Below are 50372 nucleotides of genomic sequence, written 5' to 3' on the forward strand. Positions count from 1 at the left end.
ACCCCTAGTATCAGTTACCGGCTCAACAAGAGTAGGTCGTCATGCCGGTCAAAAGATTGCTGCGCGATTTGGTAAAAGCATTCTCGAGCTTGGTGGCAATAATGCCATGATCCTCACACCAGATGCGGATCTAAAGCTTGCCGTACCTGCCATTGTCTTTGGCGCTGTGGGTACCGCCGGACAACGCTGTACAACAACACGACGTGTGATTGTTCACGAGAGTATCTATGAGCAAGTTAAAACAATACTGGTTAACGCTTACAACGGCCTGCGCATCGGTAGCCCATTAGATGAAAATAATCATGTTGGCCCGCTGATAGATAAAGATTCTGTGCAAGCGTTTATGGCAGCTATCCAATCGGTTCAGCAAGAAGGTGGTCAATTATTATGTGGTGGTGAACCACTTGTTGGCGCAGGTTATGAATCGGGTTGTTATGTGCAACCTGCCATCGTTGAAGCTGAAAATCATTACCATACTGTACAACATGAAACCTTTGCCCCTATCCTTTATTTAATTAAATACAAAGGCGATGTAAACGATGCTATTGCACTTCAAAATGATGTCGTGCAAGGTCTTTCGTCAGCTATATTTTCGAATAACATGCGCGAATGTGAAACCTTCCTCTCTCATTGGGGCTCTGATTGCGGTATTGCCAACGTTAATATCGGTACATCAGGCGCTGAAATTGGTGGCGCTTTTGGTGGCGAAAAAGAAACGGGTGGTGGCAGAGAGTCTGGCTCTGACGCATGGAAAGCGTATATGCGCCGCCAAACCAACACCATTAACTACTCAACAGAACTTCCTCTTGCACAAGGCATAAAATTCGACATTTAATTGTCGACCTAATGCATTGCGGTTTGGCCTGGGGTTACCAGGCCTTTTTTATTACAAAACTAGCCTCGGAAGGTCAACACGCCCTTAGTCTTTTTAATTGCAAAATTAGCCTCGAGAGGTCAACACGCCCTTAGTCTTTTTTGTTGTTACATACGTTAACATCGCTGTTATTGCTAACAGATAAAAGCTTTGCTCTAATCGCTATCGAAAAATTCCAATAAACAAGGACATTTAATGAAAATCACCGGCACGTTCGAGGTAAAGCTTCAGCCAATAGAAAGCTATGCAACAGCTCAAGATGATATGAAACTTGCGCGTATGTCGATAGATAAAACGTTTTTCGGGGACTTACAAGCAACCAGCCAAGGTGAAATGTTAAGCGCCATGACCACAACGCAAGGCTCTGCAGGTTACGTAGCTATTGAACAAGTTAAGGGCATTCTTTCCGGAGCGAAAGGAAGCTTTATATTGCAACATTTTGGCATAATGGATAAAGGTCAAGACAGGTTAATATTAGAAGTGATCCCCGACTCAGGTACAGAGCAACTTAAAGGCCTTAGTGGCACGATGACAATTAATATTGTCGATGGAAAGCACTTTTATGAATTTGATTATCAATTAACCGCTTCGCCATAATGACGAAAGACAAATGTATTATTGAAAAATGAACTATTAACGTTAGCGATAGTCTAGTTAAGTAATATTAACAGCACACCAAACAAGGATGTTATGTTTACCACAGAAATCTTTATTACCTACACGCTTGCGTGCCTATTACTGGTTATCTCTCCTGGTCCCGATAATATCTTAGCGATTAGCCGCGGATTAACTCAGGGCAAATTAGCAGCAACTATTTCAGCAAGCGCTTCTGGTGCGGGGATATTATTCCATGTTTTAGCAGCAACATTAGGATTAACATTACTTATTCAAACATCTCCTATTGCTTTTTATTTAGTAAAGTTTGTTGGTGCCGCTTATCTATTGTGGCTTGGGATAAAAGTACTTCGATCGAAACAGCTTATTTCCGTAACACCTAGTGAGAAACTTCCATTGAAAAACATTTTTTTGACCGGCTTTCTCTCAGCTGCATTAAACCCCAAACCCGGTATTTTTGTATTGGCGTTTATCCCGCAATTTATTTCTCCAGAGGCAAATTCAGTGTCAGTTTCAATGCTATTGCTTGGTAGCTGGTTTGCTTTATTAACCACTTGCGGATTCGCGCTAATGGGTGTTTTTTCCGCAAAATTAAGTCATTGGTTAATTCATCAACCTAAGGTTGCACAACACCTAAACACTGGAGCAGGTTTAACGTTTATCAGTTCGGGCATTGCCATCGCACTGATAAAGCGAAAAGAGGTACCACTCCCCTAGAATGATTTACTTTAATTGCTTTTAGGTATTAGGCTATTTTTCAGTTCAATTAATCGTTTGACATGCTGCTGCGAAACTATCATGTTTTCAACGAGGGAAATCCAAGGTTCACTTTTTTCTATCAGGCGCAATTGAGCTTCATTTATCGTATAAAGGCCCTCAAGTCTAAGCGACTCACTATTATCTAAGGTAATCTCTAAAGACACTGACTCTAGTAAATCACATGCTAGAAGCTCAGCAACCAAGCTATCAACATCTTGATAACCGCAAGCAATATTATTGAGTTGGGCGATTGTATTCGTTAAATACGGCGATGCTTGCCCATGAGAAAACAATGGCTGTCCATGGTTAGCCTGTAGTCGTTCATCGCTCGTATTGACGACAATACTCACTTCATCGGGCTTTTCATTTAAATAGTGGTAAAAGAGTGGCTGGGTGGCCAATTTTAGTGGCAAATAACGTCCTTGCCAAACGCCATTCTCGACCATTAAATTCTCATCGAGACTCAGCCCCATCAAGGCAATTAAGTTAAATTGTCCGGTATGATTGTCTTTGATAAAAAATATCGGTAGCTCTTTAGCAACAGAGGTGACTTCGTTGGGAAAGACATCAACAAGATGCATATGCTCAATAGTAGCCGCTACCCGCGTGTTATCCACTTTAAGTGCTTGATGTTTTTCTCTATTTAAAGGTTCTAGTGAGATCATAAAAATTCCCTTATCTATATCGATGTTAAAGTGCCTGAAAGCTATGATGCTTCAAGGTATTCAATAACGCTCGGTGTTTAGACAATTTCAGCGGAAATTGACGTATTTGCTGCTGTGTTTGCTCAAGAAAACGCTGTGCCATCATCTTTTGTTTATCTGTATTCGCTGACGGCATACTGTGAGGCATGACCTTCATGCCATAAAGCACGTACTGATAGCTTGCCGCAGAAAAGACTTCGCGTTTGTGGCCAAAATCAAACTCAGATGGTGCCCGATATTGCCACATCGCCAGGAGTGCTCTCAGCGTATCCGGCACGGTGCTATCTAAACGGTTATCACTCCAAAATGACGTGTCGTTGCGCTGACTTGCCAAATAGTGCAATTTAAGAAAGTCGATAATACGCTGCCAGTTGTAATGAAACTTTTCATTAAACTGCTCAGCTAAAATGGTCAGCGACTGTTTATCCGCCGGCAGATATTCGCTGATCGCTGCGGCCGCAAGCTCAACCATGACTAAAGCCGAAGCTTCTAAAGGCTCAAGAAAACCGGCTGCCATGCCAACCGCTACGCAGTTGTTCACCCAAAATTTTTCGCGAATTCCAGGATTAATATCGATGGTTTTAAACGATAAATGGTCAACATCACTTATCCCTGTTGCCTTCAAGTATTGATGTAACTCAGCGAACGCCTGTGATTCATCACTGTGCTGACTAGAATAAACATGACCAACACCACGACGAGATTGTAAACCAATGTCCCAAATCCAACCTGCCGATTGTGCCGTCGAAACGGTATATGGCGGGATTTCAGTATCGGTCTCTTGATAAGGTACTTGCACGGCAATCGCTTTATCAATAAAAAGCACGTCTTTTTTGCTGGTCCAAGGCACTTGATAGTGTTTGCCAATCAACACCCCTTGCTTACCGCTGCAGTCGATAAATAAGTCACCGTGTAGCTCACAGCTCTTGCGGGTCGATAAGCTGATAATGTTACCTGTGTCTGCACAAGCATTCACTCCCGTGACATGATCGCGAACATATCGCACCCCCAATTTATTAATACAATGATGTTTGAGAAACTCACCAAACTTCCCTGCATCAAGGTGATAGGCGTAATTAGCAATGGCTGCAAATTGAGGTGTTGTTATTAATTTGGGCGCGATATTGGCTTCGCATAAATGCTCTTGTACACAAACGCTTGGCGAAAAGTTACCGTCACGTTGTTGTTGATACCACGCTTTTGCCATATCGCAATCAAAATACCCATTAGGTAGCTCTAAAGGATGATAATAAAAATCACCTTTTTGACCGTTGACCCAGCCAACAAATTTTGCCCCTTGTTTAAATGCAACATCACATTCACGAATAAACTGAGATTCATCGATGCCCATCACTTTAAGCGTGCCGCGCATCGTCGGCCAGGTGCCTTCACCGACACCTATGGTACTTACGTCTGGAGATTCAACCAGCACAATGTCATAGAGTGGTTTATCTGCACCAATGTTTTTGGCCGCTAAAGTACCCGCGGCTAACCACCCCGCACTTCCGCCACCGACAACAACAATTTTTTTAATCAGATTATCCATTATTCATTCCTTAATTTAAGTGCCGTGATACGATTAAGAAACATAAGCCTGTTGGACCCTTGTTTGTTTACTATCTGCCTTGATCAATCTTTTTATCTTGAAACCAACAAGCGCACTAACAATGCCAATCAACGGTGATAACCAGTTAAAAATACAAAAGACAAAATACTCAAGTGGATTGATCATTAAGACCGACTGCATGTAAGCACCACAGGTGTTCCAAGGAATTAACACCGAGGTAACGGTGCCGCCATCTTCAAGTGCGCGAGATAAATTTTGAGGAGCTAAGCCAAGTTGTTGATAGCGGCCCTTATACATTCTCCCCGGAATAACGATACCAATGTATTGATCAGCCGCGATACAATTGGTACCGAAAGCAGTCACAATAGTGGAAATAATTAAACTATTGGCACGTTGTGAAAATGCGAGTAATCGATCAACTAACAATGACAACAATCCTGCTTTCTCCATTACTGCACCAAAGGTCATCGCACTAATAATTAACCATATGGTATTGAGCATAGCCCCCATGCCACCGCCACTGAGTAGGTCATTAACACTGGTGTTATCAGTGGTAAGTTTAAGTCCAGCAAACATCACTTGCCAAACCACTTTAATATTGGCACTCAGCGGAGATAACTCTGGCTCGCTTAACGTTAAAATTAATGGCTGTTGAAAAATCACCGCACATAAGCCCCCAGTTAATGCGCCTATCGCCAGAGCAGGTAAAGCGGGAAACTTTGCCATTGCCAACATTAACGTAACCGCTAATGGCAATAATAAATACCAAGCGATAAAAAACTTATCACTTAGTGCCGCTTGCAGCGATGCAATTCGGGTCATATCTATCGAGTCATTGAGTGAATTGCCCAATAGATAAAAAACAATCAGACTGATTAAAAATGCGGGAATCGTGCTCCACAGCATATGCTTTATATGTGTGAAAAGGTCACTGCCAGCGACAGCTGCAGATAAATTTGTGGTATCAGATAATGGCGAAAGTTTGTCACCAAAGTAAGCCCCACTAATGATCGCGCCTGCAGTGATGGCAAGACTCGCCCCTAATCCGGTTGCGACGCCCATCAATGCAACACCGATGGTTGCCGCCACAGTCCAACTACTGCCGATACTAATGGCGACCAACGCACACAATATCGCGCAACTCACATAAAAAAGCGATGGTTCAACTAACGCTAAACCCAAATAAATCATTGTCGGTACCGTTCCCGAAAGTAACCAGGTACCAATCAATGAGCCGACTGCCAATAAAATTAAAATAGCCCCTAACGTTATGCTAATGCCTTGAGTGATGCCCTCTTCTATCGCTTTTGAGCTAATGCCATTTTTCAGGGCAACAAGCGTAGCAACACCAGCACTGAGCAATAAGGCGATTTGATTTGGTCCAGAAGATGAATCATCACCAAAAAAATAGACTGACAGCGATAGCAACATCAACATGAAAACAATAGGTAATAATGCATCTGTCAAGGTCGGGAGTTTGTTATTTTTCATTATATTTTCCTTCACACCTTTTAATGACAATAAGTAAAAAAAACGCTTACCTAGTAAAGCTAGGTAAGCGTTTGTTTATTTTCTCGTGTGTTTAATTTCAATACCGGTTTTAGCCAACTTATCTAACCATTGATTAACCAATGCCGGTTCACGTGGTGCTGGTGTGACCCCGCTTGGGACTGTCCCTTCAACCACCGCATCAATTGCCATCAAAACCGGCAGGGACACGAGCCTTGCCATCGCTTGTCCGTGCTCATTACCCACTTCATCAATAAAGTAACTTTGTTGCCATTTAACTGTTCCTTGTTGCTTGGCGGTAAGCTGTACAAAAAGTACGACGCGATCTGCTTCATTATTTTGGTAAGCGTACTTTTGCTCTAACTTTTCTGATATATCGCGTAGCTTTGACTCTTGAGTTACCGGGTCAATCGATTTCACTTGTTCAAATAATGACTGCCACGCTGAAGACCAACCACTTAAACGCAAAGTTCCACGGACAAACTCATCAATCGGCCAATCAGGATCAAATTGATAGTCATCAATGAAAGGTAGTGAATCACGATTAGGATATGCTTCAAATAATTCATTCGCAGGTTCGATAAATATTTCTCGCAATGACTCCCATGGCGCATTAGCACTACATGTTTGACCATTCTCTATCCATTTTGACGGGGACTTTAATGCCTTTAGAACCCCTAGCGGAGACCAGCTAAACTTATATTTAAAATCGTTCGCAATATTGGGAACCCCACCGCAGTATGAACGAAACGTTACCTGATGTGATGGATCATAATCATCACTATGACGATATTGATCAACCAACAAATGAGCAAATAGATGATCAATACCTGGATCCAAGCCAACTTCATTAACAAAACATAACCCTTTGGCTTTTGCTTGTTCATTAAGGTTGGCCATTTCCGGCGAAATATAACTACTAGAGACAAAATGTGCATCCCGTGTCAGACACAATCTTGCAACAGCAACATGCTCCGTTGCCGGTAGCATAGAGACAACGATATCTCCTGGGCCAATAGTTTGAGTAAAGTGTTGCCAGTCTAACTGGTGAATAGTTGTTTCTATGTCATATTCTGTTAGGTTTGCAGCGACTTTTTCTGGATCTCTTACCCAAACAATCAAACGATATTTGTCAGATTGCGCTAATGTTTTAAGTCCTGGCAAAGAGGATAAGCCGGCCCCTAACCAATGAATTGTCGTTTTATTCACGCGTTCACCTCTTGATGTGTTTTTGATGCGCTTGGCACATTTAACTGTGTTGAAGAATTCCTCTTCGCTGGCTCAATATCGCGACGCTTTTGCTCAAATAAATCCAGTGCTCGCTGCCAAACATGGTTGTCATCGGTTTTAATAGAGAGTAAATGCGGTAAAAGTTGTTGTTCATAATCTTCACTGCTTTCACGAGGCAACAAAGACGGCAAATGATCAATAGCAATAAGCGCTAACGGTTTAGGTTGCTCAATGAGATTGATGATAGGTTGAGAGAATGTCGTACACCGTTTGTATAAAGGTATCGGGTTGTAACTTCCGTATGGATCACAACTGACATCAGCAATCATCGATAACTGGCGCGTTGGAGAATCAATAGAGGCTTCTGTGACAAATGGTGGCAAAGCTTGATTAATCATGACGCAATTGATCAGAATATCAAACTGGTTAATTTCGCTAAACGGTCCACCGTTGCGTGTCTCTTCAATATCCCAACCGATAGTGTCTAACGTTAATAAATCCGCTAATGCTTTTGCACCTTTACCACTTCGCCCCTTTGCCCCTATGACCAAAAGCCTTGGTAACACTTTACATTGCGCCAATGCATTAGCGACTTGTTTTACTAATTCCTGTTGATTTTCAAACGCATTTAGTGGCGCTAATGGTAGCTTGGCACCTTGCTGATTAGCCCAGCCCCAAACCGCCAATGCGGCACCGGCAAAGCCAGCCCAATAACCAAAAGCGGCGACTCTGCGGTGATTGTTATCCACCAAGTACTCTAAGTCTAACAACGTACCACCACCGCGATTAAAGCGATCTAATAATTGCGCTGCACCTTGCTGGTTTTTGTAAGCGTGAGCAAAATAAATATGTTGATGAACTAAGGGTTCATTGGCTTCGGGCAACTCTTTAAGCCCAATAATGTAGGCGGATTGAGGAGCGTTTATCCAGCTGCCTTTAGGCGCGATAATGCAACCTGCTTGTTCATAAGCTTCGATTGGAAAAATTCTTTGCTCGCAGTATTCTATCGTTACCATATAACCAAGATCGCGCATCTGTTTTGCGCCATAAGGTGTTAGTGCTGCCCTTTGTTCGTTGGGCTTAGTTTCGGCTCTTAGCCAAAAATGAGGATGGGACATAATGTTCTTTCTAATGTGTTAATGTGAAATAAAAGTCCGTTAAGCGATATTCCTTATGCACTGAGAACGGGACTTGGCGAGAAAAGGCAATTCCTTTGCCTTAAAATACACAACTTATCGATTAAAAATTTGCTCGTACCCCAATTGAGTAACGAGGGCCTGTTTCGATAATGGCTAAGACATGGTTTTTATAGAGTCCACGTTTATACATGATTTCATTGGTAACATTGATACCTTCAATAAAAACACTGAAGTTTTCATTGATGTCATAGCTACCACTAATATCAACTTGCGCATAATCTTCTACGTAAATAGGCGCACCACCTGCCCAGTTGCTGGTAGATTGCATGAACTCATTACGGTTGTTATAGGCAACCCTAAACTGCAAGGCATCTTTCTCATAAAATAAAATTAAGTTTTGAGAATCTCCAAGCCCAGGAAGTGGTAATGGGTTTTCAACCGTATCGGCACTTGACTCACTATCAACAAAAGTCATATTGGCCATAAACCCTAGTCCATCAAAAGGCGCTGGCAGGTAGGTTAAACTGTGCTGAACAGCTAACTCATAGCCATCAATAGTGGCACTGTTTAAGTTCATTGGACGAGAGACAGTGTATTCGTATGAACCACTGGCAAGATCTACGGTTTCTTTTGATATACCACTGTCAATAAAGTTATCAATGTCTTTACTGAAATAAGCTACTGCTGCGTAACTATTTTCATCAAAGTACCACTCTAAACTCAAATCAACATTGGTTGATTCATAAGGGTCTAATTTTGGATTACCGCCACCTGCTTGTAAGGCATCCAATTTACCGCCACCGTAGTATACCGTTGGTGACATTTCACTTAATGTTGCTCTGGTGATACTTTTTGAATAAGCAAAACGCGCGATTAAATCTTCACGAATTTCAAGGTTGGCATTAATACTCGGTAACCAATTATCATACGTGTAGCTTTCTGAGACAGGAACCCAGTCATCACTTTCTACCGGCTGATAATCACCAGTATTGGTTGGATCAACTAAATCTAACAAAGCTATCGTCGAACCAGAAGACGTTGTGGTTGTTTCGACATAACGTAAACCAACAACTGCACTCCAAAGCATATCACTGACACTGCCAGACATATGGAAATCAGTATATAAAGCGCTCACTTCTTCATTTACGTCATAAGCGGTAGAATCAGGATGAACATCAAAGCCGTTATATTCTGCAATGACATCTCGTGTCCATTGAGGATCGCTTGAGGCATTAATGGCATCGTCAGTTAACAGAAAATCCATAAACTCGTACGAGTCGAACATTAACCATTGGTTAGCAGTATCGGCTCCAGCGCCAGATAAGAATCCATCAGAGTCAAAAATCGTAAACATCCCTTCTGGAAACACCATTCCCTCTGGGTATCCACCATGGGCAACACTGACACGCCAATTGGTCTCATAGTATGTGGTTGCTAACGTACGATCTGAATGCATACCGCCAAACGAAATTTTAGATAGCACACCATTATCAACAATATATTCACCATCAAGTTTTATTTCGGTGATTTCATCGCTAATGTCGCTACCAAATTTACTTGCCCAGTTAGAACTAACCCGGTTTGGATCTAAATCTTCAGTAAAGCTTAATTGAGGTACTGAAGAACCTGTGCTGTTATCAAATGAATAAGCGTTAATAAAACCAGCTACGGTATCAGTGGTTCTGCCACCATTTAATGATTCAGCTTCGGAATGAGAAATATCAGCAACAAACGATAAACGGTCGTTGACTGTCCATTCAGTATTAAAACCAAAGGCTTTGGTCGTTGTTGGTCTTGATGATAGACGATTCAGATAGTCAGTTGCACTGGTGCGCGCCGAATCAAGTTTCACCACGGTGCGATTTTCATCTAGCGTGGCATCGACAATATTCGCCCCATCAAACCAATGTGCGAGGATATCTTGACGATAACTGACATCGTATTCTGAATGGAGCATATCAGCTGTCATCAACAAATCTTCATTAGGTTGATACTGTAAGATTAAGTTAGCTGTTGTTCGCTCACGACGCTCGGTTTGCACGATTTGATCGTAGTTTCTAGGTAAAAAAATATTGTCATGAAAAGTACCATCATCGAGATTCAAGGTGTGATGGGTGATATAACCTGCGGTTTGTCCATAGTCAAAACGGCTGTCTCGATCACTTACCGCGATGGAGCCAAGCACACCTACGGTATTATCTAAAAAGGTGTTACTGATAAACCCCGAGTAAGTTGGGTTTGTTTCCCCTGACATTTCGTCATAAGTGCCTTTAACACTGCCAGCAACTTTAAAATCTTTTAACGATAATGGACGATGTGTCGTAACATTAATGGTGGCACCAATACTACCCTCTTGTAGTTTACCGGTTTGGGTTTTATGTACTTCTGCACCATTAATTAACTCAGACGCCAGCGTATCGAAACTAAACGCACGACCACCACTGATCGTTGCCATAGTTCTGCCATTGACGAGTACCGAGTTAAATTCTGGGCCAAGACCACGAACACTAACCAACTGTCCTTCACCGCCTTCTCGATCAATTGCAACACCAGAGATCCGTTGCAATGATTCGGCAACATTTTGATCTGGAAACTTACCGATATCTTCAGCTGCTATCGCATCAACGACACCATCAGACGAGCGTTTGATATCCATCGACTTAATTAAACTTGCTTGGATGCCAGTGACGGTTATTTTTTCAATATCATTTTCTGTTTCTTGCTTAACTTCCTCAGCTTGAACATTTGTAGCCACACCAAGGTTAAACATTACCAACATGGATAGGTAATTGAGTTTTAGTTGTTTTTTGGGCATTGAATCTCTCCAGTGTCATGTCGAATGAACACACAACTTAACTGTTCATTTGTTTATATTTTTAATTTTTCGCTGTCGAACTTTTCACCGTTCCATTTCATACTATGATCCAAAAAACAATATTGCAATATTTATCATACAAATAATATTATTGTGTAATATACCATATATATTATATGATTGATTTATCGTGGTTAATGTTAAGCTCTAGGGTCTGTTTATCTTTGTTTAAAATTTATGCTGAGTGATAAAATGACGTTAATCAAGGCAAAAACTTAGAAGTTTAGTGAGCTAAATAATAGGTTTTTAACGAAGAGTAACGCCATTTTGGCCTCAGCCCTTCGGGCAATGGCTATTGCAGAAAAAACAAACGAAGGTCAACAGACCCTAGGGCTAGTGGTTAAGAAGATAGAGGTAAAAAATTGTTAAAGAATATAACGAAGCTATCAATTTTTATGATTTGCATGATGTTATCCCTACCCAATGCTTGGTGTGATGAGCAGGTAAGTTACACGGGGACCAGTGCTAAAGAAGCAAAAAATCAAGGTGCACAGCATCAGGTGCAGCTTTTTGCCAATACTCTCGAAAGAACTGGCACACCGCTACAATTTAAAATGTATGACAGTTACAAAAACCAACAATTTAATCCATTGTTTGATTTAGGCGCTTGGCATGGATTTCTATTACCAGAACAAAACCATGATCACATGGCTTTTTCAGGCCCAATGATTATCGCTCAAGAGTACGGTATTTATCTCGCGAAACAACTTGAAGCACTGACCATCACTAATTTGGCCACTGGCGAAAATTATCCAATTACCCGTGCTAAACGCGATCACTATTCATTACCTGGGCAGTTACGTTTAAACTATCAATTTAGCAACTTAGACGTTTCAATATCATTAAATTTTGTCTCTCATCGAACCGCTTTGGTTACCACGACGTTAACCAATACCGATAGCCGTCCACTTGACTTATCTTTACAATGGCGCGGCGAGTTACTAAAAAAATGGAGTAATACCGAACTTGTTACGGATAAAATCCCGCAATGGGCACCAGCATTTAGTAAGGTACCACAGGGACTAAAACTGAATTTTACTCCAGTGAATTTGAAATGGGATATGATGCTCAGTGATGGGGCCCAGTACCAGATAACTCGCTCAATCGACTCATCAACATCCTTTGATCAGAAAAATACCCGTTATGAAAGCAATACTTCATTAACGTTAGCACCGAAGCAGACAAGACAAATATACACTAGCCACAGTTACTTTCATGATCAAAAAGAAGCAACTCGCTATCAGGAAGAAATCGTGTCTTTATTAAGCGCTCCTGTGCAGGCAATAAATACCTCACGCCAGCGCTGGCAAGCGTACTTAACTCCAATTACATCAAAAAATAAACCCATGACTGAACAACGACTAGCGGTTAAAGCGCTAGAAACACTCATTGGTAATTGGCGAAGCCCTGCCGGCAGTATTCAACACAGTGGTATCACTCCATCAGTAACTGCTAGATGGTTTAATGGATTGTGGGCGTGGGATAGCTGGAAACACATTGTTGCTATCGCCCGACATTCGCCTTCTTTAGCAAAAGAAAATCTAAATACCATGTTTAGTTATCAAATAAAGAGTGATGATGACATTAGGCCTCAAGACAGCGGTATGATCATCGATGCGATATTTTTTAACCAAGATCGACAACGCGGTGGTGTTGGCGGCAACTGGAATGAGCGGAATACGAAGCCGCCTCTGGCTAGTTGGGCAGCGTGGCAAATTTATCAACAGACCAAAGATATGACTTTTATCGAGGCTATTTTTCCTAAATTACTTAGTTATCATCAGTGGTGGTATCGCAATCGTGATCATGATCAAAATGGCTTAGTTGAATATGGGGCAACCCTTCATCCACTCCATAATAATCAACAGGGAGCGCTTTCCTTTACGGTAAAGGGGACTTCAAAAGAACGACTAAAAGCTTGTCAATTGCAACAGGATTCTTGGTATCGTTGTCATGGTAATGCGCTTTATCAGGAGATTATTGAATCACACGATTACCAAGCGATAGATATTGGCGCACAACATGGTGCTGCTTGGGAATCAGGAATGGATAATGCGGCGCGATTTGGCTTTATTAATGATGAACAATTACAAGCATACGCCGCAAAAAATTACCAAGGTGATGTAAAAAAAGCACAACGTGATTGGCAAGTGATGTTTTTAGAAAACAAAGATGACACAGGTCAGGTTATTGGATTTTCACTCAATCAAGAATCGGTAGAGTTAAACAGTTATTTAGCGTTGGAAAAGCAACAACTCGCACAAATGGCTCAAGTGTTAGGAAAGGTTAGCTTAGCACAAGCACTAAAACAACAAGCTGCCGATTTAACCAAACGCATTAATCAATGCTTTTATGATAACGATTCTGGTTTTTATTATGATCGTCAATTACCACATCCTTCGGCTCGACATCAACCTAGAAACGGGGCTCCTCAGTCTTGCCAAGGCACACTGCTAATCAAGCGCGGCAAAGGCCCTGAAGGTTGGGCACCGCTGTGGGCAAAAATAGCACCAAAAGCCTATGCGAATGCCGTCGTCACCACTATGCTATCAAGTGACGAGTTTAATAGCTTGGTGCCCTTTCCAACCGCAGCAATATCTAACCCTGCCTATCATCCGGATATCTACTGGCGAGGCAGAGTCTGGTTAGATCAATTTTATTTTGCCATTGTCGCTTTGCGTAACTATGGTTTTAATAACCACGCTGATAACGCCCTTAAAAAACTTTATACAAACGCTCACGGACTAAGAGAAAATCAGTCTATTCGAGAAAATTATCATCCAGAAACTGGAGCTGTACAAGGTGCAACAAACTTTAGTTGGAGTGCCGCTCATTTGCTGATGCTTTATTATCTAGATAGCATTGATAAGTAACTGCTTCTATACGCCTTTCCTTTCTTTTCCTATTAAAAGGTTGATTTGACAATGCGTCTCATCAACCTTTGATCGTGAATTATCTTTTTTAATCGATTTTCTTGAGCAATTTCTACTTTCGACCATACTAATGCTTATGAAATATTTTTTGACTACATTTATCACTAAGGTAACTAAAACATTTAATTAACTTAAACAAAGTAATAAGCAAAATAACTAATGAACTAAAATCTCGACAATTGTCCATAGACGCACTACTGCCTTTTGTTACGTTATGTTGAGTGACAAAAGACGACATACTAACAGGATGTTATACCTCAATGACTTTCTCCCCTACTTTGAAGAAATGGCTAAACAGTATACCGTTTAAGGTGAGTGTATTATTTGGCGTAGCACTGCTCCTATTAACAACAATTATCAGCTATTACCAAGTCAATCAAGAACGCGAACACTTCATTGATAAAGTGATGTCTAGTGAAATCTATCACTTAGACAAAAAACGTGAATTTTTTCTCAATGACATCAATTTGTTGAAGAACGACGTTTTAACCCTTAAGAATACTCCTCCGATTCAAGGGATCATTGCAACAAGTTCAGAAAACACAACACAACACCAAGATCGCTTTTCTACTTTGGAAGACTGGAAAAACCGTTTAAGTGTTATATTTTCAGCATTTCTTGCAACACATCATCAATATACGCAAATACGCTTTATCGGGGTTGCCGAGCAAGGAAGGGAGATTGTTCGTGTCGAGCGACAAAATAACAAGCCAGTGATTATCAGTGGGCAAAATCTGCAGCAAAAAGGATTTCGAGACTACTTTCAAAAAGCCATAACGCTTGGCAATAATGAATTCTATTTATCACCAATTAATTTAAATCGAGAATTTGGCACTATTGAACGGCCTTTTAAACCCACTCTTAGAGGTGCCACCCCAGTATTTGATAATGACGGTCAAATTTTTGGGATCATTATTATCAACATAGACCTGAGCTTAACGATAAATTCGCTCGTTGAAAATGCTTCACCAAACACGAACATCTATCTTTTGAATAGTGAAGGTTATTATCTTATTCATCCTGAACCAGAAAAAACATTTGGTTTTGAGTTCAACCAAGAAATTACTTGGCAAAGAGATTTCCCTCAACATCTGTTATCCCCGATATCTGTTGAATCGCCTAGTAAAAATAGCGACTTATTTAGCTACAGCGATGCAAGTAAAAACCTCTACCTAATCAAAAGGGACTTTCGCTTTCAAAACAATACTACTAGTAGAACCTTCTCATTGGTAACCGAGATACCAATGAGGAAATTATTAGATGACGCAAAACAGCGTTATCAGCATATGATTATTATCATCATATTATCTGCATTAGTTATTGGAGTGTTGGTAATGTTCTTTATATACAGAACACTCTTGCCAATAAGAGATGTCACCAATGCCATCAATTCATTAACGAATGAAGAAAAGCTACATCTAATTCCACCACAACGCCATAACGAACTAAGTATACTTGCTGAGTCGTTTAATCGCATGGCGATTCAAATCAATGCTCGTAATAACGCGCCAATCATGATGCATAGCTTCGACCAAAACGGAAACATTATTTACGTTAATGAATTTTGGTTAAAAACTTTAGGTTACAATCGAGAGCAGGTCATAGGCAGCACTTGGTCAGACTTTCTATCTGATGGGTTAAACGAGCAATGGACTAATACCAACAAAGAAATTTGTTCTAACCTACCATTAAAGGTAACCACACGAGATGGCAAGACACTGGATGTCCTTTTCTCCAGCCGGCTTGAAAGTACCAGTAAAACAAAAAACAAACGTTACTTAGCCGTCATGATTGATATCAGTCACGAGCTTGAAATCGAGCAAGCATTGCGAAAAAGCGAAACGTTATTTAGAAATGTTTTTGAAAATGCAAGGTTTGGTTTAGCTATTATTGATACTAATGGCGAATGGATTGATGCCAATACTCAGCTATTAGAACTGTTAAACATTAATCGAGCTGCGCTATTTTCACGCTTATTTAAATCTATTTTTAAAGCAATATGTTGGCAAGAATTCGAACCTCATATCAAACAGTTATTAGCTGGCACCTCAAAAAATTTTATTGAAGAAGTACAGCTGGTAAAAATAAATGGTGAGAGTGTTGATGTCTTAGCTAGCGTAGCTTTAGTCTTTGATCGCAATAATCAGCCGGATTATTTTATCTACCAGTTTGCCGACTTAACCGAGCTTAAATTGGCAGAAAGTAAGTTTGTTCAAGCACAAAAATTCGAAGCAATTGGCAGTTTAACTGGAGGGATAGCACACGATTTTAATAATATGCTTGGCATCATTTTAGGCAATGCCCAGTTAATGGAACCTCATGTAAAATCACAACAAAAGCTTGAAAAGTATACTAATAATATTATCGCAGCCAGTAAACGTGGTGCCGATTTAACCAAAAAGCTGCTGGCCTTTTCCAGAAAACAAGCGCTTTCACCCAAGACCGTCCAAGTAGATGCATTAATCGAAGGGATGCAAGACATGTTAGTAAGAACACTTGGTGAAGACGTTGAGTTTAGCTTGCTGCTTAACAAGGACATACCATCAATAAAAGTTGACCCTGACCAATTCGAGTTGGCTATTTTAAATATCGCCATCAACTCTCGCGATGCAATGCCTAAAGGTGGCAAACTTAGTATTGTTGTTGAACGTAAAGATCTAGACCAACGTCATCATCAAAATGACAAGTTAGCGGATAGTTGCTGCTTCATTTGTATTTCTATAAGTGATACTGGAGAAGGGATCCCGAATGATATAAAAAACAAAGTATTTGAGCCGTTCTTTACGACAAAAGAAGCAAGCGAGCGCTCAGGACTGGGACTCAGTATGGTTTACGGGTTCATTAAGCAATCAAATGGGCACATCAACCTCTATAGTGAAGAGCATATCGGTACACATATCTCCCTATATTTTCCTTGTGAGTTTAGCTCGCTCAAGTCAAATTCTTTACCAAATGAAGCGACACAAAAAAATCCACCAATATATAATGATATCAATGTATTAATAGTTGAAGATCAAGAAGAACTGTTAGAAGTAGCAAAAGCTCAAATAAAAAAAATAGGAGTGAATGTGCTTTCCGCTAGCAATGGTGTCGAAGCAAAAAGTATCTTATCTAACACTGACATTGACGTATTGTTTACAGACATGGTCATGCCAGGTGGTATCGACGGCGGCGAATTAGCGGCCTTTGCCAAGCAAACTCAGCCAAGTATTTCTGCAGTCTTAACAACAGGCTTCCCTAAAAACACTCAGTTTGTCGAAATTAACGAGCCTATTCTGCACAAACCATATACCGAAGCCCAATTGCAAGAAGCAATCATTACTGCAATACGTATCGCCCAAATGCCCAAGGACTCAACATCATGATACATCGAAGAGCCCTGATAATTGATGACGAACCGATGATAGGTGAAATCATCGCAGATATCGCTGAAGAGATGGATTTCGACACCAGTGTGCTAACCGACCCTATCGCACTTGATGAACACTATAATCAGTTCATGCCATCGGTACTATTTGTCGATTTAGCCATGCCAGGATTTGATGGCATCCAAACATTAGATTTGATACACAAGCTTGGGTGTCATGCGGATATATTTATCATCAGTGGTCATGACAACCGAGTACTCAATGCCGCTAGAGATTATGGCATCTCAAAAGGTCTTAAAATCACAGGCACTTTAAGCAAACCTATTGAGCGTGAAGCGATTGAATTGGCCTTAAGTTCGATAAACACAGACAAGCCAGCCCTACACAACCCATTAGGGAAGGAAAACTTCACTCTAGAAGAGGTAATACAAGGCTTAAGCAGAAATGAATTTTATCCTCGCTTTCAACCTAAAGTTTATTTAAAAGGCGTTATCCCTAAAATTATCGGGGCCGAAGCACTGGTTAGGTGGCGTCACCCTATTCATGGTGAATTACCGCCAGTAAAATTTTTACCATTGATTGAATCAGAAAACTTAACGGCAATGATGACCGAATGTTTAATTCGAAATGTGATTGAACACTTATGTCAATGGAAAAGCGATCATTGTGAACCGCATATTTCAATTAATTTATCCCCTTCAATGCTCAATGACCTCTCTTTACCTGACTATTATGAGAGCTTAATTAACAATGCAGGGTTATCAACTTCATCTATTATATTTGAAATTACCGAGAGCGCAGCGATGGAAGATGTCTCAGTGACAACTAAAATTTTAACGAGATTTCGTCTTAAGGGCTTTGGTTTATCTATAGATGACTTTGGCACAGGCTTTTCCTCCTTAGTCGAACTTTATCGTATGCCTTTTAGTGAGTTAAAAATTGATAAAATGTTTGTCTGTAATGCCCTGCAAGATAAAGAGGCTGACGTGATCGTCAAACTATTAATACAGCTAGCGCAAAGCCTTGGTATATCGGTTTGTGCAGAAGGAGCTGAGGATAAAGATACCCTAAATTACCTAAAATCATTAGCGTGTGATTTAGTACAAGGATATACCATCGCTAAACCGTTATTACCCGATGAATTTATTAAAATGTTCAAGAGCTATAATAATTGATTGTTGCTGAACTTTGACCTTACAGCTTTGATGAGCACGTTTAGATTAAAACCAAAAGGAGAAAATGGAAGATGAGCAGACAGTTGCCCTAGGCTCATAAAAAGCCCCCAGTAATTGAATGGCCAATTACTGGGGGCTTTTAAGATCAAGTGCTACTTTTACCCTACGAGCTTGTTTAGCAAGGCTTGCAAAGTTTACTCATCGTCTTCTACTAAGGTCATTAACGAAGTATTACCGCCAGATGCTGTCGTATCGATGCTGACCGTTTTCTCAGCGACCAAGCGTTGGATCAACGTATCGTTATATTCGGCACTGATAATCGGTAAAATGGCGCCTTCACGCTCTGCAAGTTGCTTAGTAAAGTACCCCATACGAGCACAGTTACTATCAACTACGGCTCCATCAATATCACCATGCTCTAGCAACGCGTTAAGCTTATTGTGCATCACAACTTGTAATACACCATCAACCGCACCGCAAAGCGCAAGCTTATCTTTGATGGCTTTAGCTTCTTCAAAAAATGTTTCTGAAACCGCGGTGATTACGGTATTACCAATAGCAAGCGCTGAAACTATCGACATTAACCAGAACCTAAACTCGGTGTCTTTATCTGCGTAACAAACCACGCAGCCGCGCGGTTCTAAATAAAGGAGATTAGACTCACCTGTTGGCCCAGGCAGCACTTTTGGCTTTTTAAGTTGTTTTTCGATACGCGTTAATTGTGCACGCGAATCAGCCAGTGATTTAGATAAATCATCTGCTAACTCATCAACTATATCTACTGTAGCAACTTTAGCTAACAACTGACGCATAACAGAAACGCGATCATTTAACTCGGTATTGCGCCAAATTCGCTCTGCTTTTTGCGCTAATTCGATCATGTCATCAATATGGTCTTGCGCAGTTCCCATATCAACCATATCGATATTGGATTTAGTTTGGTAGTTTACCTCACCTTCATCCGGCGTAAGCTTTTCACGTACTAAACGACTTAAGTAGTTTGGCCCACCAGCTTTTGGACCTGTACCAGATAAACCACGCCCTCCAAATGGTTGAACACCAACAATTGCGCCAATCATATTTCGGTTAACGTAAATATTACCTGCTTGAACGCGTCTTGCGATATCTTCTGCTCGTTCATTAATACGGGTGTGAATGCCCATCGTTAAACCAAACCCAGTATTATTGATTTGGTCAATCACATCATCAAGCTCTGAGCCCTTAAATCGAATAACATGGACAACAGGACCAAAAACTTCTTTTTCAAGTACTGACAAGTTATCAATTTCGTATAAACGAGGCGCGAATAAATTATGTTTTTGTTCGCCCAAATCAGGTAATGGGCATTCAAACAGTAATTCGCCTTTACCTTTCATAAATTCAACATGAGCGTTTAAGGCATTTAATGCTTTATCATCAATGACAGGGCCAACATCGGTTGATAAAAATTGTGGGTCGCCAACCGTGAGTTCTTTCATTGCCCCTTTAACCATATTGATTACGGTATCGGCAATATCTTCTTGGATAAATAAAACTCGTAAGGCTGAGCATCGTTGACCAGCACTTTGGAATCCTGAGCTGATAACATCATCACAGACTTGCTCTGGTAACGCGGTAGAGTCAACTACCATACAGTTTTGACCACCGGTTTCAGCAATAAGAGGGACTTGCTGTCCACCTCGCTCAGCAAGTATTTTCGAGATTAACGTACCCGTTTGTGTAGAGCCGGTAAACATCACCGCTTGAATTCGCTCATCATTGACAATATTTTCCCCAACGGCTCGACCTGGTGCATAGACCAATTGCACGACATCGTCTGGTAAACCAACAATCGTCATTAATTCGAGTGCTCGCTTTGCCACTAAGCTTGTTTGCTCAGCAGGTTTTGCAACTACTGTATTACCGGTAGCTATTGCTGCAACCACTTGACCTAAGAATATCGCCAAAGGAAAGTTCCAAGGGCTAATACAAAGAATGGGGCCACGAGCTTCCATTCTGTCGTCTTGAGCTAATTCTTCAGCTCGAGCAGCATAATAACGGCAAAAATCAACGGCTTCGCGAACTTCATCAATACTGTCTTGGGTCAGCTTACCCGCTTCTTTGATACAAATGGCAATAAGCTCATCTCTATGACGCTCTAGGATATCACCAGTACGGCGAAGGATATTCGCTCTTTCTTTAACCGGTGTTTGAGACCAAGTTTCAAATGCAGCTTCAGAGCGGGCCACGATGTCTTTCATTTGCTCTGGCGTATGATACATTAACACACCAACCACTTCATCGTGGTTCATAGGGTTGGTTACCGCAACTTGATTCTCGTCTAACGTCGAAACATTGGTAATATTGGCTGCAGCCCACGCATCTAAATTTTCTTTTAATGGCGTAAGCTGATTGATATCCGTTATGTCCATTCCTTTAGAATTGGCTCGCTCTTCACCATACAAATCAATTGGAAATAAAATTGCGGTATTACGCTTGTTACGTAAATCTTGCAATTTTTCAACCGGATCTGGCAATAACTCTTCAACCGGTTTAGATTCGTCAACTATCGCATTAACAAATGAAGAATTGGCGCCGTTCTCTAATAATCGTCTGACTAAATAAGCCAGTAAATCTTCATGTTCACCCACTGGCGCATAAACACGACACTTTATTTTTTCATTGGTTACAACTTGATCATAAAGTGATTCACCCATACCGTGTAATCGCTGGAACTCAAACCCTTGAGTATCGCCCTTAGCCAACTCTAAAATTGTCGCAACCGTGTAGGCATTGTGTGTCGCAAATTGTGGGAATATGACATCACGCGCTGCCATTAATTTAATCGCACATGCTTTGTAACTTACGTCGGTAGTTGCTTTACGGGTAAATACCGGGAAGTCATCTAAGCCATCAACTTGTGTTGTCTTAATTTCCGTATCCCAGTAAGCGCCTTTTACTAGGCGCACCATCATTTTACGGCCAACACGACGCGCTAAGTTTTCTAACCATTCAATCACAAATATAGCGCGCTTTTGATACGCCTGAACCGCTAAACCAAACCCTGTCCAATCGCCTAACTCTGGATCTGAAAATACGGCTTCTATAACATCTAATGAAATGTCTAATCGATCAGCTTCTTCAGCATCAACCGTAAAGCCAACGTCATACTGTTTAGCAACAAGGACAAGTTCTTTAAGTTTCGGTACTAGCTCATTGAAAACACGCTCGCGATGTGTAAACTCATAACGTGGGTGAATAGCTGATAATTTAACTGAAATGCCTGGGCTTTCAATGGGACCTTTGCCATTCGCGGCTTTACCTAGTGCATGAATAGCCTTCATGTAAGCGTCAAAGTAACGCTCGGCATCAGCCATTGTGCGAGCGCCTTCACCCAGCATATCGTAGGAATATACATACCCCTTGGTTTCGGTTTCCTTTGCTCTTTTTAACGCTTCATCAATATTCGTTCCCAAGACAAACTGCTTACCCATGACTTTCATCGCGAGGTGCACAGATGATCGAATCACAGGCTCGCCTAAACGACCTAGCGTTCGCTTTAAGATGCCAAAATGCTCTGACTGTTTCTTATCAGAATAGTTAACCATTTTACCTGTGACTAATAACCCCCAACTTGAGGCGTTAACAAATAGCGAGTCACTGTTACCTAAATGGTGGCTCCACTCCCCCTTTGATAGCTTATCTCGGATCAGTGCATCTTGCGTTTTTGTATCAGGTACACGAAGTAATGCTTCGGCCAAACACATTAACACCACCCCCTCTTCTGAAGAGAGCGAGTATTCATTGAGTAAAGCATCAACACCTGCCTCTTCGGTTTCACGAATAGTAAGCACCATTTGACGAGCTTTTTCCCATGCTCGACTTCGTGCTTTAACGCCCACTTCGGCAAGTGGTAGAATATGCTCGATTATCTGTTCTTCATCAATACGATAAAACTCGCGGATCTTTTGACGTATAGGACAATCTGTTTGTAATGAACCAGTAAAAAGCATAGTAGCTTCCCCAATATAAACAGTTAATAGTGATAGTAAGCCATCTCAAATTGGCGGCTTAAATAGAATTGTATATTTGATTGAAAACTTTTTAAACAGTATACAATTTTTGTGGGGATTCTAGAACAAATCCAACAACATTTGTCATTTATTTTTGCAACATTACAGAATAATCTGCGCTAAAATGTACAATTTACAGCATTTAAAATAAGAGCAATAGCGAAGCCGAGAAAACACATAACTTTCACTGCACAATAAAACCGTTACTTTCTATTGCTGATAAATTCAAACTATTCATGGTTTAGCGTTTCGTTTTGCTTAGCATGATTTTTTAACTATCCAAATTCACATAGAAATTGAAACAAGCTATGTTAAACCTTCACAGACTTGGAGTAATAGAGCTTATTCAGCGGTCAAAATAATTGATGTCTCTAGTGTACTATAATGTTGCTAATAGCTTCTTTGCCTCTGCTTTGCTATAGAATTCTTGTTTACTTGCAACGACTTGCATCAGCAACTGTTTAGCTTCTTGATGACGCCCTAATTTTATTAACGTATAGGCGAGGTGATACATTACCTCACTATTATCTGACTGTTTAGCTAATGCTTCTCGGTATAATGGCAAAGACTTATCATATTGTTGGTTTTGGGTATAAGCCCAAGCTAAGGTATCGATTACAGATACATTTTCAGGTAGTGCTTTAAATGCCTTTTCTGCGAAAACAACCGCTTGTTCATATTGTCCAAGAGTCAATTGTGCATGGGCAATATTATTCAAAAATACGGGTTGCTCTCCGTAATTCTTTATCAGGGTTTGATAATAATCTACAGCTTTCTGATACTTTCCTTCACTTATATAACTGTCTGCCAATGCTACATGAGCAATTAAATCGTCGGGGGAGACTTTCAGCCAATTGTTAATTGTGCCTTGGGCCAAAGCATATTTTTTTTGCTCTAAATACAATCGATATAATCCCATTGAAGCAATTTGAGTTGAATGCTGTTTAAGCGACTTATGATATAATTTAATCGCTGTATCGATTTCACCAGAAAAATGATGCCATTGCGCTTGATAATAACTCAGCAACTGTGGCTCAACTTGACGCTCATCTAGTCTGCTCAACAAGACCTTAGCTTGCTCAAGCTTTTGTTGGCTGAGCAATAACTGTAACATGGTTATTTGAACTTTGGGATCATTTTGACTCCATGATAAAGCCCTTTCTAAACTTAATACTGCACCGTCAATATCTTTCATCTTTAATTGAGCTTGTGCATAAATTTGATAAGCCTCCACTTTATTGACACTGTGCTTAGTCGCTAGAACATAATTACTATTTGCTTTAGCATAATCACGTTTTAACATATATAAGTTGGCTAAAGCTAGATAGACATCACCAGACCTATTGTGTCGGGAGACAAACTCTTCTGCTAAGGTTATCGCCTTTGAGATGTCATTGTTAGCAATAGATATTTGAATGATTCCGCTTAATGCTTGATAACTATCTCTGAACTGGCTATACACTTTTTCAAAATGCAATAATGCCTCTTCAACATTACCATTATTTTTAAATAGGTTAGCGAGTTCTACACGCACATAGCGCTCTGTTGATGGATACTGCTTAAGCATAAAGTTAAGCCGTTCTATCCCCTGTTCAAAGTTACCCTCGACAACATCCATACGCGCTAAATGAATGACCGCTTCTACGTTCTGATTATCAAGTGCTACGGCCTTTTCAAATGCGGCTCTTGCTTTGTGATACTGTTTATCAAAGCCCAACAGTATGCCATTTAACTGATGGTAATAACTGTTATTGCTGCTGAGAGCTAACAGTCGGCTTACTTTCTGTAATCCTTTGGTATATTGCTGACTCGCTCGATAGGCTTCCACTAATAATGTTAAGGCTGATTCACTTTCATTGAGCGATAATGACTTTTGTAACGTAACAATTGCTTCATTTATTTGACCGGTTTTAAACTGTAAATTTGCCAAATCAAATAACGCACGCGCATCCTCAGGTTTAGCCTCAACAACATCGAGAAAGTACTGTTGTGCTTTTTCTACATCGCCTAAAGCAAGCAATGTTTGCCCTAGTAAAGACCAAGTTTCAGTATCATCTGGATCGATCAATCGCGCACGAATCAGATTACTTTTGGCAACGTTTAACTCTCCCAAAGACAGGTCAATCCTACCGAGGATTTTATACGCGCGGGTATCGTTGGTGACAATAGCTACGTACTTATTCAATAAACTTTGCGCTTTATTAAGCTCTCCTTGCTCGAAACTTACAATCCCTGCAAGATAATAATATATTGGGTTTTGCGCCATGACCTCAGCAGGTAAGCCAGTTAAAACATTATTAAGGTGCATTTTAGTCTCTTCACTGGAGTCTGTATCTCCTACTGCAATACTCGCAACGACTTTTAAATAGTTTGCCCTCGGCTCATTAGGAATATCAGCAAGAATAACCTCCAGATCTTTTAATGCATCATGATATTTTTCTTGCTGTAACAATAGGCTTGCTCGAGTTAATCGTGCTGGAAAGTTTTTTGGATTTATCTCAATAACTTGCGCTATTAGCGTTAATGATTCTTGTAAATTGCCTTGCTGTTGCTCTAAATTAGCTAGCAAGCTCAACGCTTGCACATCTGAAGTATTAATCGCCAGGGCTTGTTCAATGAAAGGACGCGCTAATTCTGGCTGTTGTTTTAGAATATAAACTTGCGCCATGCCAAGCTGTGCCAATATATTAGATGTTTGAAAATCAATGGCTGCTTGATAAGCTGCTTTGCCTTGTTCTAGCTCATTTAATTCAACATGGGCTCTGCCTTTTAATACATGGATCTTGCTCTGTAAGACATTATCTAAAATATTACTTGTCGCTAACTCGATAACTTTTTTATATTTTTGTTGAAGTAGGTACGCTTCAAGAAACAAAGGCAAAATTTTCTTTTCATCTGCCCTGAAAGCTCGAGCTTTTACGAGAAAATCCTCAGCAGCTGCGCCATCCCCCTGCTCAATGTAAACTTCCGCCAAAAGAATCAATGACGGTAGATGATCAGGCTGATTTCTCAATGCATTTTTGAGATGAATTTCTGCCGCTAGTAAATCTGAACCATAAAAACTCTTTAACGCTTCTTCATAGGGTTGATTGTTGGTTTGCTGAGTAAAAGCATAAGCGCCTTGCCCTAACAGCGCCGAGCTTAACAATACCACCTCAAGAAACCTTTTATTAACAAAAAACATCATCAACCTCTATAGAAAAACCAGTTAAATCTCTAACATTGCGCTGAATATATAGGCTTTTGCTGCAAAATTCCATTAATTTCCCTAGAAGACGTTATTCTGAACAACTGTACATTTTTGTCAGCTTTCTTTACACTCAATTAACCTTTAATGTATGTAAAATCAAAAAAATTTACATAACTAATTGTAACTAATAAAATTAAAATAAAGGGCATGCTTTTTGCTTGTTGTTAATAAATTTTTATTGTTGTTACATAGACTCTCAAATAGGATTAAACAATGAAGTGTTTAAAATGGTTTGCAGCCATCGCGATTTCAACTGCTAGTATTGCTGCTCATGCTGGAAATATTAGCGCAACAACGATCATGGATAATTATATTGGAGCTGGTCAATCAGGCGATATCCATGGTGAAAAGAACGATTTTGATATCGACAAAATGGAAGTATCTCGTGTTGGCACAACATTAACCGTTAATATATTTACAGCGTTTTACGATAATATCGGTATTAATGGAGTGCGCCTTGGTGATTTATTCCTCGCAGCAGGTGACAACAATGTTTGGCAGCCATTTGATGATACACCTAATGCTGGTGACCGTTTTTCTGCTAACGATTACTACCACAATACCGGTACTGACTGGCAATATGCTTTTGATTTAGGCGCTGTCGAAGGCAACCGTAGAAATGCAGAAGTTGGGGGGCAGTACACAGGTTGGTTACGCGACGTAAACAGAGCCGATATTTTGGACTCACACCAAGTCTATTCCAATGGCACAACCCGTGAATATCAAGCGGTAATGATGAATGGTAATTATTACAACCCATATAGTGCCTCAACTTGGTCAGTCGGCAATTGGGCTTACAATAAAAATGGCATCGATTACGGCGCAATATCGTTTTCAATGGATGTTTCAGGAACCGCTTTAGCTACAGCAAACCAAATCGCATTTCGCTGGGCGATGTCTTGCGCTAATGACATCATAGAAGGCTTTGCATCAGCAACACCTAGTGGCGGTGGAACGCCAATTCCTGAGCCACAATCAATGCTATTAATGTTGTTAGGTTTACTAGGGCTAGCATACAAGAAGCGCGCAAAAAATACGTAAACCTCAATAAAAAATAAAGATAAAGCCACTTTTTAGTGGCTTTTTTATTAGTTTTTCTCAGCAACTAGTTTGCTATCCCTCAAGTGCTAGAAACTTGGCCAATGCCTGAGGATCCCCTTGATTTGAGCGACAGACGCTTTTTTGATAATAATAAGTAAACACATTAAACCAAGCAGTGAGTACTTTACCGTTATACTCTTCTCCTGCAATTTTCAATACTAAAGCAGCAACCTCTGCTGTCGCCAAATAGCTGTCATGATGACTTTTGCGGATATGGTATTGAGAGCTATTAGCCTGTTCGAGCATTGTTGAAAGATCAATAGATAATACCGGTAAATGAGACAAGTACGAGCTCTTTCGAAACATCTTGCGTGCTTCTCGCCAGCTACCATCAAGCATGATAAAAAGTGGCCGTTTATTCGCACTAAGCTTAGGGGTTGAATTTACGAATATGCGTTCGCTATCTGCATATTCTTTAGGAAAAACAACAAAAGGTTGCCACTTTTCATCTTTAATTATCGAAATAATATCTTGGTTTTCTTCTGTTCTAGACCAGGTATAAGCCATAACATCTGGAATCACATCAGCAATTAACTTTCCTGTATTGCTAGGCTTTAGGACTTCTTTGTCATACATCAATACCAAAAAACCTACGTTACTATTAACCTGCTTACGCCACTGGCAAATACAATTTTTCGCCGCGACATGGCATCGTTCACAGCGTTCTACTTTATAGCCACGTCCTTTAAATGGTTTCGTTGAAATGCTCTTGCGAGATAAATAGAGCTGATGTACGGCATGCATGATTTACACAGTTACTTAAAAAAAGATGAGAACTATAGCTTATAACTCGTTGAGATTATAGTAAGACAATACAAAAGAGCGCTTTCGCGCTCTTTTGTTAATAATAAGTAAGCTTATTTAACGAATAGCTTAAATTGCATTTGATTCTTCTTTGTCGACAACTAAGACATCAGTATCTGATAAAGCTTCAATACTCCCTTTTAATTGCTCTTCCAACTCATCGATTTTTAATACCGATTGACAGATAGCTTCACCGCGTTTTTCTAATTCCTTAGCTCTCGTCTCCATTTCATACTCGATTTGCTCACCAAAGTTTTCCATGCGAGTTTCAAATGCATCCATATTACCACCTGCAAACAACAGTTCTTGACCTACTGCGATTAGTAATGAGCCCATTGAATTCTGAATGGTACTTTCAACCATCGTTTCAATGCGCTTTTCAAAATCTTCACCAAAGAATTGCTCACCATCGAAACCTTCTTCATTGATCGTGATAGTTTTATCTTGGGCAAAGCTGGTTTCGATTTCGGTTTTTATTTGGCTAAGTTCGGTTGTTAGCTGATAACCAACATCATTGCCTTCACCCAGAAGCTCATTAAAAGCCAAATTAACACCATCTACAGCAATATCCATCGCATCCAAAGCGATATCTTTCACTTCTGGTACAACCGCTCTAATAGAAGTTGAATATTGGTTGACAACATCTTGCTCAGTCGCTGATAAGGCGATCGCTTGACCACTAATATATAGCTCACGATCGTTAACTATTTTGTAAACAGTCTTATCATCTTTTGTAAACTCGATGGCATCTTTTGATATAGAAACACCGCCCTCAAGTGATACATGGCAATTATCTGTAGAGAAAGACGTATCATGAGCCATTGCAGAAGATGTGGCAATTAACATAGTGCTAGCAAGTAAAGTTTTCATTGGTTCACCTTTTCATTATTTATTGTATCGACATTGCTGTATTGACTTACTCTTTACAATTGTAATGCCAAAGTGAAATATTATTTATATTCAACAACTTAAATAAAAACCCCAAATCGAAATGAATTAGCTAAACTCACTTATTAGCGCAATCCACCAAAAAGTAGTGTAATCAACATAATAAAACTAATCTTGTAGACAGATTAAAATACGGGATTAAGTAACGGCGGGAATAAAGAGATGGGCATAAAAAAGGTGAGCATCAGCTCACCTTCTTAAAATAACTTATTTCAAGCCAACATTATAAAGCTACAATGTTCTCTGCTTGTGGGCCTTTTTGACCTTGAGTTACGTTAAACTCAACTTTTTGACCTTCTGCTAACGTTTTGAAACCGTCACCAGAAATTGCACTGAAATGTGCAAATACGTCAGGACCTGATTCTTGCTCGATAAAGCCAAAACCTTTTGATTCGTTAAACCACTTTACAGTGCCAGTTGTTTTCTCAGACATAATAATATCCTAAAAGTTAAAAATTTTTACCTTGTATCACCAAGGCGGTCGTGCAGGAAGTGTTACTATGACTTAATAAACGAGACGAGCTACTATAAATAACGCGGTACGATGTAAATAAATATAGGTCTTACTTTCTAGCTGCAACCATTTTAACGGCTAGCCATTGATAGTCAAGATATTTTATTCTTGCGCGTTTAAAAACAATCCAAAGCCTTAACCTTGGTATTATTGTTTCGGTCACGACTAGTTTTAATTAATCCATCGCCTTTTATATAGTTAGGTTGTTTTGCTAACCTATCGTAAAGCACTACATTCACCGTAGCAGCCAAATTCATGCAACCAATGGTTGGTACATAGACAACATGCTCTGCTCGATCAATGATTTGCTGGTTTATCGTGCCATCTTCAGGACCAAATACATAAATTGCATTGTCTGGATGCTCAAACTCTGGAAGTGGACAGGCACCTTCAACTAAATCCACACAAACAATACTGCCATTTTCTCCTGATATGAGTGCCTCATCATTGACTAATGTAAGTGGTATTGAATCTATCGTATTCTTGGTATCGGTATTGAATTTCGCAGCTTGCGCAAAACGCTTACCACTGTAAAAAACTGCTTCAACTTGATAACAACCAGCTGCCCTCATTACCGCACCAACATTAGTTGGACTTTTGGGATTTAACAATAAGATTTTTGATGACAAAAAAATACCTTCCTATACCAAAACAACAAGCAAGTATTTTCAGTTGAAATGCCAATACAGACAAGGAATATTTACAAAACGTGATAATACTTGTTCTTCCAAATACTGACAGTATACTAGCCAAATTTTAAATCTATTGGATAACACTCAGTGAAAAAATTAGTAAATACAATTGCGATAGCGCTATCGCTTTTAACATCTATGTCAAACGCAACTATTGTCGAGTTTCAAACGTCACATGGCAACTTTCAGGTAAGTTTACATGATAAAACGACGCCCAAAACGGTTACTAATTTTTTAAATTATGTGAAAAGTGAACGATATAACCAAACCCTTTTCCACCGCTCAATTCCTAACTTTGTTTTACAAGGTGGAGGCTTTTATTTTGACGGCACTGCAGACTTTAAAGGTATAGAAACCGACGATAGCGTAAAAAACGAACCAGTGTACTCAAATGTAAGAGCAACAATAGCCATGGCAAAGATTGGCGGTTTACCTGATAGTGCAACTAGTCAATGGTTTATAAACGTAAAAGACAATTCTCAGGGTAGTAATGGGCTTGATCTGCAAAACGAAGGTTTTACCGTATTCGGTGAAGTCATCGGTGATGGCATGAATGTCATTGATCTTATCTCAGCTTTGCCTCGTTGCGGTGAAGTTCCCGTAAATGACAATGCCCAAGCTCAATGCCAATCACCGAGTGAAGAGAATTTAGTAACTCTCTATCAAGTGGTTATTGTTGATGACTCTGAGGATACCGCTCAGACTTTAAAGGCAATAAAAAATACGCTAATAACGCAAAAATCAGAGCAGAATTCAAGCTCAAGCGGTGGTTCAGCTTTTTGGTTATTGCTATTGTTACCGCTAGCTAGATTATTACGCGCATAGCTCCTAAGTGTTTTGCATCATATGTGGGAGCTGTTCTCTTACTTATGATGCAGACACTCGCCCCCCTGCCAATCATCACAGAATAATACCATTTCATCTTTCTCTACGTGTAAAACTCATGAATTAAATATTGCAAATGCAACATTGCAGCTTTATATTGCTAAGAAAAACTCTAAAGGTATTCCTATGCAAAAACACGAATCATCTCCACTTTGCGATTACATCGAATACTCACCGCAAGAAATGCTTTGTCGCTCAGAGCTTTTTTATCAACAAATTAAACGTCGTCATACTATCAGAAGCTTTAGTGATCGCCCTGTCGATAAAAAAATTATCGAGAACTGCATAAAAGCCGCGGGAACGGCACCAAGTGGTGCCAATCACCAACCATGGCACTTTGTCGCGATTAGTGATCCCGATGTTAAACAGCAGATTCGTTTGCAAGCTGAGGCCCATGAGAAAAGTTTTTATCAAGGGAGAGCTGGAGAAGAGTGGTTAGAAGCACTTAAACCATTAGGAACCGATGATAGTAAACCCTATTTAGAGCACGCCCCATGGTTGATAGCTATTTTTAGTCAAAAGAAAGGCGGTATTCACAGTGAAGATAAAAACACTAATTATTACGTTCATGAGTCAGTAGGCATTGCTACCGGTTTTTTAATCAATGCACTTCATTCTGCAGGGTTAGCTACCCTTACCCACACGCCAAAACCGATGTCGTTTTTAAGTAAAATATGCAATAGAGATGATAATGAACGCCCTTATATGCTGCTAATTGCAGGCTATCCAGCAGAAGATGCTACGGTACCTGATCACGCCAAGGTAAAAAAGCACATTAATGAAATCGCGACATTTCTAGAATAAAAATTTACGATTGTCGCTACAACTCCAACAGAAAGTCAGTGCAGCCATTATCACAGCTTAGCTGTATCGTATTGCTTTTATCATCCAGTAGTACCGAAATACTTTTTTGGCAAATACGACATTGTGTAACGGAGCCATCGAGTAAACTTTTAATGTATTTGCGTTGCTCGGTAAAACTGACTTTTTGCTTACCGGAAAGTTGATTTAACTGTTCAATATTTAGCATATTGATTAATAAGGGAGCTTACTTGAAGTGACACAATACCAACCATCAAATTTACCTTTGAGTGGCTCAGCACTCGCCTCTATTAGGTGTTGGTAAGCTGCTATATTTTCATAACTTGCTGCCATTTCAGGGTAGGCCGTTATTTCCCATGGAAAATCATCATCACCTTGAAACGGGCATAAAGACAGCTTCTGATTATTCTCTAACAAAAGGTGTCCATATTGTAAGGCTAACTCCTGACTAGGAAAAATAACAGAAAACTCTATTTCACGAACCTCAGACAAATCGTCACCTGCTAACATCATTTTCCATAATGCGTCGCCAATGACATCTTCAGGAAATAGTGTGTAATTTCTCTCCATTCCACCCTCAATTATTTAAAATTTCATTAATGATATCGCGCTTTTCTCGACAAACAAATCAATTTTTGTTTTGAGCACTCTGCGAAACTAGAATTAATTGCTACACTAGCAGTTTAGTCAAAAATCCAAAATTTAATAAATGATTAAAGTTGAAAAGCATATTACGGTTGAGTCCAGAGAACAAATCTTGATTGATATTTTAGCTTGTCACAGCTCTTTAAGCCGCCAGCAACTAAAAAATGCAACGGTTAAAGGAGCTGTATGGCTTACGCGAGGCACTATCACTAAGCGAATTCGCCGGCTAAAGAAAGAGTTAAAAGTCAATGACGTCGTTCATCTATATTATGATGAGAAAGTGCTTCACCAAACACCCTCGCCAGCAATATTAATTGCCGATGAGAATGACTATAGTATTTGGTATAAGCCTTATGGCATGCTTTCCCAAGGCTCGAAGTGGAGTGATCACTGTACAATTGCTAGATGGGCAGAAACACATCTCTCCCCCCAACGCCCAGCTTATATTGTGCATCGACTTGATCGCGCAGCAACAGGGCTTATTATTATCGCTCACACTAAGTCCGCAGCTAAGCTTTTCAGCCGCCTATTTGAGCAAAGAAACATAAAAAAATGCTATCAAATCATTTGTCACGGTAAAGTGCCAATAGGGCGTTCAGTAACAATTTTAGAGCCCATTGATGATAAACCAGCGACCTCTCACTTTACTTCAATAGCGTACGATTCAACAAGCAACCTTTCACTAATTGATGTTGATATTGAAACGGGTAGAAAACATCAAATAAGGAAACATGCCGCGTTTATTGATCATCCGGTTTATGGTGACCGTCTCTATGGTGGGCAATTAGATAACGATAATTTGCAATTATGCGCAGTGAGTCTATCCTTTGAGTGCCCGATAGAGAAGGCGAATAAGTCATTTGAATTACCTGCGACCCTTCGTCCGTCGCTGACTAAAATCGCAGGCCAGAACCATTAAGTCTTATAGATAAAGTCACTATCACTTAGTGGCTGAATAGTATTTCCAAGCAAATATTTTTCAAAAGGTTTGAGTAATTGCACGCCCTGCTCTCTTTGTTGTTGATTTAGCGCTTGGTAGGGTCTTCTAAATATGGGCTTAATTGCTTGAGTCATCATTAATGCAGTGTTAATCGCTATCGGGTTTGGCTCACTGAAAAGCCATTGCATAAGTGCTGTTAACTCATTTTTTAAGGACTCATTTGGCTCATCCATCAAAGCACGCATTAACTGAGGAACAATATTTGAGGTTACCGAAATCACACCATGCGCACCATATTGATGTTTAGCATCATGACATTCGTCATCGTTACCTGACCAGCATGCAATGCCGCGCTGGGCATAATAAGCGATACGCTCATTACCAGCACATTCTTTAACACCAACAAAATTTTGATGTTTGGCTAGCGGTTCAATAATTTCCGGCGTTAAATCCTGTCCTGTTCTTCCCGGCACATTATAGATAAAGGCTGGACCTATATCTAATGCACACTCTAAATGGGCTTTCACCCCGGCAAAAGAAGTACGACCATAGTAAGGATTAATTTGTAAAGTAGCATCCATTCCCATAGCGAAGCCATTTTCAGTCGCTTTAATCGCTTCACGAGTATTGTTACTTCCGGTATTCCCGATAATAAGAATATCTTTTCCATATTGGTGGACACTATGAGCAATCAACATTAGGTGCTCTTCCCAACTCAATAAATGCCCTTCACCGGTAGTTCCGCCAACAACAATACCATCAACGCCTGCTTCAATTTGTTTGGCAACTAAAAAATCATACGTGGTTAAATCTATATCTCCGTTTTCATTGTACGGAGTTTTTATTGCGGTAATTAAACTCGCTGCTTTTAAACGATCCATTAATATTCTCAATTATTATTTTCTAAGCGGTAAGTTAGCAGTGGCCAATCTTATCAATAACACGCTTAAGGTTAAATACCTCTTGGGTAACAACATGCTGATACTGAAATTGGCTATTGGTTAATATGAGTACTTTATAAGCATGATAATTGTTTGGATCTGCTAAATCTGCTGCATAATGTTGTTCGTCAATAAACTCACTTTTAGTGAAAGTAAAGTGAATATCTCCGACAAGTCCCCAATCCCCTAGCTCGATACTTTGTTCTAACAATTTTCCATGGCTATCAAAGCGTGAAAAGCTAAATTCAAAGCTTCCGTCTGCAGACAACTCGGCATACTCAGTGATCTGTCCACCTTCATCGTCACTTTCTGATCTAAACCATCGACCAAACAACAATTCACGGTTAAAACTCATAACACTCGCAACAAACAAAACATAATTATGAAAGGTATTGTACAAAACACTGTAGCGAAATTATAGAAAAAGCGACCGAAGTCGCTTTATTGTATTTCATCTAAGAATGTAATAATGCTATTAGTTGCTAAGAATTTTTACTGAACCATTGACACTTTCGATGTTGATGTCAATTTGCCCGCCAGCAATAATCCCATTCAACTCTTTACCAATAAAGCCTCGTTTTTCAACTTGTAAACCGAAATCATTTTTGATGCTACCGTGCATAGTCTCGGCACTGACATCGGCACTAACATTGCTTGGTAGTCCTAGTTTAATTGAGCCATTTACAGTCTCTAAACTTACCTTACTCACTTTTTCTGTCTCAAGCCAATTAACATTGATACTGCCATTCACTGAAGCAACGTCAATATCAGACTTCGCGTCACTAATGGTCAAGGAGCCATTAACTAACTCTACTTTCATTTTCCCAAAAACCTTTTCAACATCTAATGAGCCATTAACCAACTCTATGTCAGACAAATTTGTCTGGCTCGGCACATAGACTTTATATTCAACTTCACCACTACTGCCTCTGTTACGACGCCTTTCTTTGTATTTAGTCTCAACACTTACCGTATCGCCCGTTTGCTCGGTTTCTACAGAAATCAGCGCTAAATCATCTTCATCATCAGCCGTTATTGTGGCATTAACTTCAATAGTAGAACGATCCCAGCCAGTGATAGCAACTTTACCATTTATATTTTGTAATCTTAGCGCTGAAGAATCATCCACTTGAAAAGTCTTGCTAAACTCCCTAGAAACATCTGCTTGTGCAGCTGTTGATATTGAAGTTAAGATGAATCCCATACAAACTAATTTTCTCATTGGTTGTAGCATAATGTTTCCTTAAACTAAGTGCTTTTAACAATTGGATGCAATAAAAAGAAAAAGGGTTTAAATAAAGAAAATTTATTTTCGATTTATTTCTGGAGCTTGGATGTCAAACCTATCTGTACAACTATTACTTACTGGCGATGAACTATTGAATGGCGATATCGTTGATACGAACTCTGCTTTTATTGCTGCAACGTTAAAAGATGTTGGTATAGCAGTAGCGCGTAAAGTAACGGCTTCAGATAACATGAATCAACTGGTCAGTGAACTCAATGCAATGTCAGAGCAGGCAGACATTGTCATTGTCAATGGCGGATTAGGTCCAACGAGCGACGATTATACTTCACAGGCCCTTGCTACCCTAACATCATGTCCTTTGGAACTAAATTTGGATGCCAAGAAGCATTTGGAAACGTGGGCAATGCGGCGTAATGCGGTTTTAAGTGATGCGAATATGAAACAAGCTTACTTGCCTAAAGGTTGCGAGATTATAGATAACCCTATTGGTAGCGCCGTTGGTTTTTGCATGACATTTAAAGAGTGTAAAATTATTTGTACGCCTGGTGTTCCAAATGAACTCTATGCAATGCTTGGTTCGATAATTACTCAGTTTATCCAGCCTTTGGTGCCAAACTATCAATGTTATATCACTGAACGACTGGTTGTTTTCGGTATTGGAGAGTCACAATTACAAACGTTAGTGAGTGAGTACTTTAGTTCTTGGCCAAACGAGCTTACTTTGGGTTTTAGAGCTCAATCACCCTTCGTCGAGGTAAAAATAAGCACTAAAGAAAAAAACAACGAAGCTTTATTACATACTTATACCTCAAAACTACATCAACTTATCGGTGAGCATGTTTTGAATATCGAAAAAATACATGATTTTTGTTTAGCTGAGCATACCTACCAACTATTAAAAGCTCACAATAAGACCATTACAATGGCTGAGTCATGCACAGGTGGCCTTATAGCGCACATGTTCACCTCTATACCCGGAGCTTCATCAACTTTTAATGGCAGTTTCGTCACTTATTCAAACGCAATGAAAACTAAAATGATCAACGTATCTGAGCATACTTTGAAAAATTTTGGTGCTGTCAGTAAAGATGTCGCATTGGAAATGGCAAGAGGCGCATTAAAACAAGTTGGCGCTGATTATGTTATTGCGGTAACAGGGATAGCTGGCCCAGATGGAGGCTCTGCAGAAAAGCCGGTTGGTTCGGTTTGGATAGCTTGGGGGAGCGCCGAACAGTTAAACTGCCATTATTTTTTAATTAAAGGCTCTCGCCACTACTTTCAAAAGGCTGTTGCCAACCGAGCATTTGATTTAATCAGAAGACAAATTAGCAATTGCGATGCTCCTCCTAGGTACATTCAAGGCGATAGTTAACCGAAATAACAGAGAAGTAACTGCGTTTTTACCTCCTTTCGAAGGAACATCAAGTTATTTCAAAACTAACTCAACTAAGTATTTGTTATTTATTGCGTACTCCTTAAAAACTTTATATATTTGATAAGAAGTATACAAAAAAATTCTGTTTAATTTGGTGATGTTTGTTAGGCTAAAGCGATTGCTACGAAATATTGGCACGGCAAACATAAAAAAACAAAATAGTTACTGTGAAGCTAGGAGCCTGCTTTGATAGAAAAAAATTATATTACCAGTGGCCGCAACACGATCATTCATAAAATGAGAAAGTTTGATCTGTTAATTATAAACGGCTCCAAGCCTGTTGTTATCGTTAGCAATCGTGGTATCGGTATTTATGATGGTCCAATACCACAAAAAAAATCGGAAGCAAAAAAGGCGTACCAAGATGTAATCGACGTTAGTTCAACTGAAGTATTTGGGGAAGAAAAGACATTACTCTTTATCCAAGCACTTGATAATAAAGAGTACAAACTTGACTATTCGAAAGTGGGTACCCCTAATTTTATTAAGATACATCAAGAAAACTACATTTAAACCGTCAAGCTGCTGCAGTGGAGTATAGCTAGTGACCCAAGTAAGTTTAGTCGAAAATAAAAAGAATAACGTAGATTTAGTGTTACAGCCTGTAAAAGGCGGAGACGCTATAACCGAGGCGACTATTCATGAACTTATTGAGGCCTCAGAATACAAAAGCTTGTATGTAGACAACGGCAACATAAAAAATGCAATAGCAGAGCTTCAAAGTGTACTCAAGCCTTTACAAGCTAATATGAAAGGGCGAGAGATCAAATATCAAATATTAGAGCGTCGAGATGCCTCTATTACCATCGAAATTGACAATGAAAAAATGACGGCCTCAGCTGAAATATCAACGGCTCTTGGTGGCAGACATTTAACAGCAAAAGCTATATTAAATGCAGCCCAACAAGCAGGAGTCGTTAAAGGTTTCAGCAAAGAGGAATTAGTTAAACTTGCTCAACACGCTGCCAAAGAACCTCCCGGTTCAATCGTCAAAGGTGAAATAGCACATGGTAAAGACGCCATTAACGGTAGTGATGGTCGCATTAAGTTTCTCGTACAAAGTGCTCAAGAGCGTATATTAAAGCCACGTGACCGCGAAGATGGTACGGTTGATATGCGAGACTTGGGAGATATTATTTGTGTTAGAGTCGGAGATCCTCTCGCCAAAAAGATACCGCCGACTGAAGGTATTGATGGTTATTCAGTAACAGGTGAGCCTCTGCCCCCAAAACCAGGTGAAGATATACAACTTTGCCCAGGTGAAGGGACAACAATTAGCCCAAAAAATGCCAACGTCCTCGTCTCGACCAAAGTAGGGTTACCACGCATTATACCTAACGGTATGGAAATAGACGAAGTTTATAAAATTAAAAATGTCGATGTTAGCTCTGGTCACATTAAATTTGAAGGTAGCGTTATCATTGATGGTGATGTGTGTGAAGGTATGAAAGTGATTGCCAGTGGTGATATTACTATCGGTGGTTTTGTTGAGTCTGCAATGATTGAAGCAGGTGGTGATATCACAATAGGTAGTGGAATTATAGGTAAAAAGCAAGACACAGAAGGAAAGAACATCAAAGATATGGTGATGAGTGCTAACATCACGGCCAAAGGAAAAGTCTATGCAAAATATTGTCAATACGCTGAAATTACCTGTAAAAGTTTACGCATTGAAAACCAATTAATGCACAGTATTATTGATGTAGAAGAGCAGTTATGGTTAGGCACTGAAGAAAAAGCCAATGGTAAGCTCATTGCGGGACATATTACCGCTGGCACCTCTGTAAGTGCTGGTATCGTTGGAGCAACCGCAGGGGCACCGACGATAATCACTTTTGAAAAGCAAATTGCCAAGCTGCATCAACAAATGCATGATTTAGAAGAGCTCATTAAAGAAGAATCCGCGAAAACGAATGAACTTAAAGATGCGCAAAATAAATTGAGAAAGCTTCCTAAAGAAAAAGCCAATCCAGAAATGTTGGAAAAAGTCGTGTCGACTTATCAGTATCATGCCAACCGCTTAGGTGAATTGATGAATGATAAGGTTGCGCTAGAAGCAAAGATTCAAGCTTACATGAATAGTGTCTTTGTTGCAGCGACTGAAAAGCTATACCACAGTGTAGAATTGATTGTTGGTGATTTTAAAGACAAATCAAAACGAGAATATGGCCCTAGCAAGATGAAGTATAAAGAGCGTAAGATTATTATTGATCCCATCGTCAATGGGTAAAATTTGTGAAAATGTTCTTTAAGTTTTTTAGCTTATTGCTGATCATCATTTCAACGACCATTAACGCTAAGCAATGTAACGTCAATTTCAATCATGGCGTCATTTTAACCGAGCAACATATCCGAATTGTTGAAAATGGTATCACCCTCGTCCAAATTACTCGCCCAGATCAAGTGTTTGTTGGTGGAATCGAAATTCCATTAAACGCTGAACAGTCTGAACTTATTGTCCAGTACGAACACGCTATAAGGATGCAAGTTCCCGCTATTGTCAATGTAGCGATTGAAAGTGTCAATGCGGGGTTGAAGGCAATAAATAAAGTCATATCAGGGTTAGCCAGTGATAGCGCAACCAGTAAACAAAAGCTGCAAAGTAAGTTTGATGAACTAGAGTTGCGATTAAGACAACGCTTTAATCATTCTGACAATAGTTATTACATTGCGCCTCAAGACTTTATCGATTTTGATCAAATTTTCGCTGGTGAATTTGAACAAGAAATTCAAATAATAGTTTCCGACTCTATTGGCACAATTTTAACAGCGGTAAATGACGCCATTATTAAAGACATAGAATTAAATAGCGAAGACGCTAATAAAGAAATGCGAGTCAATACAATGAATACAACTTCAAAAATAGATTCGTTAGGAAAAGAGTTACGTCAAGAAATCACTCCTAAAAACAACGCACTGATGCTTAAAGCAAAGGAATTCTGTCAAGCGTTGCATAACTTAAATCAACTAGAAAAGACCATAAACACTCAAATTCCTAAGTTGGTCGACTTAAACTTGCTAACAACTCGTTAATTGTGAACGCATTACCGTAGATAAAAAAGTAGCCTGCGTTGCAGGCTATTAATATGGGATTGTTTATTTTACATATTTGGGTAATTAGGCCCGCCTGTTCCTTCAGGTGCCACCCAAGTGATATTCTGGCTCGGGTCCTTGATATCACAAGTTTTACAGTGAATACAGTTTTGTGCATTAATCACAAATTTGCTACCTTCATCACCTTCCTCTATTTCATAAACACCCGCCGGACAATAGCGTTGAGCAGGTTCATTATACTTGGATAAATTTACCGACAGTGGAATACTGACATCAGTTAACTTCAAGTGACAAGGCTGTTCTTCTTCATGATTAGTATTAGAAAGGAAGACAGATGACAATTTGTCAAAACTTAAGACATTATCTGGTTTGGGATATTTGATTACCGGAGCATCTTTAGCAAGCTTTAGCTGCTGATGGTCAAAAGTGTCATCCTTAAAACTAAACGGCAACTTACCAGCAAAAATATTTTGATCTAACGTGTTATAAGCTCCGCCTAGTAGCGTACCAAGCTTATGAATAGCAGGACCGAAGTTTCTCGTGCGATATAACTCATCGTAAACCCATGAAGATTCAAATTTATCGCTAAAACCGACTAAATCCTTACCCCCTTCACAACCACCAGAGATTGTTTCAAAAATAGTCTCTGCTGCCAACATACCTGTTTTCATGGCGGTATGGTTGCCTTTAATCTTAGCAAAATTGATCGTGCCAGCATCGCAGCCGACTATCACACCACCAGGCATGGTCATTTTCGGTAACGAGTTATAGCCACCTTTTGCGATAGCCCTAGCACCGTAAGAAACTCGCTTTCCCCCCTCCAAATACTGTGCAATTTTCGGGTGATGCTTGTAGCGTTGAAACTCATCAAATGGACTCAAATGCGGGTTGCTATAATTAAGATCAATAATTAACCCAACGAATACTTGATTATTTTCAGCATGATACAAATAACCGCCACCTGTGGTATCTTTTTCCAACGGCCAGCCAGCAGAATGTACGACTAAACCTTCTTGATGTTTTGCTGGGTCGATATCCCAAATTTCTTTAAAACCAATACCATAATGTTGAGGTGACTTACCACTATCAAGCGCAAACTTGTTAATGAGCTCTTTACCTAAATGGCCCCGGCAGCCTTCTGCGAAAATCGTATACTTTGCGCGAAGCTCCATACCTGGCATAAAAGAATCTTTAGGATTACCTTCCTTATCCAGTCCCATGTCCCCTGTAATGACACCACCAACACTACCATCTTCATTATAAATCGCTTGTTGTGCTGGAAAACCAGGAAATATTTCGACACCTAATTGTTCAGCCTGTTCAGCTAACCAACGACAAACATTTCCCATACTAACAATATAATTACCGTCATTATGCATCGTTTTAGGTACTGAGAAATTAGGTAATTTGATGGCACCTTCTTCACTGTTAAACAAATAAATATCATCTTTAGTGACTTGTGTTGTTAATGGTGCATTTTGCGATTTCCATTCAGGGAATAACTCATTCATCGCTTTAGGCTCTAACACTGCGCCAGATAAAATGTGCGCCCCCACCTCTGAACCTTTTTCAACAACACACACCATTAATTCTTGTTCTTTTTCTTGTGCTAGTTGCATTAGCCTACATGCAGCTGAAAGGCCAGATGGTCCTGCGCCAACGATGACAACGTCGAACTCCATTGATTCGCGTTCCATAACTCCCCCTAAATTGGATAACTGAGACAAATTCAAACACTCGTTTGATTTTCAAACACCTGTTTGATAGTATCATACAACATAGCTATTTTGTCAGTAAATACTATTCTGTAATTAAGCTATTTGATGCATGTCAATATGATAGCAAATTTTTCGGCCAAGTTTACGTTGACGTGAGCGTCATCTAGCAGTAACCTTCGCCTAAGATCTAACTATAACAGCGTTTACTAAACAGCTGAAATATAAATAACAAGTACCTATTAGAGGCAACAATGAAAGTATTAGTCCCCGTTAAGCGCGTTATTGACTATAATGTCAAAGTTCGTGTCAAAGCTGATAATTCCGATGTTGATTTAGCCAACGTCAAAATGGCGATCAATCCGTTTTGTGAAATTGCTGTAGAAGAAGCTGTTCGCTTGAAAGAAGCAGGAACAGCAAGTGAAGTTATCGCGGTATCAATTGGTGATAAAGCGTGTCAAGAACAATTGCGTACAGCATTGGCGCTAGGTGCAGATCGCGCCATTCATATTGAAACAGATGCCCAACTTGATTCATTAAATATTGCTAAGTTATTGAACAAAGTGGTTGAGGAAGAACAACCGCAGTTAATTATTCTTGGCAAGCAAGCCATTGATACTGACAACAATCAAACAGGTCAAATGTTAGCGGCACTCGCTGGATTACCCCAAGGCACATTCGCTTCAAAAGTCGCTATTGAAGGTGATAAAGTTCATGTTACACGTGAAGTTGATGGAGGCTTACAAACAGTCGCTTTAAATTTACCGGCAATTGTTACTACGGATTTGCGCCTCAATGAACCACGTTATGCTTCACTCCCGAATATTATGAAAGCCAAACGTAAGCCTTTAGATGTGAAACCAGCAGCTGATTTTGGCATTGACTTGGCACCACGTGCTAATTTACTCAAAGTTACGCCTCCGTCTGAGCGCCAAGCAGGTATTGTTGTTGAAACTGTCGACGAATTAATCGAAAAATTAAAAACTGAAGCGAAGGTGATTTCATGAGCATTTTAGTTTACGCAGAACATGATAACAGCGAATTAAAAGCAGATACGTTAAAAACTATTGCCGCAGCTCAAAAGATTGGCGGTGACATTGATGTGCTTGTCGCAGGAGAAGGCTGTCGCTCAGTTGCAGAACAAGCCGCTAAAATATCTGGTATTAACAAAGTGTTAGTCGCTGACAATGCCGCATACAAAAAACAACTAGCTGAAAACATAAGTTTATTAGTAACAGAGTTAGCGGCTAACTATCAGCATATCATTGCAACTGCTTTGTCTATTGGTAAAAACTTTATGCCTCGCGTCGCAGCATTGCTTGATGTCGCTCAAATTTCAGACATTATCGGTGTAGAATCGGCAGATACTTTTATACGCCCTATCTATGCAGGTAACGCAATAGCAACGGTACAAAGCTTAGATGAGAAAAAAGTCATCACAGTTCGTGCCACTGCTTTTGATGCTGTCACAACAGATGGCAATGCCGATATAGTTGATTTAGCACAAGCAACCGATGCAGGCACTTCTTCTCACGTTAGTGATGAACTTACCGAATCTGAACGTCCAGATTTAGGCGCAGCAAGCGTTGTTATTTCTGGTGGCCGTGGCATGCAGAATGGCGATAACTTTAAATTATTAGAAGGTATTGCAGATAAGCTTGGTGCTGCTATCGGTGCGTCTCGCGCTGCAGTTGACGCTGGTTTTGTTCCAAATGATATGCAAGTGGGTCAAACAGGGAAAATTGTTGCTCCAGATTTATATATCGCGGTAGGTATTTCAGGAGCAATCCAACACTTAGCCGGTATGAAAGATTCAAAAATTATTGTTGCTATCAACAAAGATGCTGAAGCACCAATTTTCCAAGTTGCTGACTATGGTATCGTTGGAGACTTGTTTGATGTCTTACCGGAATTAGAAGCTAAGCTTTAAGATTAAGCTCATTCCTTACTTATAAAAAACCAGCGCCCTAGCTGGTTTTTTTAACGCTAAATTCGCTATACTTATAACTTTCAACACCTACGAGATAGAAGTATGTCTTGGCAAGATCAGTTATCAACATTAGTTTATTCAACCGACAAAGGTAAAATAACACCCGAAAAAGAAGCCAACGTTACGCCAAGCGATGGGTTCGCAAAAGTTAGAAGAGAAACTAAAGGTCGCAAAGGTAAAGGGGTTATAGTCATTAGTGGCTTAGGATTAGAACCTAGCGCTTTGAAAAAGCTCGCCAGTCAATTAAAGAAAAGCTGTGGCACTGGCGGCAGTGTCGTCGATGAAACTATTGAAATCCAGGGCGATAATAGAGATAAAATCAAACAAGTACTTGAAAACAATGGCTTCAAAGTTAAGTTTACCGGTGGTTAAGGATCAGGAAGACCTATGCAAACATTACAACCAAATGAATTATCAATTTTACTGATTGAACCATCAGATACTCAAAGAAAAATCATTATTAAACATTTACAACAACATGATGTTACGGAAGTAACCCCAGCAACCAATAAAAAAGACGCAATAAACATTCTTAATAGACATCAGTTTGACTTAATTATTAGCGCATTACATTTTGAAGATGGTACAGGGTTAGAGTTACTTCGCTATATTCGCGGTGAAGAAACAATGGCCGAAACTCCTTTCATGTTGGTTTCTAGTGAACATCGCCGTGAACATCTAGAAGAATTTAAGCAATCAGGTGTTGTCGCGATACTTCCCAAACCATTTACCACAGATCATCTTCATTATGCGATTAACACCACCATTGATTTATTAAGCGTAGATGAAATTGAATTAGATCATTTTGACGTCCATCAAATTCGCGTATTGCTAGTCGATGATAGTGCTTTAGCCCGAAAATTTATTAAAAGAGTATTAAATAACCTTGGCTTATTAAAGATCACCGAAGCTGCCGATGGTAGTGAGGCAATTAGCATAATAAAAGAACAGATGTTTGATTTAGTGGTCACTGATTTTAATATGCCGGAAATGGATGGTAGAGCATTAACTAAATTTATCCGCGAGCAAAGCCAACAGTCCCATATTCCGATATTAATGGTAACAAGTGAAAGCAAAGATACGCATTTAGCTAATATTGAGGCTGACGGTGTTAATGCACTGTGTGATAAACCATTTGAACCAGAATATGTCAAACAAGTGCTTTATCAATTACTTGAGCACTAGTGCAGCTTTACTTAAATGAAGTTCGTAGACAATTAAAATTAATAAGCTCAGTATTAACCGTCATTCGATGGCTCACCCCAAGCGATAAAATATGTCCATATTATCATTTTGATGAGCTTGCTCTGCAATATTAATCACATTTAATGCTTGAACTTCATTTAATGTCGTCCAACAAGAAGGCAAAAAGTCAAATTGATTTTCTCGCGCAATAAAGAACCCCATATCCCAACGTCCAAACCGCCTTTGAGTCATATGCGCTTCAGCAACTTTAACTACATTATAGTGACGCCTATCTTTCAGTATCTTCTCAAATAACTTATCAATTTCGGATTTTGTTCCCTCAATGTATTGAAGACAATTATTAAGGTTACACAACAAAATTCCTGTGATTTGCTGTGACGCGTTGTTTATTCTAGAAGTCTGTAAAACTCTTTCTATTTCATAAGAGTCCTTCAAACAGTTTGTTATTTTGCTTGCATAGACTAAAGAAAAAATGTTGCTCAATGCTGGCTACCTCGAGGTAGTATATTTCAAAAGGCCGCGATCCTAACCATTCGGTCAATCCAAATCAAACAACTAAACGAAACAGAAACAATTCAGAAACAAAGATAAGCCCCAATACCATCAGTCACGTTGCGTAAACTCAACTAAGTGAGAAATGATTATTAAAAGGTGGGCTCGTTAGCGTCTAATACCGTATTCGCGTAGTTTCATCGCTATTTTGTTGTGAGAAACATTTAATCTTTCTGCTAGCTTACGCGTCGTTGGGTAGTGAGGATATAAACGGGTAAGCAATTGCTTTTCAAAAGCCTGTTGAGCACTATGCCAGTCTTTAACATCGCTCTCTTCAGCATGACTAAACTGATTTGTATTATTTGGTTTCGCTCGCATCACATGTTTCACATCTTTTTCAGTAATTTTTTGCTCACCATTTAATGCCACTAATCTAAATAACGTATTTTCAAGCTCGCGAATATTTCCAGGCCACGCATAAGACTTCATCGCTCGCATGGCTTCAGGTGTCACCATTGGCGGACTTGTATTTACATGTTTGGCGGCATTCTTAAGGAAATGGTCAACTAGCAATGGAATATCTTCGGCTCTTTTTCGCAAAGAAGGGATCTCGAGTCTAAGTACATTTAATCGATAAAATAAATCTTCTCGAAATTGTTTTTGCTCAATTAGCTTTTCAAAATTTTGATGGCTCGCACTAACTATTTTTACATCAGCAATAATTTCTTTCGTTCCACCAATTCTTCTGAATCGATAATCTTGTAAAAATCGTAATAACTTCGCTTGTAAATACACTGACATTTCAGCAATTTCATCAAGAAATACCGTACCGCCTGACGCTAGTTCGAAAAGCCCTGGCTTACCGGCCTTATTGGCACCTGTAAAGGCTCCCGATTCATAACCAAACAACTCACTTTCCAACAGGTGCTCTGGCAAACTAGCACAATTAATAGATAAAAATGGCGCGTTGCGTCGCTGACTAGAAAAATGTAATGACTTGGCAAACAACTCTTTTCCGGTGCCAGTTTCACCAAGAATTAAGACCGGTAAATTCATATCAGCAAACTTTAACGTTTGATCAATCACTAATTTTAGCGTTGATGATTGCCCTACTATACTATGTGCGCCCTGGTGAACATCACTTTGCATCACGGACAATTGCCTACCCATTTGATGAGTTGAACGCAATATAATGACTGCGCCATTGACACTATTATCAACAACTACTGGATTAACATCCGCTATGTAAAGCTTGCTATGAATACTAATGTTTACACTGTACTCATTTTGTTCATCTGGTAATGGAAGCGGAAAGTCAAGATACTGTGATAGTTTCTTACCAATTACATCATCACGGCTTTCACTAAACAACTTATTGGCATTGTTATTTAAAGCGAGAATAATACCATTAGCGTCAACATCAATTAGCGGGTCGGGTAATCGATCTAATAATGTATATAAGTGATTCTCTCTCAATTGAGATGGCATTAACGCTATGGCTTCACAATGAGAATAACCCGCTATATGACTAAGCGACTCATGTATTAATTCAATAGATACTTTATTATTATCAATATTGACAAAAGTGTGATGACGCTCAACTTCAATAGCTTTGACATTCCAAGATTTTCCCGCAAATACTGCAAGTATCTCTTGACTGATCCCGATCCTATCAAGGGAGGTTATTTTTACTTTCATTTATTGCGCTAATCTCATGTCATATATTTATTACTAGTCATAAATATATGACAAATTTAAAAGGATTACTATTTTTAAAGGTTTAGGGCATAGATTTTAAGGGTTTTATTACCTTCCTACCAAATCAATGTAATAAATATATTACAAAGGGTTATTAATCATAATCTGAATAAAATCTAAACCATTGATTTATATTAAATATTTTAAATGGCTCACCTTTTGCTAAGAACATATTAAGTGCTAACTAAAATAATAAAAACCTATAACCAAGAGAATATAATGACTTACAGCAAGCATATCGAAACTCAAGCTATTCATTCAGGTCGTATCAACGACGAGCAATTTGGATCTTTAGCGACCCCCTTATACCAGACATCGACTTTTATATTTGATAACGCAGAGCAAGGCGCCCAGCGTTTCGCTGGTGAATCTTCTGGTTATATCTACACGCGATTGGGCAACCCGACTACTCGTCAATTAGAGATGCGAGTAGCAGAGATGGAAGGAATGGAAGATGCTGCGGCTACTGCAACAGGGATGGCTGCAGTCTCAGGTGCTTTACTTGCAAACTTATCAGCAGGTGACCATATTATTTCTTCAAACGCTGTCTATGGCTGTACCTTTGCATTAATTAGCCATATGCTGACTAAATTTGGTATTGAAGCAAGCTTTGTTGATATGGCAAACCCGGAAAACATTACCGCAGCTATTAAACCCAATACAAAAATGGTCTTTTTAGAAAGCCCTATCAACCCTAACCTCGAAGTTCTCGATCTTGAAAAGATCCTCGCCATTACTCAACAGCATAAACTGATATCTGTAGTAGACAATACCTTTATGACGCCAGTGCTGCAGCAACCAAAAAAGTATGGTGCTGATATTGTTATTCACAGTGCAACAAAATACCTTAATGGTCATGGTGACGTTGTTGCTGGTATCATTTGTGGTACCAAAGAAATGATTGAGCACATTAAACTTACTGCATTAAAAGATATTGGCGCAACGATGAGCCCACATGATGCATGGCTTATTCTTAGAGGGTTAAAAACCCTGCCAATACGTGTTGAGCGTCACTGTCAAAACGCTCAACACGTGGCAGAATATTTAGAAAGCCACCCAATGGTGGAAAAAGTTTACTACCCTGGCTTAGCTTCTCACTCAGGTTTCCCCTTCATTGGTAATCAAATGAAAGCAGCCGGCGGTGTGATTGCCTTTGAATTGAAAACTGATTTGGCCGGTGGCGCAGCGTTTATCAATCGAATGAAGTTATTTTCTATCGCCGTCAGCTTGGGTGATGCTGAGTCGTTGATTCAACATCCCGCATCAATGACGCACTCACCATATTCTGATGAAGAGCGCCGAGATGCAGGTATTAGTGATGGTTTAATAAGAATTTCTGCTGGCTTGGAAAACGTTGAAGATATGATCGCAGATTTAAAGCAATCGCTTGACGCTATTGAAAGTCTCCATGAGAACGTCGCTTAACTAAAATTTTCATTCCTGCATTAGAATCGTTTTTAATGCAGGAATGATGTCCTTTTTAATCTGTTCTATTTGTTTGGTTTGATAGGGTTCAACGGCATGAACTCCCCAAATAGGTTTTGGCCACGCTTTATCTGACTGGAACCTTACCACATGATGTAAGTGCAGTTGTTTGCAAATATTCCCTAATGCACCAATATTTAGTTTATCGCCATGATAATGCTGCATTAAAAATTCAGCTAATAAACTTGATTCATTCAATAACTGTTGTTGCTCTTGCCATTCCAACTGATAAATTTCATTGATATCTGCAATTCTTGGCACCAAAATAAACCATGGATATTGACTATCATTCATCAACAGTAACTTAGATAACGGTAAGTCTAATAACTCAATACAATCTTTCTGCAACAATGGGTCTAGCTCAAAGTTTGTCGTCATTGCTTTATCGCCCCTTTTTAGGTTTATTCTTTCGGCCGCGTCCTCTTGCTTGCTTACGAGCTTCACGTTCGGCCTGTTTTTTTTGTTCAAGTTCTGCAAAATACACTTGTTCTTGTTCTACGATTTCAGGAGTTTCAAAACTCAATTCCCCTAACGTTTTATCACGAATTTCATTAATCAATATTGCAGAAGCTTTATGGAAATCAACGTGTCCACCACTTCTAATACACCCTCTTCTACGTCCAACTTCTTCGATAAGTTCAACCTCTCGTTCTGGTAACTCGTCAATATCATATCGTTGTTCAAGACGCTGAGGATAGTTTTTCAATAAGTACTCTGCTGCAAAACAAGCGATGTCATCATGGTCATAAGCAGTATCTTTTACAGCACTGGTAATCGCTAAACGATAGCCACTATTTTCGTTTACTATTTTAGGCCAGAGCATCCCTGGGGTATCGTAGAGATATAGTCCATCTTCCAGACGAATTCGTTGCTGTCCTTTAGTGACGGCAGGTTCATTCCCGACTTTTGCCTTTGCTTTTCCAACCAATGTATTAAGCAATGTCGACTTACCAACATTTGGGATCCCCATGATCACAGCATTTATCTGTTTGCCCGCTTCATTCTTATTTGGCACCAAATCTTTAATCATTTGAGGAATAGTTTTAGCTACCATTGGATTCTCAGTAGTTAACGCTATCGCTTGAACATTACGTTGTGACTTAAAATACTCAAGCCATTGTTGAGTAATGATAGGATCCGCCAAATCAGATTTATTTAGAATCTTAATAAGAGGTTTATCACCGCGTATTTCAGTGATCATTGGGTTTTCACTACTAAAGGGGATCCTTGCATCGCAAACTTCGATAACCACATCAATTTGTGGAAGGATTTCTTTAATCTCTTTTTGGGCTTTATGCATATGCCCAGGAAACCAGTTTATTGCCATAACAACCGTACATATTAAAATAATATAAATGGTAACATTGATAATCAATAAAAGCTTTATAAACGCATCTATTCGAAATAGATTAAATAGCTGATATGACTTAAAGCTTGTTATCCATAGAATAAATTTGAAGTAATTAGCAGGGACACTTAAAGATGCAAAAAGCCCGACACGTATGTATCGGGCTTTTTTAATAGGAGTCTAGCGATGACCTACTCTCACATGGGAACTCCCACACTACCATCGGCGCGACTGCGTTTCACTTCTGAGTTCGGAATGGGATCAGGTGGTACCACAGTGCTATTGTCGCTAGACAAAA

Annotated in this window: 41 protein-coding genes and 1 rRNA gene (1 of these 42 cut by a window edge); 19 read left to right on the top strand and 23 right to left on the bottom strand. The window is 39.6% G+C overall.

Annotated elements, in window-relative coordinates:
* The 3 genes from amaB to ACSLUH_RS09475 all read left to right on the top strand — a co-directional run.
* Positions 1 to 835: the 3' portion of an L-piperidine-6-carboxylate dehydrogenase gene (amaB, locus tag ACSLUH_RS09465; protein ID WP_448566312.1), read on the top strand. The gene continues 722 nt to the left of window position 1, outside the view; only the last 835 of its 1557 coding nucleotides appear in the window; its start codon lies off the left edge, out of view; its stop codon occupies positions 833 to 835.
* A 234-nt stretch (positions 836 to 1069) separates the two neighbouring features.
* Positions 1070 to 1471, top strand: a complete 402-nt coding sequence (locus tag ACSLUH_RS09470) for a DUF3224 domain-containing protein (RefSeq protein WP_448566314.1) — start codon at positions 1070 to 1072, stop codon at positions 1469 to 1471.
* A 93-nt stretch (positions 1472 to 1564) separates the two neighbouring features.
* Positions 1565 to 2206 (top strand): LysE family translocator, encoded by a 642-nt coding sequence (locus ACSLUH_RS09475; protein ID WP_448566316.1) that lies wholly within the window; start codon positions 1565 to 1567, stop codon positions 2204 to 2206.
* Positions 2207 to 2217: 11 nt separating this feature from the next.
* On the opposite strand, the gene ACSLUH_RS09480 is transcribed toward ACSLUH_RS09475, so the two are convergent.
* The 6 genes from ACSLUH_RS09480 to ACSLUH_RS09505 form a co-directional block, all read right to left on the bottom strand.
* The gene (locus ACSLUH_RS09480) at positions 2218 to 2913 is read right to left on the bottom strand and encodes a SapC family protein (protein WP_448566318.1); all 696 of its coding nucleotides are present in this window, start codon (positions 2911 to 2913) and stop codon (positions 2218 to 2220) included.
* A 25-nt stretch (positions 2914 to 2938) separates the two neighbouring features.
* The gene (locus ACSLUH_RS09485) at positions 2939 to 4498 is read right to left on the bottom strand and encodes a tryptophan halogenase family protein (protein WP_448566320.1); all 1560 of its coding nucleotides are present in this window, start codon (positions 4496 to 4498) and stop codon (positions 2939 to 2941) included.
* Between the two features lie 33 nt (positions 4499 to 4531).
* Positions 4532 to 6010 (bottom strand): Na+/H+ antiporter NhaC, encoded by a 1479-nt coding sequence (nhaC, locus tag ACSLUH_RS09490; RefSeq protein WP_448566322.1) that lies wholly within the window; start codon positions 6008 to 6010, stop codon positions 4532 to 4534.
* A 75-nt stretch (positions 6011 to 6085) separates the two neighbouring features.
* Positions 6086 to 7237 (bottom strand): saccharopine dehydrogenase family protein, encoded by a 1152-nt coding sequence (locus tag ACSLUH_RS09495; protein WP_448566324.1) that lies wholly within the window; start codon positions 7235 to 7237, stop codon positions 6086 to 6088.
* The gene (locus tag ACSLUH_RS09500; RefSeq protein ID WP_448566326.1) at positions 7234 to 8376 is read right to left on the bottom strand and encodes a saccharopine dehydrogenase; all 1143 of its coding nucleotides are present in this window, start codon (positions 8374 to 8376) and stop codon (positions 7234 to 7236) included. The genes ACSLUH_RS09495 and ACSLUH_RS09500 overlap by 4 nt, the downstream gene beginning before the upstream one ends.
* 121 nt (positions 8377 to 8497) lie before the next feature.
* The gene (locus ACSLUH_RS09505; protein WP_448566328.1) at positions 8498 to 11212 is read right to left on the bottom strand and encodes a TonB-dependent receptor; all 2715 of its coding nucleotides are present in this window, start codon (positions 11210 to 11212) and stop codon (positions 8498 to 8500) included.
* Positions 11213 to 11676: 464 nt separating this feature from the next.
* Here ACSLUH_RS09505 and ygjK point away from each other — a divergent pair, with 464 nt between their 5' ends.
* From ygjK to ACSLUH_RS09520, 3 genes are all read left to right on the top strand, one after another.
* Positions 11677 to 14145, top strand: a complete 2469-nt coding sequence (gene ygjK / locus ACSLUH_RS09510; RefSeq protein WP_448566330.1) for an alpha-glucosidase — start codon at positions 11677 to 11679, stop codon at positions 14143 to 14145.
* A gap of 320 nt (positions 14146 to 14465) precedes the next feature.
* Positions 14466 to 17570: a PAS domain S-box protein gene (locus ACSLUH_RS09515; RefSeq protein ID WP_448566332.1), complete on the top strand. Its 3105-nt coding sequence runs from the start codon at positions 14466 to 14468 to the stop codon at positions 17568 to 17570.
* A complete protein-coding gene (locus ACSLUH_RS09520) occupies positions 17567 to 18748 on the top strand; it encodes an EAL domain-containing protein (protein ID WP_448566334.1) in 1182 nt (393 codons plus the stop codon). Before ACSLUH_RS09515 ends, ACSLUH_RS09520 begins: the two co-directional genes overlap by 4 nt.
* A gap of 194 nt (positions 18749 to 18942) precedes the next feature.
* On the opposite strand, the gene putA is transcribed toward ACSLUH_RS09520, so the two are convergent.
* Complete coding sequence (gene putA / locus ACSLUH_RS09525; RefSeq protein ID WP_448566336.1) at positions 18943 to 22740, bottom strand: bifunctional proline dehydrogenase/L-glutamate gamma-semialdehyde dehydrogenase PutA; 3798 nt, start codon at positions 22738 to 22740, stop codon at positions 18943 to 18945.
* A 439-nt stretch (positions 22741 to 23179) separates the two neighbouring features.
* Positions 23180 to 25987 (bottom strand): XrtA/PEP-CTERM system TPR-repeat protein PrsT, encoded by a 2808-nt coding sequence (prsT, locus tag ACSLUH_RS09530; RefSeq protein WP_448566338.1) that lies wholly within the window; start codon positions 25985 to 25987, stop codon positions 23180 to 23182.
* Positions 25988 to 26263: 276 nt separating this feature from the next.
* Here prsT and ACSLUH_RS09535 point away from each other — a divergent pair, with 276 nt between their 5' ends.
* Positions 26264 to 27091, top strand: a complete 828-nt coding sequence (locus tag ACSLUH_RS09535) for a PEP-CTERM sorting domain-containing protein (protein ID WP_448566340.1) — start codon at positions 26264 to 26266, stop codon at positions 27089 to 27091.
* Positions 27092 to 27163: 72 nt separating this feature from the next.
* Here the strand turns inward: ACSLUH_RS09535 and ACSLUH_RS09540 are convergent, their stop codons facing one another.
* The 4 genes from ACSLUH_RS09540 to ACSLUH_RS09555 form a co-directional block, all read right to left on the bottom strand.
* On the bottom strand, positions 27164 to 27895 hold the full coding sequence (locus ACSLUH_RS09540) for a tRNA-uridine aminocarboxypropyltransferase (RefSeq protein ID WP_448566342.1): 732 nt from the start codon (positions 27893 to 27895) through the stop codon (positions 27164 to 27166).
* 129 nt (positions 27896 to 28024) lie between these two features.
* Positions 28025 to 28825: a DUF2884 family protein gene (locus ACSLUH_RS09545; RefSeq protein ID WP_448566344.1), complete on the bottom strand. Its 801-nt coding sequence runs from the start codon at positions 28823 to 28825 to the stop codon at positions 28025 to 28027.
* A 301-nt stretch (positions 28826 to 29126) separates the two neighbouring features.
* A complete protein-coding gene (locus tag ACSLUH_RS09550; RefSeq protein WP_448566346.1) occupies positions 29127 to 29336 on the bottom strand; it encodes a cold-shock protein in 210 nt (69 codons plus the stop codon).
* Positions 29337 to 29533: 197 nt separating this feature from the next.
* Positions 29534 to 30046, bottom strand: coding sequence for an RNA methyltransferase (locus ACSLUH_RS09555; RefSeq protein ID WP_448566348.1), 513 nt, complete (start codon positions 30044 to 30046; stop codon positions 29534 to 29536).
* A 150-nt stretch (positions 30047 to 30196) separates the two neighbouring features.
* Between ACSLUH_RS09555 and ACSLUH_RS09560 the strand changes: the two genes are divergently transcribed.
* Entirely contained in the window at positions 30197 to 30934 is a 738-nt protein-coding gene (locus ACSLUH_RS09560) for a peptidylprolyl isomerase (RefSeq protein ID WP_448566350.1), read from the top strand.
* 186 nt (positions 30935 to 31120) lie between these two features.
* Positions 31121 to 31798: a nitroreductase family protein gene (locus ACSLUH_RS09565; protein WP_448566352.1), complete on the top strand. Its 678-nt coding sequence runs from the start codon at positions 31121 to 31123 to the stop codon at positions 31796 to 31798.
* 16 nt (positions 31799 to 31814) lie between these two features.
* On the opposite strand, the gene ACSLUH_RS09570 is transcribed toward ACSLUH_RS09565, so the two are convergent.
* Entirely contained in the window at positions 31815 to 32024 is a 210-nt protein-coding gene (locus tag ACSLUH_RS09570) for a hypothetical protein (RefSeq protein ID WP_448566354.1), read from the bottom strand.
* A 5-nt stretch (positions 32025 to 32029) separates the two neighbouring features.
* Positions 32030 to 32386 carry a ribonuclease E inhibitor RraB gene (locus tag ACSLUH_RS09575; protein WP_448566356.1) on the bottom strand — a complete coding sequence of 119 codons (357 nt, stop codon included), beginning with the start codon at positions 32384 to 32386 and terminating at the stop codon, positions 32030 to 32032.
* 139 nt (positions 32387 to 32525) lie between these two features.
* Here ACSLUH_RS09575 and ACSLUH_RS09580 point away from each other — a divergent pair, with 139 nt between their 5' ends.
* Positions 32526 to 33380 carry an RluA family pseudouridine synthase gene (locus tag ACSLUH_RS09580; RefSeq protein WP_448566358.1) on the top strand — a complete coding sequence of 285 codons (855 nt, stop codon included), beginning with the start codon at positions 32526 to 32528 and terminating at the stop codon, positions 33378 to 33380.
* Here the strand turns inward: ACSLUH_RS09580 and dapA are convergent.
* The 3 genes from dapA to ACSLUH_RS09595 all read right to left on the bottom strand — a co-directional run bounded on the left by dapA (position 33377) and on the right by ACSLUH_RS09595 (position 35576).
* Positions 33377 to 34282, bottom strand: coding sequence for a 4-hydroxy-tetrahydrodipicolinate synthase (dapA, locus tag ACSLUH_RS09585; RefSeq protein ID WP_448566360.1), 906 nt, complete (start codon positions 34280 to 34282; stop codon positions 33377 to 33379). The two genes, ACSLUH_RS09580 and dapA, sit on opposite strands and share 4 nt — an antisense overlap.
* 34 nt (positions 34283 to 34316) lie before the next feature.
* Positions 34317 to 34697: a hypothetical protein gene (locus tag ACSLUH_RS09590; RefSeq protein ID WP_448566361.1), complete on the bottom strand. Its 381-nt coding sequence runs from the start codon at positions 34695 to 34697 to the stop codon at positions 34317 to 34319.
* 120 nt (positions 34698 to 34817) lie between these two features.
* The gene (locus ACSLUH_RS09595) at positions 34818 to 35576 is read right to left on the bottom strand and encodes a DUF4097 family beta strand repeat-containing protein (protein ID WP_448566363.1); all 759 of its coding nucleotides are present in this window, start codon (positions 35574 to 35576) and stop codon (positions 34818 to 34820) included.
* A gap of 100 nt (positions 35577 to 35676) precedes the next feature.
* On the opposite strand from ACSLUH_RS09595, the gene ACSLUH_RS09600 reads away from it, so the two are divergent.
* From ACSLUH_RS09600 to ACSLUH_RS09615, 4 genes are all read left to right on the top strand, one after another.
* Positions 35677 to 36963 carry a CinA family nicotinamide mononucleotide deamidase-related protein gene (locus ACSLUH_RS09600; protein WP_448566365.1) on the top strand — a complete coding sequence of 429 codons (1287 nt, stop codon included), beginning with the start codon at positions 35677 to 35679 and terminating at the stop codon, positions 36961 to 36963.
* 249 nt (positions 36964 to 37212) lie between these two features.
* On the top strand, positions 37213 to 37539 hold the full coding sequence (locus tag ACSLUH_RS09605; RefSeq protein WP_448566367.1) for a hypothetical protein: 327 nt from the start codon (positions 37213 to 37215) through the stop codon (positions 37537 to 37539).
* A 31-nt stretch (positions 37540 to 37570) separates the two neighbouring features.
* Positions 37571 to 39256 carry a flagellar assembly protein A gene (locus ACSLUH_RS09610; RefSeq protein ID WP_448566369.1) on the top strand — a complete coding sequence of 562 codons (1686 nt, stop codon included), beginning with the start codon at positions 37571 to 37573 and terminating at the stop codon, positions 39254 to 39256.
* Positions 39257 to 39267: 11 nt separating this feature from the next.
* Positions 39268 to 40059 (top strand): DUF2884 family protein, encoded by a 792-nt coding sequence (locus ACSLUH_RS09615; protein ID WP_448566396.1) that lies wholly within the window; start codon positions 39268 to 39270, stop codon positions 40057 to 40059.
* Positions 40060 to 40127: 68 nt separating this feature from the next.
* Here the strand turns inward: ACSLUH_RS09615 and ACSLUH_RS09620 are convergent, their stop codons facing one another.
* Positions 40128 to 41777, bottom strand: coding sequence for an electron transfer flavoprotein-ubiquinone oxidoreductase (locus ACSLUH_RS09620; RefSeq protein ID WP_448566371.1), 1650 nt, complete (start codon positions 41775 to 41777; stop codon positions 40128 to 40130).
* Between the two features lie 272 nt (positions 41778 to 42049).
* Between ACSLUH_RS09620 and ACSLUH_RS09625 the strand changes: the two genes are divergently transcribed.
* From ACSLUH_RS09625 to ACSLUH_RS09640, 4 genes are all read left to right on the top strand, one after another.
* The gene (locus tag ACSLUH_RS09625) at positions 42050 to 42802 is read left to right on the top strand and encodes an electron transfer flavoprotein subunit beta/FixA family protein (RefSeq protein WP_448566373.1); all 753 of its coding nucleotides are present in this window, start codon (positions 42050 to 42052) and stop codon (positions 42800 to 42802) included.
* Positions 42799 to 43725 (top strand): electron transfer flavoprotein subunit alpha/FixB family protein, encoded by a 927-nt coding sequence (locus tag ACSLUH_RS09630; protein WP_448566375.1) that lies wholly within the window; start codon positions 42799 to 42801, stop codon positions 43723 to 43725. The genes ACSLUH_RS09625 and ACSLUH_RS09630 overlap by 4 nt, the downstream gene beginning before the upstream one ends.
* 102 nt (positions 43726 to 43827) lie before the next feature.
* A complete protein-coding gene (locus ACSLUH_RS09635) occupies positions 43828 to 44157 on the top strand; it encodes an SUI1 family translation initiation factor (protein ID WP_448566376.1) in 330 nt (109 codons plus the stop codon).
* 15 nt (positions 44158 to 44172) lie between these two features.
* A complete protein-coding gene (locus tag ACSLUH_RS09640; RefSeq protein WP_448566378.1) occupies positions 44173 to 44970 on the top strand; it encodes a response regulator in 798 nt (265 codons plus the stop codon).
* A gap of 72 nt (positions 44971 to 45042) precedes the next feature.
* On the opposite strand, the gene ACSLUH_RS09645 is transcribed toward ACSLUH_RS09640, so the two are convergent.
* Together ACSLUH_RS09645 and ACSLUH_RS09650 are read right to left on the bottom strand one after the other, a co-directional pair.
* Positions 45043 to 45474: a BLUF domain-containing protein gene (locus ACSLUH_RS09645; protein WP_448566380.1), complete on the bottom strand. Its 432-nt coding sequence runs from the start codon at positions 45472 to 45474 to the stop codon at positions 45043 to 45045.
* A 177-nt stretch (positions 45475 to 45651) separates the two neighbouring features.
* Positions 45652 to 47181 carry a sigma 54-interacting transcriptional regulator gene (locus tag ACSLUH_RS09650; RefSeq protein ID WP_448566382.1) on the bottom strand — a complete coding sequence of 510 codons (1530 nt, stop codon included), beginning with the start codon at positions 47179 to 47181 and terminating at the stop codon, positions 45652 to 45654.
* A gap of 279 nt (positions 47182 to 47460) precedes the next feature.
* Between ACSLUH_RS09650 and megL the strand changes: the two genes are divergently transcribed.
* The gene (megL, locus tag ACSLUH_RS09655; protein ID WP_448566384.1) at positions 47461 to 48666 is read left to right on the top strand and encodes a methionine gamma-lyase; all 1206 of its coding nucleotides are present in this window, start codon (positions 47461 to 47463) and stop codon (positions 48664 to 48666) included.
* A 9-nt stretch (positions 48667 to 48675) separates the two neighbouring features.
* On the opposite strand, the gene ACSLUH_RS09660 is transcribed toward megL, so the two are convergent.
* The 3 genes from ACSLUH_RS09660 to rrf all read right to left on the bottom strand — a co-directional run bounded on the left by ACSLUH_RS09660 (position 48676) and on the right by rrf (position 50367).
* Positions 48676 to 49104, bottom strand: a complete 429-nt coding sequence (locus ACSLUH_RS09660) for an HIT domain-containing protein (protein ID WP_448566386.1) — start codon at positions 49102 to 49104, stop codon at positions 48676 to 48678.
* 4 nt (positions 49105 to 49108) lie between these two features.
* Positions 49109 to 50053, bottom strand: a complete 945-nt coding sequence (gene ylqF, locus ACSLUH_RS09665; protein WP_448566388.1) for a ribosome biogenesis GTPase YlqF — start codon at positions 50051 to 50053, stop codon at positions 49109 to 49111.
* Positions 50054 to 50252: 199 nt separating this feature from the next.
* Positions 50253 to 50367 (bottom strand): 5S ribosomal RNA (gene rrf, locus ACSLUH_RS09670).
* Positions 50368 to 50372 lie beyond the last annotated feature (5 nt).

This window comes from Thalassotalea ganghwensis, assembly GCF_053485795.1.

Excerpts from the sequence above, each read along its gene's own strand:
- ACSLUH_RS09470 (WP_448566314.1), top strand. The coding sequence starts at position 1,070 with ATGAAAATCACCGGCACGTTCGAGGTAAAGCTTCAGCCAATAGAAAGC.
- ACSLUH_RS09475 (WP_448566316.1), top strand. The coding sequence starts at position 1,565 with ATGTTTACCACAGAAATCTTTATTACCTACACGCTTGCGTGCCTATTA.
- ACSLUH_RS09480 (WP_448566318.1), bottom strand. The coding sequence starts at position 2,913 with ATGATCTCACTAGAACCTTTAAATAGAGAAAAACATCAAGCACTTAAA.
- ACSLUH_RS09485 (WP_448566320.1), bottom strand. The coding sequence starts at position 4,498 with ATGGATAATCTGATTAAAAAAATTGTTGTTGTCGGTGGCGGAAGTGCG.
- nhaC (WP_448566322.1), bottom strand. The coding sequence starts at position 6,010 with ATGAAAAATAACAAACTCCCGACCTTGACAGATGCATTATTACCTATT.
- ACSLUH_RS09500 (WP_448566326.1), bottom strand. The coding sequence starts at position 8,376 with ATGTCCCATCCTCATTTTTGGCTAAGAGCCGAAACTAAGCCCAACGAA.
- ACSLUH_RS09505 (WP_448566328.1), bottom strand. The coding sequence starts at position 11,212 with ATGCCCAAAAAACAACTAAAACTCAATTACCTATCCATGTTGGTAATG.
- ygjK (WP_448566330.1), top strand. The coding sequence starts at position 11,677 with ATGATGTTATCCCTACCCAATGCTTGGTGTGATGAGCAGGTAAGTTAC.
- ACSLUH_RS09515 (WP_448566332.1), top strand. The coding sequence starts at position 14,466 with ATGACTTTCTCCCCTACTTTGAAGAAATGGCTAAACAGTATACCGTTT.
- ACSLUH_RS09520 (WP_448566334.1), top strand. The coding sequence starts at position 17,567 with ATGATACATCGAAGAGCCCTGATAATTGATGACGAACCGATGATAGGT.
- putA (WP_448566336.1), bottom strand. The coding sequence starts at position 22,740 with ATGCTTTTTACTGGTTCATTACAAACAGATTGTCCTATACGTCAAAAG.
- prsT (WP_448566338.1), bottom strand. The coding sequence starts at position 25,987 with ATGATGTTTTTTGTTAATAAAAGGTTTCTTGAGGTGGTATTGTTAAGC.
- ACSLUH_RS09535 (WP_448566340.1), top strand. The coding sequence starts at position 26,264 with ATGAAGTGTTTAAAATGGTTTGCAGCCATCGCGATTTCAACTGCTAGT.
- ACSLUH_RS09540 (WP_448566342.1), bottom strand. The coding sequence starts at position 27,895 with ATGCATGCCGTACATCAGCTCTATTTATCTCGCAAGAGCATTTCAACG.
- ACSLUH_RS09545 (WP_448566344.1), bottom strand. The coding sequence starts at position 28,825 with ATGAAAACTTTACTTGCTAGCACTATGTTAATTGCCACATCTTCTGCA.
- ACSLUH_RS09550 (WP_448566346.1), bottom strand. The coding sequence starts at position 29,336 with ATGTCTGAGAAAACAACTGGCACTGTAAAGTGGTTTAACGAATCAAAA.
- ACSLUH_RS09565 (WP_448566352.1), top strand. The coding sequence starts at position 31,121 with ATGCAAAAACACGAATCATCTCCACTTTGCGATTACATCGAATACTCA.
- ACSLUH_RS09570 (WP_448566354.1), bottom strand. The coding sequence starts at position 32,024 with ATGCTAAATATTGAACAGTTAAATCAACTTTCCGGTAAGCAAAAAGTC.
- ACSLUH_RS09575 (WP_448566356.1), bottom strand. The coding sequence starts at position 32,386 with ATGGAGAGAAATTACACACTATTTCCTGAAGATGTCATTGGCGACGCA.
- ACSLUH_RS09580 (WP_448566358.1), top strand. The coding sequence starts at position 32,526 with ATGATTAAAGTTGAAAAGCATATTACGGTTGAGTCCAGAGAACAAATC.
- dapA (WP_448566360.1), bottom strand. The coding sequence starts at position 34,282 with ATGGATCGTTTAAAAGCAGCGAGTTTAATTACCGCAATAAAAACTCCG.
- ACSLUH_RS09590 (WP_448566361.1), bottom strand. The coding sequence starts at position 34,697 with ATGAGTTTTAACCGTGAATTGTTGTTTGGTCGATGGTTTAGATCAGAA.
- ACSLUH_RS09595 (WP_448566363.1), bottom strand. The coding sequence starts at position 35,576 with ATGCTACAACCAATGAGAAAATTAGTTTGTATGGGATTCATCTTAACT.
- ACSLUH_RS09600 (WP_448566365.1), top strand. The coding sequence starts at position 35,677 with ATGTCAAACCTATCTGTACAACTATTACTTACTGGCGATGAACTATTG.
- ACSLUH_RS09615 (WP_448566396.1), top strand. The coding sequence starts at position 39,268 with ATGTTCTTTAAGTTTTTTAGCTTATTGCTGATCATCATTTCAACGACC.
- ACSLUH_RS09620 (WP_448566371.1), bottom strand. The coding sequence starts at position 41,777 with ATGGAACGCGAATCAATGGAGTTCGACGTTGTCATCGTTGGCGCAGGA.
- ACSLUH_RS09625 (WP_448566373.1), top strand. The coding sequence starts at position 42,050 with ATGAAAGTATTAGTCCCCGTTAAGCGCGTTATTGACTATAATGTCAAA.
- ACSLUH_RS09630 (WP_448566375.1), top strand. The coding sequence starts at position 42,799 with ATGAGCATTTTAGTTTACGCAGAACATGATAACAGCGAATTAAAAGCA.
- ACSLUH_RS09635 (WP_448566376.1), top strand. The coding sequence starts at position 43,828 with ATGTCTTGGCAAGATCAGTTATCAACATTAGTTTATTCAACCGACAAA.
- ACSLUH_RS09640 (WP_448566378.1), top strand. The coding sequence starts at position 44,173 with ATGCAAACATTACAACCAAATGAATTATCAATTTTACTGATTGAACCA.
- ACSLUH_RS09650 (WP_448566382.1), bottom strand. The coding sequence starts at position 47,181 with ATGAAAGTAAAAATAACCTCCCTTGATAGGATCGGGATCAGTCAAGAG.
- megL (WP_448566384.1), top strand. The coding sequence starts at position 47,461 with ATGACTTACAGCAAGCATATCGAAACTCAAGCTATTCATTCAGGTCGT.
- ACSLUH_RS09660 (WP_448566386.1), bottom strand. The coding sequence starts at position 49,104 with ATGACGACAAACTTTGAGCTAGACCCATTGTTGCAGAAAGATTGTATT.
- ylqF (WP_448566388.1), bottom strand. The coding sequence starts at position 50,053 with ATGGCAATAAACTGGTTTCCTGGGCATATGCATAAAGCCCAAAAAGAG.